This is a genomic window from Chitinophaga sp. (assembly GCF_039596135.1).
Classification (GTDB): domain Bacteria; phylum Bacteroidota; class Bacteroidia; order Chitinophagales; family Chitinophagaceae; genus Chitinophaga.
Map to the genome: position 1 here is coordinate 1 of NZ_JBCNKH010000051.1, position 45,251 is coordinate 45,251.

41 protein-coding genes are annotated in these 45,251 nt (G+C 45.0%); 22 read left to right on the forward strand and 19 right to left on the reverse strand.

All coding sequences use genetic code 11. The annotated features are described in order from the left end of the window. The 3 genes from ABDW16_RS23285 to ABDW16_RS23295 all read right to left on the reverse strand — a co-directional run. Positions 1-963 (reverse strand): alpha/beta hydrolase (locus tag ABDW16_RS23285; RefSeq protein ID WP_343673105.1); only part of this gene is annotated, 963 nt, incomplete at its 3' end. A gap of 86 nt (positions 964-1,049) precedes the next feature. Beyond that, positions 1,050-3,584 carry a cytochrome c biogenesis protein CcsA gene (gene ccsA / locus ABDW16_RS23290; protein WP_343673107.1) on the reverse strand — a complete coding sequence of 845 codons (2,535 nt, stop codon included), beginning with the start codon at positions 3,582-3,584 and terminating at the stop codon, positions 1,050-1,052. A 79-nt stretch (positions 3,585-3,663) separates the two neighbouring features. Further along, complete coding sequence (locus ABDW16_RS23295; protein ID WP_343673109.1) at positions 3,664-4,062, reverse strand: cytochrome c maturation protein CcmE; 399 nt, start codon at positions 4,060-4,062, stop codon at positions 3,664-3,666. A gap of 263 nt (positions 4,063-4,325) precedes the next feature. Between ABDW16_RS23295 and ABDW16_RS23300 the strand changes: the two genes are divergently transcribed. The 4 genes from ABDW16_RS23300 to ABDW16_RS23315 all read left to right on the forward strand — a co-directional run bounded on the left by ABDW16_RS23300 (position 4,326) and on the right by ABDW16_RS23315 (position 9,887). Beyond that, a complete protein-coding gene (locus ABDW16_RS23300; RefSeq protein ID WP_343673111.1) occupies positions 4,326-5,372 on the forward strand; it encodes an agmatinase family protein in 1,047 nt (348 codons plus the stop codon). A 31-nt stretch (positions 5,373-5,403) separates the two neighbouring features. Continuing rightward, a complete protein-coding gene (locus tag ABDW16_RS23305; RefSeq protein ID WP_343673113.1) occupies positions 5,404-5,994 on the forward strand; it encodes a hypothetical protein in 591 nt (196 codons plus the stop codon). Positions 5,995-6,006: 12 nt separating this feature from the next. Next, on the forward strand, positions 6,007-7,305 hold the full coding sequence (locus tag ABDW16_RS23310) for a radical SAM protein (RefSeq protein WP_343673115.1): 1,299 nt from the start codon (positions 6,007-6,009) through the stop codon (positions 7,303-7,305). A gap of 200 nt (positions 7,306-7,505) precedes the next feature. Continuing rightward, a complete protein-coding gene (locus ABDW16_RS23315) occupies positions 7,506-9,887 on the forward strand; it encodes an ABC transporter permease (RefSeq protein WP_343673116.1) in 2,382 nt (793 codons plus the stop codon). A gap of 193 nt (positions 9,888-10,080) precedes the next feature. Here ABDW16_RS23315 and ABDW16_RS23320 read toward each other — a convergent pair whose 3' ends face one another. The 3 genes from ABDW16_RS23320 to ABDW16_RS23330 form a co-directional block, all read right to left on the reverse strand. Next, a complete protein-coding gene (locus ABDW16_RS23320) occupies positions 10,081-10,452 on the reverse strand; it encodes a hypothetical protein (protein WP_343673117.1) in 372 nt (123 codons plus the stop codon). 166 nt (positions 10,453-10,618) lie between these two features. Beyond that, a complete protein-coding gene (locus ABDW16_RS23325; RefSeq protein WP_343673118.1) occupies positions 10,619-10,783 on the reverse strand; it encodes a hypothetical protein in 165 nt (54 codons plus the stop codon). Between the two features lie 146 nt (positions 10,784-10,929). Continuing rightward, entirely contained in the window at positions 10,930-11,529 is a 600-nt protein-coding gene (locus ABDW16_RS23330; RefSeq protein ID WP_343673119.1) for a hypothetical protein, read from the reverse strand. 388 nt (positions 11,530-11,917) lie between these two features. On the opposite strand from ABDW16_RS23330, the gene ABDW16_RS23335 reads away from it, so the two are divergent. Further along, positions 11,918-12,457: a hypothetical protein gene (locus ABDW16_RS23335; protein WP_343673121.1), complete on the forward strand. Its 540-nt coding sequence runs from the start codon at positions 11,918-11,920 to the stop codon at positions 12,455-12,457. A gap of 47 nt (positions 12,458-12,504) precedes the next feature. Here the strand turns inward: ABDW16_RS23335 and ABDW16_RS23340 are convergent, their stop codons facing one another. Further along, positions 12,505-13,737 (reverse strand): MFS transporter, encoded by a 1,233-nt coding sequence (locus tag ABDW16_RS23340; protein ID WP_343673123.1) that lies wholly within the window; start codon positions 13,735-13,737, stop codon positions 12,505-12,507. Positions 13,738-14,156: 419 nt separating this feature from the next. Between ABDW16_RS23340 and ABDW16_RS23345 the strand changes: the two genes are divergently transcribed. From ABDW16_RS23345 to ABDW16_RS23370, 6 genes are all read left to right on the forward strand, one after another. Further along, the gene (locus tag ABDW16_RS23345; RefSeq protein ID WP_343673125.1) at positions 14,157-15,080 is read left to right on the forward strand and encodes a hypothetical protein; all 924 of its coding nucleotides are present in this window, start codon (positions 14,157-14,159) and stop codon (positions 15,078-15,080) included. Positions 15,081-15,496: 416 nt separating this feature from the next. Further along, positions 15,497-16,885 (forward strand): DUF5723 family protein, encoded by a 1,389-nt coding sequence (locus tag ABDW16_RS23350; protein ID WP_343673126.1) that lies wholly within the window; start codon positions 15,497-15,499, stop codon positions 16,883-16,885. A 250-nt stretch (positions 16,886-17,135) separates the two neighbouring features. Then, entirely contained in the window at positions 17,136-17,849 is a 714-nt protein-coding gene (locus ABDW16_RS23355; RefSeq protein ID WP_343673127.1) for a hypothetical protein, read from the forward strand. 5 nt (positions 17,850-17,854) lie between these two features. Next, positions 17,855-18,511: a hypothetical protein gene (locus tag ABDW16_RS23360; RefSeq protein ID WP_343673129.1), complete on the forward strand. Its 657-nt coding sequence runs from the start codon at positions 17,855-17,857 to the stop codon at positions 18,509-18,511. An 83-nt stretch (positions 18,512-18,594) separates the two neighbouring features. After that, positions 18,595-19,143, forward strand: a complete 549-nt coding sequence (locus ABDW16_RS23365; protein WP_343673130.1) for an SMI1/KNR4 family protein — start codon at positions 18,595-18,597, stop codon at positions 19,141-19,143. Positions 19,144-19,160: 17 nt separating this feature from the next. Further along, positions 19,161-20,447, forward strand: a complete 1,287-nt coding sequence (locus ABDW16_RS23370) for a folylpolyglutamate synthase/dihydrofolate synthase family protein (protein ID WP_343673131.1) — start codon at positions 19,161-19,163, stop codon at positions 20,445-20,447. Positions 20,448-20,543: 96 nt separating this feature from the next. Here the strand turns inward: ABDW16_RS23370 and ABDW16_RS23375 are convergent, their stop codons facing one another. From ABDW16_RS23375 to fbp, 5 genes are all read right to left on the reverse strand, one after another. Next, positions 20,544-21,104 carry an NUDIX hydrolase gene (locus ABDW16_RS23375; protein WP_343673133.1) on the reverse strand — a complete coding sequence of 187 codons (561 nt, stop codon included), beginning with the start codon at positions 21,102-21,104 and terminating at the stop codon, positions 20,544-20,546. A 16-nt stretch (positions 21,105-21,120) separates the two neighbouring features. Next, complete coding sequence (locus tag ABDW16_RS23380) at positions 21,121-21,651, reverse strand: YfiT family bacillithiol transferase (protein WP_343673135.1); 531 nt, start codon at positions 21,649-21,651, stop codon at positions 21,121-21,123. A 2-nt stretch (positions 21,652-21,653) separates the two neighbouring features. Continuing rightward, entirely contained in the window at positions 21,654-22,418 is a 765-nt protein-coding gene (locus tag ABDW16_RS23385) for an ABC transporter ATP-binding protein (protein ID WP_343673136.1), read from the reverse strand. A 117-nt stretch (positions 22,419-22,535) separates the two neighbouring features. Continuing rightward, positions 22,536-23,084 carry a CAP domain-containing protein gene (locus ABDW16_RS23390; RefSeq protein WP_343673137.1) on the reverse strand — a complete coding sequence of 183 codons (549 nt, stop codon included), beginning with the start codon at positions 23,082-23,084 and terminating at the stop codon, positions 22,536-22,538. 97 nt (positions 23,085-23,181) lie between these two features. Then, a complete protein-coding gene (fbp, locus tag ABDW16_RS23395; protein ID WP_343673138.1) occupies positions 23,182-24,192 on the reverse strand; it encodes a class 1 fructose-bisphosphatase in 1,011 nt (336 codons plus the stop codon). Positions 24,193-24,354: 162 nt separating this feature from the next. Here fbp and ABDW16_RS23400 point away from each other — a divergent pair, with 162 nt between their 5' ends. Continuing rightward, positions 24,355-25,620 (forward strand): aspartate kinase, encoded by a 1,266-nt coding sequence (locus ABDW16_RS23400; RefSeq protein ID WP_343673140.1) that lies wholly within the window; start codon positions 24,355-24,357, stop codon positions 25,618-25,620. Then, a complete protein-coding gene (locus tag ABDW16_RS23405) occupies positions 25,617-26,741 on the forward strand; it encodes a hypothetical protein (protein WP_343673142.1) in 1,125 nt (374 codons plus the stop codon). Before ABDW16_RS23400 ends, ABDW16_RS23405 begins: the two co-directional genes overlap by 4 nt. 39 nt (positions 26,742-26,780) lie before the next feature. Here ABDW16_RS23405 and ABDW16_RS23410 read toward each other — a convergent pair whose 3' ends face one another. Next, a complete protein-coding gene (locus ABDW16_RS23410) occupies positions 26,781-27,239 on the reverse strand; it encodes a hypothetical protein (RefSeq protein WP_343673144.1) in 459 nt (152 codons plus the stop codon). Positions 27,240-27,641: 402 nt separating this feature from the next. On the opposite strand from ABDW16_RS23410, the gene ABDW16_RS23415 reads away from it, so the two are divergent. Beyond that, entirely contained in the window at positions 27,642-30,086 is a 2,445-nt protein-coding gene (locus tag ABDW16_RS23415) for a TonB-dependent receptor (RefSeq protein WP_343673145.1), read from the forward strand. A 73-nt stretch (positions 30,087-30,159) separates the two neighbouring features. Here ABDW16_RS23415 and ABDW16_RS23420 read toward each other — a convergent pair whose 3' ends face one another. Further along, complete coding sequence (locus ABDW16_RS23420; protein ID WP_343673146.1) at positions 30,160-30,597, reverse strand: CBS domain-containing protein; 438 nt, start codon at positions 30,595-30,597, stop codon at positions 30,160-30,162. Positions 30,598-30,805: 208 nt separating this feature from the next. On the opposite strand from ABDW16_RS23420, the gene ABDW16_RS23425 reads away from it, so the two are divergent. Both ABDW16_RS23425 and ABDW16_RS23430 read left to right on the forward strand, forming a co-directional pair. Further along, positions 30,806-31,936, forward strand: a complete 1,131-nt coding sequence (locus ABDW16_RS23425) for a glycoside hydrolase family 88 protein (protein ID WP_343673147.1) — start codon at positions 30,806-30,808, stop codon at positions 31,934-31,936. A gap of 230 nt (positions 31,937-32,166) precedes the next feature. After that, positions 32,167-34,089 carry a glycoside hydrolase family 97 protein gene (locus tag ABDW16_RS23430; protein WP_343673148.1) on the forward strand — a complete coding sequence of 641 codons (1,923 nt, stop codon included), beginning with the start codon at positions 32,167-32,169 and terminating at the stop codon, positions 34,087-34,089. A 27-nt stretch (positions 34,090-34,116) separates the two neighbouring features. Here ABDW16_RS23430 and ABDW16_RS23435 read toward each other — a convergent pair whose 3' ends face one another. Continuing rightward, positions 34,117-34,482, reverse strand: a complete 366-nt coding sequence (locus ABDW16_RS23435; RefSeq protein WP_343673150.1) for a helix-turn-helix domain-containing protein — start codon at positions 34,480-34,482, stop codon at positions 34,117-34,119. A 90-nt stretch (positions 34,483-34,572) separates the two neighbouring features. Here ABDW16_RS23435 and ABDW16_RS23440 point away from each other — a divergent pair, with 90 nt between their 5' ends. Continuing rightward, positions 34,573-35,229 (forward strand): NAD(P)H-dependent oxidoreductase, encoded by a 657-nt coding sequence (locus ABDW16_RS23440; protein WP_343673152.1) that lies wholly within the window; start codon positions 34,573-34,575, stop codon positions 35,227-35,229. Positions 35,230-35,449: 220 nt separating this feature from the next. Here the strand turns inward: ABDW16_RS23440 and ABDW16_RS23445 are convergent, their stop codons facing one another. Then, positions 35,450-35,809, reverse strand: a complete 360-nt coding sequence (locus ABDW16_RS23445) for a helix-turn-helix domain-containing protein (RefSeq protein WP_343673153.1) — start codon at positions 35,807-35,809, stop codon at positions 35,450-35,452. Between the two features lie 105 nt (positions 35,810-35,914). Here ABDW16_RS23445 and ABDW16_RS23450 point away from each other — a divergent pair, with 105 nt between their 5' ends. After that, positions 35,915-36,514, forward strand: coding sequence for an NAD(P)H-dependent oxidoreductase (locus ABDW16_RS23450; protein WP_343673154.1), 600 nt, complete (start codon positions 35,915-35,917; stop codon positions 36,512-36,514). A 220-nt stretch (positions 36,515-36,734) separates the two neighbouring features. Here the strand turns inward: ABDW16_RS23450 and ABDW16_RS23455 are convergent, their stop codons facing one another. Continuing rightward, the gene (locus tag ABDW16_RS23455; RefSeq protein ID WP_343673155.1) at positions 36,735-37,370 is read right to left on the reverse strand and encodes a winged helix DNA-binding protein; all 636 of its coding nucleotides are present in this window, start codon (positions 37,368-37,370) and stop codon (positions 36,735-36,737) included. 122 nt (positions 37,371-37,492) lie between these two features. Between ABDW16_RS23455 and ABDW16_RS23460 the strand changes: the two genes are divergently transcribed. Both ABDW16_RS23460 and ABDW16_RS23465 read left to right on the forward strand, forming a co-directional pair. After that, positions 37,493-37,957, forward strand: a complete 465-nt coding sequence (locus ABDW16_RS23460) for a hypothetical protein (protein ID WP_343673156.1) — start codon at positions 37,493-37,495, stop codon at positions 37,955-37,957. 14 nt (positions 37,958-37,971) lie between these two features. Beyond that, positions 37,972-38,349 carry a DoxX family protein gene (locus ABDW16_RS23465; RefSeq protein ID WP_343673157.1) on the forward strand — a complete coding sequence of 126 codons (378 nt, stop codon included), beginning with the start codon at positions 37,972-37,974 and terminating at the stop codon, positions 38,347-38,349. A gap of 163 nt (positions 38,350-38,512) precedes the next feature. Here the strand turns inward: ABDW16_RS23465 and ABDW16_RS23470 are convergent, their stop codons facing one another. Further along, positions 38,513-40,294: a beta-galactosidase gene (locus ABDW16_RS23470; protein ID WP_343673158.1), complete on the reverse strand. Its 1,782-nt coding sequence runs from the start codon at positions 40,292-40,294 to the stop codon at positions 38,513-38,515. 493 nt (positions 40,295-40,787) lie between these two features. Here ABDW16_RS23470 and ABDW16_RS23475 point away from each other — a divergent pair, with 493 nt between their 5' ends. After that, complete coding sequence (locus ABDW16_RS23475; RefSeq protein ID WP_343673159.1) at positions 40,788-41,429, forward strand: carboxypeptidase-like regulatory domain-containing protein; 642 nt, start codon at positions 40,788-40,790, stop codon at positions 41,427-41,429. 89 nt (positions 41,430-41,518) lie between these two features. Here the strand turns inward: ABDW16_RS23475 and ABDW16_RS23480 are convergent, their stop codons facing one another. Next, entirely contained in the window at positions 41,519-41,929 is a 411-nt protein-coding gene (locus tag ABDW16_RS23480; protein ID WP_343673160.1) for a hypothetical protein, read from the reverse strand. Between the two features lie 125 nt (positions 41,930-42,054). On the opposite strand from ABDW16_RS23480, the gene ABDW16_RS23485 reads away from it, so the two are divergent. Beyond that, a partial coding sequence (locus ABDW16_RS23485; protein WP_343673161.1) for a PKD domain-containing protein occupies positions 42,055-45,251 on the forward strand: 3,197 nt, incomplete at its 3' end.

Sequence of the window (45,251 nt, forward strand, 5' to 3'; positions counted from 1 at the left end):
ATTTTTCGTCCGCTCCACCCACTTCTCATCATGCGACGTCATATAACTCCCCAACACATGATTTCCCGCCTCCGGTATCGCCACCGCCTCCTTCAAACTATCTGCCGTACCCAACAAACCCTCCATCTTCAAAATCGCACTCACCTTCACCGTCCCATCCTGGTGCTTCAAATCCTTATAATAATATAAATTCAATACCGGTTGCTTTATCTTCCTGAACGTAGCCGGCACCATCGTGGTCTCCAGCAATCCCTGCAACTCCCCCACCGCTTCCAGCCTGTACCGGGTATACCAATACTGCGCCCGCAATGGATCCTTCTCGTTCGACTCACTATAATCCCCCTTCATCACTATCCTGGACAACTGCAACCCCCACGGATTATTCGTCAAAAACGCCATGTCATTATTAATCTCAATATTCGGCGACATATTGATCACTGCATACACATCATTCGGATACGTCGCTGCCAGGTCCAGCGCCAGTGTACCCCCCGTAGACGTCCCCATCAGGATCACCTTCTCTCCCAACGCCTTCCCAATAGCCAGCGCTTCCTTCGCATCCCGCCACAGGCCCGTCGCCGTCATAGTCAGCAAAGGCTCTGAGGTATCCAGCCCATGTGCATCCAGGCGGGACAGGTACAGGTTACAACCATATCGCTTTGCAAAATCCAGGTGCACCGGGTTGCCCTCCCCCTGGCTGGCAGAAAAACCATGGAGATATACTACTGCATACTCCGTTTTTGTATGCAGGGAATCATGCCACACAATCCGGGCCTCATTATCCGGCTTCAGCTTATGCTGTGCCTCCTTCTGACGGACATATTTTTCCAGTTCCACCACATTATCCGGCACCTGCGGAAACTTCGGATCATACACAGGTACAGCAGGTCTTGGCCCCAAGTAATACACCAACACCAGGGACGTAAGAATCATCAGGGAAACGCGCAGCCATCTGCTATTCATGGAGAGTCAATTATTATTAAAAAACAATACAGGTAATAACCGAGATTATTACCTGTATCAGTCAATTCATTTATATCGTCAGACGATCAAACCACCGTTTCCTTTGTTAAAGGTTTCTTTACCGCCGGTCTTTCTTTGTTCTGACGCAGACGCTGGAACATACTCATAATGAATCCTACCACCATTACAATCACCCCAATCCACAACACATTGATGAATGGGAAGATAAAGGCTTTCATCACTATGTAATCCCTGAAAACAGTAGATTCTTTTACTTCCAGTTCTACCTTTTTCTCCTTTGGCAGGATCTTACTAAAGCGAACGTAAAGTGACAATGGTGCCACGGTATCAGGGATATTATATTCGTAACTACTGTCGCGGATCAGGTAAATCGGCTTCAGGTTGTACTGGTCATTGTTCTTGGTATATACCTTCAGGGTTGCACCCACAGCCAGGTCATTTGGCTCGGCGGTATAATTACGGCTGGTTGGCTGCGGATCCAGCCCTTCCATCACCATATACCCATTGGAGAAAAAGATTGAATCCCCCTGTGCTACCACATGCGGCTGGTAAGTAGCCGTATCACTGTCATCTTCTTTCAAAGGTACAGCTGTAATATAAGTAAAGATATCCTTGTTCCAATAATGTTTTGAATCCGGGTTCGGTGTCAGGGTCTGCTCACCTTTATTGCTCAGGAACGCATCCGGATGTAACGTAAAGGCTTCCAGTGTTTTACCGCTGGTGGCATCCTTCCGCTCATACCTTACCAGGTAAAACGTTTTGGATTCGCCCGCCGGCATAGAATCGCCTGCATAGGTCACATGGTAATCTCCCATCTGTACAGGGAAGTTACGTGGCAGCATCAGGTTCTCACGTGGATTCTCCTTACTGTTCGCACCAAAGAAACCGCCATCCAGCATTTTCATCCTGTCGATAGAAATGGTTTCTTTCTTGGATGATGTGATCACGATACCCAGCAGCACCATACCAAAACCAATGTGTGCCACAGATGCTCCCGCCGCTTTCAGTTTGCCCTTCTGACCAATCCAGATGTACGCCACGTTCGCAATAATGGCATAGTAACTGGCAAACATCATCAGGTAAATCGCCATCAGGAAACCCGCACCATATGCATCGTAGTTGACCCTGCCCAGCCAGCCGGAGAGCACAGTCGCTACCAGTGCCAGCCCTGTAGGGATCAGCAGTTTACGGGTAAATTGCCCTTTCGGCGTATCCTTGTATTTCAGATATTGCACGATAGCGGTGAGTATCCCAATCACGATCGCAATCCAGATCTGGATCTTATTATAATGGAATACCCCGTCTGACGGAGGTGCAATGTCATGCGTAATATTGAAGAGTTTCTTGATACCCAGGTTGTTAATCAGCTTGTTCCATACCGGGATGGATGTGGTAAAAGTGATCTGGATAGCGGCAATCATCAGGATCAGGGAACCGATGAAGAGCCAGAACTCGCGGGAGTAAGTACTTTCCTCCTTGTGAACAGCCGGGATCTCTTTTCTGCGGGCTATCAGCATGCCAAATGCAGGGATGAACGCGAAGAGGAAGAAGGTCAGTTGTCCGCTCATACCCAGGTCCGTAAAGGAGTGTACAGAAGTATCACCCAATACACCGCTACGGGTCAGGAAGGTGGAGTACAGGATTAAAATAAAGGTTATGAAGAAGAAGAAGAAAGTCGCTTTCAGCGCATGGCCGGACGACTTAAAGGCCAGCAGGGTGTGAATACCTGCTACCAGCGTGAGCCATGGTACGAGAGAAGCGTTTTCTACCGGATCCCATGCCCAGTAACCACCAAAGGTCAGTGATTCGTACGCCCAGGCAGCCCCCATCATAATTCCAAGACCCAGTACTGCCGCGCTGAACAGGGCCCATGGCAGGGCTGGTTTAATCCACTCTTTATATTCCCTTGTCCAGAGGCCGGCAAAGGCATAGGCAAAAGGCACGATGGTAGAAGCAAAGCCCAGGAACAGTACCGGCGGGTGAATTACCATCCAGTAGTTCTGCAGGGACAGGTTCAGACCATTCCCATCCTTGATAAAGTTGAGGTAGTTAGGACTGTTTACCCATGGCAGACCCTGGTTTTCCGGTGCATGACGCAGCAGCATGAATGGGTTGCTACCTACCTTATAATTTAAAATGAAAATACCGATCAGCATGCTGCCCAGGCACACCTGTGCAAATGAGAGCATGGTCATAGCAGGCGCTTCCCACTTTTTGGAGGTACGAATCAGCACCAGGCCCAGAATGCTCTGCCAGATAGACCAGAGCAGGAAACTACCTTCCTGGTCAGACCAGAAGCTGGACAACAGCAAACTTACCGGAAGGTCGCGGCTGGAGTTGCGCCAGATATATTTATATTCAAAATAGTGACTGTACAATGCATAATACAGGCAACCAAATACTGCAAATACAGATGCTGCCTGAACGATAAACGCCCAACGGCCCTGCAGCTTCCAGGAACGGCTCTTTACCTCATCTTCGGTACGTACGCTTACCCAATAGCTGACAGTGGCCACTATCGAGGCAACGAATGCCAGAACTGCAAAAAAATGTCCAAACTGCCCGGGCAATAAATGCTCTCCTATATATGTCGTCTTCAAGATAAAAAGGTGCTAGAATGAAGAAATAGCCCGACTGTGCGGGCCATTAACTACTTTTTAATATTATAAAGCGAACGGCTTATACTTTGTTGCCAACCGCTACCTGGTCATTTTTATATTTAGAAGGGCACTTCATCAGGATCTTTCCGCAATGAAATTCTCCATCTTTGATCATCTTGCCAGTCAGTACTACGCTTTCTGCTTTTTCGAAATCAGTAGGTTTGGTACCGAAATAAACAACTTTGCAGACTTCACCGGATTTATCCTGCACATAAAAGGTAAACAGGTTTGCATCCTTAGCAGGATCATACAGCATAGTTTTGGTGGTATCCAGTTTTCCGATTACCTGGAATTCTTTTCCTTCTTTCTGACGAGCTGTGGCGAATGTTTCATAGGTACTGAAATCACCGGCCACTGTAACAATCACCCCAATTGCTACAGCAATCAGTACTAATAAAACAATATTAGATTTCTTCATATCGTAAATAGATCTTAAGCTTCCCCTTAATGTGTTTTTTTAGCCTTTAATACGGTCCATTCATGTTTCAATGCGCAAAATTACGGCAAAATGAGGTTTGAAGATGGATTTTTTATATGAAAGGAGATATGATATTTATCATAAAAGCCGGCTCTGCCTTTTGGCATTACTGCCATGGCCTTTCAGCATCCACGCTGTGCAATACCGCTTTATGTATAAAGTACTATCTTTGCGCCGGAAAATAGTATAAGAACTTCATAATCATGGCGGATTTATCCAACTTTGATCCTAATTCTGTCAGTCTGGTATCTAATAATATCTTTGGATTGCCAACCACTGAAGAGGATGCATCACTCGTGTTACTTCCCATTCCATGGGAGGTGACAGTCTCCTACTGTCACGGTACTGCAAGAGGACCTGAACAGATTTGTAAAGCATCGTTACAGATCGACCTCCTTGATCCTGACGTAAAAGAAGGCTGGAAAAAAGGCTTCTACATGCGCGACCCGGACAAGCACCTGCTGCTCCGTAGCGACTACCTCCGCAAAGAAGCTGAACTCTACCTGAAATTCCTTACAGAAGGTGGCGATATCTCCGACAATGAATTTCTGAAAAAAACGCTCGTAGACGTCAATAAGGGTACCGAATTGATGAACGAGTGGGTGTATAATCAATCTAAATTCCTGCTGGACCAGGGCAAGCTGGTAGGTCTGGTAGGTGGCGACCACTCTACCCCTCTCGGCTATATTAAAGCCCTTGCTGAAGAAAAAGGTGAATTCGGTATTCTGCAGATCGACGCCCACTGCGACCTGCGCGATGGGTACGAAGGTTTTCAGTACTCTCATGCTTCTATCATGTACAATGTGCTGAAGGAAGTACCGCAGGTGACCAAACTCGTGCAACTCGGTATTCGTGATTATTGCGAAGAGGAACTGCAATACATTGAAAATAATAAGGAAAGGGTAAATACCTTCTTTGACCGGGATGTTAAACACCGTCAATACGAAGGTGTGAACTGGGCCACTATTGCCAGCGAAATAGTTGAAAAATTACCACAGCAGGTTTATATCAGTTTTGATATTGACGGACTGGATCCTAAACTCTGTCCACATACCGGTACGCCTGTGCCAGGTGGGTTTGAATGCGAACAGGTTTATTATCTTTTTGCAAAGATACTGGCCAGCGGTCGTAAACTGATTGGCTTTGATCTGAGCGAGGTGAGTAGTGCACATGAGGAGTGGGATGCGAATGTAGGGGCAAGGGTGTTGTTTAAATTGTGTAACCTGATGGTGCATCCTGATAACAGGTAGTGATCCATCTTCATAACAAGTAATTTCACACATGCAATCTTATAAAATAAGGATCTTACATCCCAATGCCATGACCCGTTTGCGGTTGCAGCCAGCTATGCATGGCCTCATCGGCATACTCTTTTTACTCATTACCATTGGCATTTACAACCGCCCGGATCCTAACTGGGCAGTGGCTGGTTTCTTTTTCCTGCTGGGAATCGGCAGCCTCGTCTTCCCTTTTATGATGAAGCGGTTTAAGAATATACAGTCTGCCAACAGCCTGGCGCGTACCGTACAGGCCTTTGCCTGTCTCACAGGGTGCCTGTATGTGCTGAGCCATATGCAGCCTGTCGTAGCCGGTTTCCTGTTCCTCACAGGTATTGCCGCTGCGTACATCGGTTATGCCGAATACAAGATTTTCATGCCTTCATATATTAAGGTTGATTTCAATGGCGCAACCCTGCCCACCACCTTCTCAGAAAAGGTGATTAGCTGGAGCCGCCTGAATAATTTAATTTTGCGCAACGACCTGCTCACTTTGGACTTTAAAGACAACAAGGTACTGCAACTGGAGGTTCTGGATGAACCCGGTGCAGACAAGGAAGCTGAAATGAATGCATTTTTTAAGAGCAGGCTTTAATCACAACTCAGTATGTTAAAACAGTCGCCGTACATTTTATATTCCGACGGTCAGGGGAATATTTTTGAAGATACTACCATGCTTACTACCGGCCGTAGTGGCTGGGATGCATGGCCTATAGAGCTGGACGAATGGATTGAACTGCCGGAAGGCGGATCGCTGTATGAATTGCCCGGTCGCCGTGGCATTGGTTTGAATGCCGAAACCGGTGAAATGCAGTTGTGCGATAAAGGATGGGCAGTAGCTGCCTTTATTCCCCCTGCACATACAGGTTTTTATATGGCGGCGTACGAGACCATGCCGGATGCACCTACCCTGCCATTGTTCTGCTATACCGCTGTAGGTTGGCTGGATGGAAAGTTTTATGTGCCTGCTACAAGAATTGAAGCAGATATCAGGCAGGAATGTGCCGGTTTTGATGAAAAGAAAGTAAAGCAGGGCGTAAAAGACCTGATTAAAGCATATCCGCACAACAGGCTGGTGAAACACCTGGCCGATAACTGTGCACTCACTTATCATTGCCCTGCGGCACGCAACTATTTTATGGGTCGCTGGGAATGTCCGATTCCTTCTTCACCGGCCTGTAATGCCAATTGTATTGGTTGTATATCGTTCCAGCCGGAAGAAGAAACGATTGTATCTACACAGGATCGTTTGCGGTTTAAACCTACTGCAGAGGAGATTGTGGAATTCACCGTACCACACCTGGAAACAGCGCCGTTCCCAATTGTGTCTTTTGGACAGGGTTGTGAAGGAGAGCCGTTGCTCATGTGGGAAACCATCCGTGAGTCAATTATTGAGATGAGAAAGCATACTGCAAAAGGTAGCATTAATATCAATACCAATGGTAGTAAACCGGATGCAGTAAGAGAGTTGTGTAAGGTTGGGCTGAATAGTATTCGTGTGAGTTTGAATTCTGCGCAGGAGAAGTTTTATACCCCTTATTACAGGCCGAATAATTACCAGTTTGAAGATATTGTAGAGAGTTTGAAAGTGGTGAATGAGTTTGATGGCTGGACGTCTATTAACTACTTTGTATTCCCCGGCATGACGGATAGTGCGGATGAGTATGAGGCACTGCGTAAGCTCATTAAGGATACAGGTTTGAAGATGATCCAGTGGCGGAATTTCAATATTGATCCGGATTGGTACCTGGGCCGGTTAGGAATTACAGAGACGGGAGAGTGTTTAGGGGTAAAGCAATTGCAGGAGTTGATACATGAGGAGTTCCCGCATTTGAAATATGGGTATTTTAACCCGCCGATGGAGAGGATTAAAGGGGATTACACGCAGGATTTTGCGCATTATTAACAGGAAGGATATTTGAATTGAAAGAGCTTGTTTCTGAAAGGGAACAAGCTCTTTTTGTTTATTTGTGCATAAAACTGAACATAAAGTGTGCGAAACCGGACAACTAATAAAATCAACCGAATCATAACTAACTGATTATTAAAATGTAAAAAACAGGTACGTTTATGGCGATTGTTCTGCTGCATTCTTAAACCAAGAGTATGTTCAAAAACTATCTCCGCCTCGCTTTCCGGCAACTTCGCAAGAACCGCGGCTACTCCTTTATCAACATCTTCGGCCTCGCCTCCGGCATGGCAATCGCCCTGATCATCGGCATCTGGGCAGTCGACGAACTTTCCATTGATCAGGGTATTCCGAACGGCGACCGCGTTGTGGAGATCATGCAAAACCAATGGCCAAAGGGCCAGACCGGCGAGCAAACGCCACCCTCGAGTGTGGGCACTACCCTGTCTGCAGCACTCAACCCCTGGCTGAAAAAAGGAGACTACCAGGATGTCTTCTCCCAAACGGCGGTGATCCTTTGGGCCGGGCAACATTTGCTGGTTAGTGATGACAAAAATATCATCCAGACCGGTACTTCAGCAGAGTATACCTTTCCCCTCATTTTCGGTTACCATTTCCTGAGCGGCAACGCTGAATCCATGCGCGACCCAAACACCGCCCTTATTTCAAGGTCTACCGCTATGGCGCTTTTTGGCACGGAGAACGCAGTTGGTAAAACCTTTAAGTATGAAAATCGCCGTCCGTTCATCGTGGGTGGCGTATATGCCAATCAGCCTTCGAACAGCAGCTTACATGACTATGACTTTTTCATTTCGATGGCCAATGAAGAAACCAGTTGGATCAGGAATACCGACAATTTCGAGAACCACAATTGCCGCATCTTTGCCCTTCTCGCCGATAACGTAACCGCGAGTCAGGCAACAGCCCGTATTAAAAATATCTGCAGCCCTTTTGTAAAGTTCGCGTATGAAACTTATAATGTGCTTCCGTTCCAAAGCCTCTACCTGCATTACGATGATAGCAACGCCGTCGGCAAAGGTCGTATCGTTTATGTAAGAATGCTCGGGATTATCGGAGTCTTTATCCTCCTGCTGGCATGCATCAACTTTATGAACCTGGCTACAGCCCGCAGCGAAAAACGCGCAAAGGAAGTAGGCATCCGCAAGACCGTCGGTTCGCCACGTAGTCACCTCATCGCCCAATTCCTCAGTGAGTCGGTCCTGCTCGCATTCATCTCTTTTGTCTTTGCCATTGTCCTGGCGGCGCTTACCCTGCCCTGGTTCAACCAGCTGGCTGGTAAGACCATGACTTTCCCCTGGACGAGTTCCCTTTTCTGGACACTTTCATTGATCTGCACCCTGCTCACCGGCCTATTGGCGGGCAGCTACCCGGCTTTCTATCTTTCCGGCTTCCGACCGGTGAAAGTGCTGAAAGGGGCGTTCAAGGCAGGCAAAGGCGCCAGCAATCCGCGAAAAATCCTGGTGGTGACCCAGTTCTCCATCTCGCTCGCCCTCATCATCGGCACCATCGTCGTATTCCGCCAGATTCAATTTGCCAAAGATCAGCCACTGGGTTACCAGCAGGGCGGACTGATCACCGTTCCCGCTAATACAAAGGAACTGGACGATCATTACGAGGCGCTTCGGCAGGGTTTACTCAACACCGGTATGGTGGCAGGTATTGCCAACTCCTCCACGAGCCTTAATGGTTTTTATCAGAATAATATGCTCGAATGGGAAGGAATGAGTGAGGAAGCAAAATCTGTCACGTTCCGCGACATTTTTGTGAACGCCGATTTTGGTCCTACCATCGGTTGGAGTATCCTCAAAGGACGTGACTTTTCCCGTACGTACCTGACCGATAGTACGGCAGCCATCGTTAATGAAACGGGTGCCCGCATCCTCGGGTTTAAAGACCCTATCGGCAAAACCATTAAGCATTGGGGGAAGTCTTATACCATCATCGGTGTCACGAAGAACATGATCAACAACAGTCCCTATTACCCGGTGCAACCTGCGATTTTTTTGGGTGACGGTGGCCATTCTGTCTTTTTGATCAGCATCAAACCCGGTACCCCGATACGCAGGGCCCTCGCCGCCATGGAACCGGTTTTCAAACAGTTCAACCCGGCCAGTCCCTTTATCTATACTTTCGTTGATAAAGAGTTTCAAAAGAAGTTTAATACAGAGGCGCGCATTGGCAATCTGGCAACGGTGTTCTCCTGCCTCGCTATTCTTATATCCTGCCTGGGGCTTTTCGGTCTCGCATCCTTCGTTGCAGAACAACGTACAAAGGAGATCGGCATTCGCAAAGTGCTTGGTGCCCGCGTTACAGGTCTCTGGGCGCTGCTCTCTGCCGACTTCATAAAGTTGGTGGCGTTGAGCATGCTGATCGCTATGCCCCTTGCTTATTACTGCATGAGTCAATGGCTGCAGAACTATGTGCTTCATACTTCCTTATCCGCATGGATCTTTGTGATTGCCGGGGTGGGGTTGCTGCTTGTAACACTGGCAACGGTGAGTTTTCAGGCGGTGCGGGCGGCGTTGATGAATCCTGTTAAAAGTCTGCGTACTGAATGATTGGAGTTTGGGTTTATGAGATTGTCTCTTGACTTATACTTCTTATTTGTTTGTTCAAATGGTGGATGCTATTTCTTTGATGAGAAATTCTGCTACTACTCTTTTATCTGATGGGAAATGGGTACCAATGGCGTTTTTCTTTCTTTCATCTAAGTTGGAAAATCTGGTCAGGCACCGCCAGGAAAGTCAGGTTTTATGAATAATATCTTACAACATTATCTATTAATTCTATATCCTCTGCAATAATATAAAAAACTTTATCTTCATCCGTACTTAACTGAAAAATAGAGTTCCCAATCACAACCCCATATTTTAAATTCAGATGACAGCTTTCTTCGCTATTTTCAAGAATCCTGATGAAATCATTTTTAGTCTCTAATGACCAGCTAGTATTACTAATTACTGTAAACACATTTCTAAATCTTATTTCAAAATTATGGAAATAGGTAAAATCCTCACTCAACGCCAATGTAAGTCCGTCGTCATGATATTTATAAATTGAAGCATCTAAAAATATAAATTCTTTTACCCGTTTATTAATTACGGCAATAACATCTTCTTTCATTTAAATTTAATTTTATTTGGTCAATGGAATAATCGCCATAATAGATTCCGGATTTCTGTTTGAAGAACTAAAAATATCTCCAATCCTACAAAAAAGACCAGCACATGTTTTACTTCGATTCAAAATATGATGGGGAATCAAGCCCCCAAAATATTTTAAGCATTATTTACTTTTCTTCATGCAGCGTCAGTACATCTCCAACAGCAACATCACAAGCATTTTCAGAAAGTAAACAACTAAATTCTATTCCTTCGAGATCTTCATATTGCCTTGGACTTTCAAATTGTATACCCTTGATTAAATAAACTACATCTCCTTTGTTCAATCTCATATTAACCTTTGGAATAATGGATTTGGGGAATTTCAAAACTGCAATTAAACCAAGGCTCGTATGAAAGACCTCCAAAACTATACAAAGAACTACCATTAGCAGACAATTAATTTATATTATTATTCTCAGCATAGCTTTGATAAAAACTACCTTACTGCAAACAATTCACCAACAAACGTCAGGCAATACATATTAGCTCCCTGGTGCTCTACCAGATTGCTTGCCATTAAGTAATCAAGACTTGCCGTAACCTCACTAAAATTCGTGTCAGGAACAGAAGAATAAACAGTTGATAAGTTATGAATCTCAGTCGTAATGAGTTCAACTGAAGCATGCCCAAGTTTCTTTAAAATCTTCATTATCTCTTCTCTTGCGTTACCATGTAACAAAGTCCTGTTCAGGATGTATAGTTGTTCTTGCTGATTTAAAACCGTCTCCGTTAACCTTGCTACTCCAATCCTGGCAGCAAGCTTTATCCCCTCGATACTTCTTAAATTCAAGTTGGTACTGATATTTTTATATTCATACGTCTTATAATAGTTTGATTTCCAGTGGTCATCTTTGTAATTCATCAAATCAGACAATAGAGAATCATTCAGTAATGTAAAATAATCCTTCAAACTGTTACTATCAAATGTCTTATAAAGCTGGTTATTGTCAATTAAATAATAATCGTCCAAATAATCAGATGTAATGTTAATATGAGATTTGGTCGTGTCGCTGACCAAAAAATACGCATTTGCCATTTATCATTATTTTTAAATATAGCAGATACATTGCCATCTTCCAAAGAAATCACCTCAACAGTCTTAAACCCATTCTTTGGGGATTGTTGTCCTGTCCAGGTATTCCAGGCTGTTTGCTGTTCAGTTAAACCAGCTTTTAGCCCGTTTCTGTGTTCGATTAAATTATCAGACAATATGTAGTAAATGCCTACTGAATATAGCTAATAAAACTATACCCAAACTATACTACCATCAGTTCACCATAAGTACATCATAACTACATTTCTATATCGATTCGATATTAAGGTGCACATTTAGTGATGTATTAGTACTCATTTAGTGTTAAAGCTTCACTATGGTTGGGGTAAGATCATTAATATTGATTTTGTAATCCCAAAACCGATTTTTTATGGCCATTGTTAAAGACAACATACTCCTCCAACTCGTCCGCGGTACGCTGGGCGATCAGATCACGATTTACGAACGGAACGGGCAGATAATTATGGCGAAGAAACGCGGCCCGTCAAAGAAGAAGCCGACAAAGAAGCAGCTGGAAGCCAGGTATAAGATGCGGGTTGCCGCGGCTTATGCCGTGGTGATCCTGGAAGACCCGGAGATAAAGGCTTATTATAAGTCGCTGGCAGGCCCGGGGCAGAATGCTTATAATATGGCGGTGAAAGATGCTTATCGGTCTCCTGAAGTGCAAAATATTCAGTTTGAAGAGGAAACTGTGGTGGTGACTGCGAAAGATGAATTCAGGGTAGCAGAAGTGAATGTACGGGTAGTGGATGCTGCTGGTAACATAGTGGAAAAAGGCAAGGCAGAGTTAGGCAGGAATGGCGTAGATTGGTATTATAAAGCGGCTGGTCTGCCACCGGGTGGCAAAGTAATAGTCGTGGCGGTAGATTTGCCCGGCAATGAAACAGTGAGAGAAGTGCGGTTAGAATAGGCGCAATTTTATCTTATTCCAAAGTGAGACTGACCACGATGATGCTATCATAGCATAACCTCAGATGACATAACCGCTTTTTTCGCAGTCACCTTCTGGTATAAAAAATTAAATCCAATAGCTGCAATTAAACAAAAACCAGCAGCCACATACCACCAGACTTTAAATCCAAAATGCGCGATCGTAGCAGAACCGATAGTTGGCGACAGGATCGTCGATACCGCAAAGGATACCGTATACAATGCCGCGTACTGCCCGCGGTTGTGCTCTCCGCTCCTGCTGATAAAGAACGCGGTCATAAAAGGAATGCTCAGCATTTCACCAGCGGTAAATAAAACGATAAATACAATGCTTACAAACCCCGCTGCCGGCAAAATATTAAAACTCAGGTACGCCAGGCTGGCCAGCGCCACCCCACGGGTCATGAATGCCAACGGGTGCTTCCGGTTTTCGATTTTATAAATCAGGACCATTTCAATGGCCGCGACAAGCAGACCATTGATGCCTAATACCATCCCGATCTGTGCTTCTCCCAAATGAAGGATCTCTTTAAAATATAAAGCCACCATGGTGGATAGTTGCAAGAAACCGGTAGTAAATAAAATACTGAGCGCGATAAAGGTGAGGTATATATGATCTTTGTAAACACTATCACTTTTAGCTTTGCCGAGGTGCTCAATTTTAGCTTTGCCCACGTTCTCAATTTTATCCCTGCCTGTGCGCTCAATTGAAGCCTTGTCTACACTTTCACCTTCGCAACCCGTTTGTCTTGCCACCTGCATTTTCGGCACCATATGTACCGGCGGAATCATCAACCGCATGACCAGAATAGCCACCACACAGGTTAAACCGTCTACCCAAAAAAGAAGATGGTAACTGTAACCCGCCACAATGCCTCCCACTGCCGGTCCTACGGACCAACCCAGGTTGGAAGCCAGCCTGTTCAGGGAGTAAGACCTGGTCCTGTTTTCCGGGGTGCTGTAGTGAGCAGTGGCCGCAGTGTTGGCTGGTCGGAAAGCATCGCCCACAAGACTCAGGATAAAGATGCAGATACAGAACTGTAAGAGCGTCTGCATCTGTCCCAGTACCAGGAAAATCAATCCCTGCAGTAGCAAACTCCAAAATTGCACAGGATAAAAGCCATAACGGTCAGATAACCGTCCGCCCATAAATGCACCGACAATTCCCCCGATACCGTAGCAGGTCATGACCAGACCAGCCTGTTGTACAGAAAAGTGTAATTGCTGTGTAAGGTAAACGGTCATAAATGGGATGACCATGGCACCACTGCGATTGATAAGGAGGACAACTGCTAATATCCAGGTTGAGGTTGAAAGGCCGGCGTAGGCTTTTTTATATAAAGAAAACAAGAGATTGTGGTTTTAAAAGGCAAAATTCAGCGCAAAGGTAATCAGAATTTTTATGGTTCGCCTGTCCAAAAAAGAGTGGGGTTAGGTGTAGGCGGAGTTACGGTGGTGTGACAGGTGGGTGCCGGTGGGGGTACCCTGAAAAAAGGAGGCGGAGAGGTATTTGGAATGGTTTCTGATATTAGAATGGATGAGGCAAATTTCGGATCACACGTTCTGGATTATCTGCTTTGGAATCCAGGTCGAATGGAAAAGGCAAATTTCGGATCACACCCGGCAGGTTTTACACCATCACGGTCCACACGTATTAGAAAATATCTTATTTTTGGCCTATGCAGCAAAAAGAAAACTATACAAAGGCAAACTATATAGTTAAGGAAAAAGAAAACAATACTGATAAAAATATCAAAGCATTAGGCGTTACGATCGCTGTGCATGCATTAATTTTATTAGCATTGGTGCTGGGTGGATTCTCCGCACCTCCCCCGCTCCCTAACCAGGACCTGGGTATGGAGGTAAATCTCGGTACCTCCGACGATGGCATGGGCGATGAGCAACCACTCAACCCAAACCCACCCAGCGCTGACGCTGCCAATGCCTCTACCCCTCAAAACGAGCCAGTACCTTCCCAGGACAATTCTACCCAGGAAGATATCGCTACCCAGGATAACGAAGACGCCCCCGAGGTAAATAAGCCGGAAAAACCGGTAGAAAAACCAAAGGAAGTAGCTAAGAATCTGGATAGCAAACCAACAAAAACGACCAAGAAAACTTCTGAAAATAACCCGGTTGCAGTAGAGAAACCACAAAAAGCAAAAGCCGTATTCGGTGGCGGTACTTTCACCGGCAACAATAGCGGTAACAATGCCAATGGCTCTAACAATTCCACCGGCGAAGGTAATACCGGCAAACCCGGCGATCGTGGCCAGATCAATGGCGATCCAAATGCCAGCGGTTATACCGGCGGTGGCTTGGGTGGTGGTAAGTCAGACTTCCGCCTGAATGGCCGTAGCCTGATCAGTAAGCCTTCTCTCACTTATGATGGAGACGAATCAGGTTATATCGCTGTCAATATTAAAGTTGACAGAAGTGGAAATGTAATCGAAGCGTCTCACTCACTCAAAGGTTCTACACTGAACAACCCGAGATTGATTGAAATTGCAAAAAGAGCAGCAAGGGAATTGAAATACAATACAAATGCGGATGCTCCCGAGGTACAGTTTGCATTGATCCGATTCTATTTTAAAGTGCAATAACAGGAGATTATACCGGCAGGAGCTTCATTCCTGTTGGCGAAGTCTCGACTTTAACGTGCAATAACAGGAAATTTTTCCTTCAGGAGCCTCAACTTTAATATTCAATAACAAGAAATTATACCTGAAAATGAATCCCTTCCCCTCACCCGGGAAGGGATTTTTTTACGCATAACAGGAAATAGCTCATTTCCTCCTCATTTATAATAACATAATTTAATAACAATAATATATTTAGATATATTTGCATGGGAAATTCTTTTGTAGCGTCCGCCAATATATAGGTACTTTTTGCGTTATAAAGGGGAAAACCGAACTGCCAATTAATTAGATATATGCTTTTTAGAGTAATTCGAGTCTTAAGCCTTGCAACTGTCATTACCATATCTTTAATCGAGCCGTACAAGGCCAAGGCCCAGATGAACATGAACATGGGCGGGTATGCAAACAGTCATTACGCCGGGATTTATGGAGTACCCTCCAACCCTGGTATGGCTGCCGGCACACACTTCAAATGGGACGTAAACGTAGCTGGCGTTAGCGCCGCTCTAGGTAATACTTATGCACGATTTCCAAAGTCGCTGATCTTTCACCCGCCAGATTCACTGGAAAGGCTGAAACGAAACAGGGACTACTTCCTCGACACCATGTCTACAGGAAAACAATTTGGATGGGGCAATATGGATGTAATGATGCCATCCGTGCTCTACTCTATCGACGAGTCGAGATCCATCGCATTCGTATGGCGCGTGCGTGCCCAGGCAAACGGCGGTAATATGAATACCGACGTGGCGAATTTCTTTGCGAACAACTTCCCGAATGCACAATATTATAATCAACGTTACGATATGGAACTGGCGAATGCAAGCTTTCATATGTGGAACGAATATGACTTCACTTACGCACAGATCCTGAAAGACGATGGCATGCACCTGCTGAAAGGTGGTGTGACCCTGAAAGTACTGAATGGTATCGCTGCCGGCTATGCGCAGGTTGAAGACGCCAGCTTTGTAATGAACTCTGCTACCAGTGCCAATATCACCAGCGGTACACTGAAAGTAGGTTACAACGATGGTATCAACAACTGGAAAAAGCCCAATACCAGCAATTACAGGCCGTTTACCGGCAACTGGGGCGTAGGTATGGACCTTGGTGTGGTGTACGAATGGAGAGCTGAAATGGATGGACTGCAGGGATATGGGGAAAACGACTGGAATCCTGAAGGGGACGACTATAAGATGAGATTGGGTGTGAGTATTACTGACATCGGTGGCATCTCTTATAAGAAAGTTTCTTCCAATACCGACCTCAATCTGGTGGCGAATGTAAACCCGAATCAGATCAAAATGAGAAAAGGGGAAGGCTGGCAGTCTTACTACCGCCGCCTGCAAACTTACTTTACCCCGATTGCCAGTGACGATAAGTTCCGTATGAACCTGCCGACTGCATTGAATATAGCATTCGATTACAATATCGATGCCCGCTTCTTTGTCAATGGTAGCGCGGTAATGTCGCTGAATAGCGGTCGTTATGACGCGAGCAAAACATACATGGTATCGCACTTCACTGTGACACCACGATATGATGGACGTAATTTTGGGGTGTATATCCCGATTGATGTCAATAACCACAGCCAGTTTGATATGGGTGCCGGTTTCCGCCTGGGACCATTGGTGCTTGGTTCAAATACTGTTATCTCTAACCTGTTCCAAAAGAATAAAAACAGGCTGGATGGTTTTGTGGCGATACGCCTGGTACCAATGCATTTTGGTAAGACGCTGTTAGGTTGCCCTGCAACGCAGTTCTAGTTAAAGTTTAATTTTTTCGAAATAAAAAAGGTGTCTTCATAAGAGACACCTTTTCTTTTGAGTTATATAGCAAGTAAGGAATCCACTACAGCCCCCCAAATTAGTGAGACGACAAAATAAATTCTGAAAAATAATTTGCTCCCCATGGGGCACTAATGCCTCCCTCCCTTCTTTATTAGTATGCAAACGTATCCCAAATCAACCATCACCCAACATTGAGTTTTATATATTAACCTAAATACCATTAATCATGAAGAAAAAGTACCTGGCATTTGCACTTGTTATGGCAACATTTGCAGCATGTAAAAAAGATGCCGGCAATCCAGCCCCACAAGCCTCAAATTCAGCTACCATTGCCACTATTGCTAAAAATTTCAACATTGCCAACCCTACAAGGGAAAGCCTGGTGAATATTGTAAATTTCCTGGATAGTGCATCTGCTGAAGATAAAAAGTTATTACTGAGTAGCATTTATCCGGCCACTGAAGCAAATAAGAATAGTAAAACTGCCAGTACCCAGGATCTTAGTGCATATGACATGGCTGGATCCCTTGTTCCCCTTAGTAACCCTAATGACGATCCGGATGCATGGTATGAAACCGGCCCCGGCCCCTATGGATTTACCATGTTTTATAACTGGACAGTGGTAAAAAGTACTTTTGCTCCTTATTGGATTACGTCAAAAGAAAAATGTGATCTCAGTGATGGAGGTCCTACCGTTGACCCACATATCAGGTATGCATTCAATGGCCTTAGCCACATGGGGTCATATATCTTAGGAATAACATTGGGCACAGGCTGGGAAGAAGTCGCAAATGACCAGTATAATGGCAGCTATACGGCTTATTCAACTGTGGCAGGGGTCCTCACCGGGGTTGGTTTTAGCCTGGAAAAGCAGGGAACCAGGGTTTTCAACGCCGGTGCTGTGATTGCATCCAATGGGCGTAATGCTAACTTTTATTAATACTTATGAATTTTACACGATTATTCCTATACATACTTTTGTCCTTCCCGCTGTTTGTCAATGCACAACAAACATCTGATAATGGTGTATTTGTTTATACAGTACGGGTTAAAAACACTGTTACCGGTACCATGGGTGTATTACTCACCGATTCGATATTTGTTTATAACAGAATTGGTATTGAAAAGGTACTGAGAAGTGATGATCTTATTATCAATGATAAACTGACAACCACAACCAACCTTGATACCTATTATCGGATTAATTTCGACAAACGTCAATTTCAGGAGCTTGGAAAAGCGCCAATCTTTATAAAAGAAGCAGGTATTCCATTCACCACCCCTAAAAAGAAGGGAATTAATTTTATGTATAGGAATTATAACGGTGAAAAGTACACAGCAACTGATACCCTTATCAAGGGGAAACCGTGTAAAGTATTCAGGTTTATTGCCAATGCTGAAAGCCCATTGAAAGGCGCCCATGTCACCCTCGTTTTTTCTGATATGAAAAACAAAGGTATTCATATAATACCTAATCTTGAAGACACTTTCAATGGCCGCTTCTTAAGTCTGGAAGCTGTTCGTGGTAAGGACGAAAGAATTGTTTTGTATATGGAACATATTCAACCGCTGAGTGACTATTGGAAAAAAGTCATCAGGTAATAGCTTTATTAATAGCAAAGAGGTTATCTCATTTATTTTTGAGATAACCTCTTTTTATTTTACTTTTATTGAAATCTAAATTTATGGCCCCCATTTTAGTAACCCTCGACCAATTAATTTTGTCGAAGAGAACGGAATATCATGCAAATTTACGGCCCGGACTGGATGAGGCCAGCATACAGGCACTGGAAGAAAAATACGGTTTCTCCCTTCCGGACGATCTGAAAGAACTTTACAAATGGCATGATGGCCAGCAGGATAATAATTACGAAGCATTCGTCAATAATTCTACATTTTTACCCCTTGCGCACGCACTCGATTCCGCCGCAGAATTTACGGCTATGATCGGCAGTGATTTTGAATTGCCTGACATGTGGCACGAAACCTGGATTCCCATTTTCGGCAATGGCGGCGGAGATTTTATCTGCTATGACCTGGCCGGTAGTTTTGACGGCCAGCCGGGACAACTGATTGAATACTGGCATGCAGATAATGATAGAAATATCATTGCAGGAGACTTGAACAGCTTCTTACAAGCACTGGTGAACCTGTATGAAATGTACGACCCTGCTGATGAATATGTACAGATAGAAGACCTGCCCGGCTATCCCGTAAGGCATATTGTACAGTAAAATATTTACTTTTGGGCATGAACTACCAACAAACTCTGGACTACCTTTATGAGCGCCTGCCCATGTTCACCCGCGTAGGCGCCAGCGCTTTCAGAAAAGACCTGCATAATACCATTGCTTTATGCGAACAACTGGGCAATCCCCAGCGCCTGTTCAAAACAGTTCACGTAGCCGGTACTAACGGCAAAGGCTCTACCAGCCACATGCTGGCAGCTATTTTTCAACAGGCAGGATACAAAACAGGATTGTATACCTCTCCGCACCTGAAAGATTTCAGAGAACGGATCCGTATCAATGGTGAGATGATCGACCAGGAGTTTGTAGTCGAATTTGTACAACAGGTACAACCTTCTATTGAACAATTAGATCCTTCCTTTTTTGAACTCACTGTGGCCATGGCATTCCAGTATTTTGCGCTGGAACAGGTAGATATCGCTATTATTGAAGTAGGCCTCGGTGGCCGGTTAGATAGTACAAATATTATCACGCCTGAGCTATCAGTGATCACCAACATCAGTTATGACCACATGAATATGCTGGGCCATACACTGCCCGAAATTGCAGGCGAAAAAGCAGGTATTATCAAACCCAATATACCCGTGGTGGTTGCACAGACACAAACGGAAGTAGAACAGGTATTTATAGAAAAGGCGAAAGCCCTGGAAGCCCCCATCACCTTCGCCGACCAGCACTGGCTGGTGCAGGACAATGACCTGCATAACGGGCATCTGCATATACAATTAAGACCCCAGCAGAGCGAACAGGTATGGGATATTAAACCAGACCTGAGCGGACAATACCAGGTGAAGAATATCATGGGCGTGCTGAGTGCTGTAAAAGTACTGCAACAGGCTGGATGGGAACTGCCGGACGAAAGTGTGAAGACCGCCCTGAGTCATGTAAAAAAACTAACAGGACTGAGAGGCAGATGGGATGTAGTTGCACAGCATCCACTCACCGTATTTGATGTAGGACATAATGAAGCAGGGATCAGTGAAATTGTAGGCCAACTGGAGCATATGACGTATAGGCATTTGCACATAGTGACAGGTTTTGTGAAAGACAAGGAAGTGAGTAAGGTATTGAAATTGTTTCCACCAGCAGCTACCTATTATTTTACAAGGGCACAGATACCCAGGGCACTGGATGAGAATGAACTGGCAGAGATGGGTGCAGCAGCGGGTTTGAGAGGAAAAGCATATGCAACTGTGCAACAGGCTTTTTCAGCGGCCAGGCAGCATGCACATGAGGAGGATGTGATATTGGTATGTGGTAGTTTCTTTATAGTTGGAGAAGTAATGTAATTAAAAAAGCCCGTATCAAGTAAGATACGGGCTCCTATCCGGGTACCTGACAGCGCCAGGTTCATTCATTAATGATAAATCCTCTTTGTTTTTTGTTTATGAAAACGTCAGTTCTTTCAACTTCAACAACGCATAAAATATACACGTCACATGCAGGCTTTGCAGCAGCTGGTTCTCTTTAACCAGAGCTTCCAGTTCCTCCATTTCCAACAGCACAATTTCAATCTCCTCATTCTCATCCAAATCCTGTTCCTGTACCTTCCTGCATCCTGTAGCCAGGAACATATGCGTGAAGTTATTGCTGCTCGCAGGATTCGGCGCTATCTTACCCAGGTTGATTAACTGGCCAGGCTCGTACCCCGTTTCTTCCAGCAGTTCACGACGCATCGCATATTCCGGAGAAGGATCGTCATTGTCCATAGTACCACCGGGTATTTCCAGCAAAGTCTGCCGGAGACCATGACGATATTGCCGCACCATAATCACCCTACCCTGACCATCCAGGGCCACGCAGTTCACCCAGTCATTGTATTCCAATACATAATACGGGCTTACAATCTTGCCTTGTGGTGTTTCGCATTTATCTTCGCGGGCGGTTAGCCAGTTGCTCCTAAAAAGATACTTTGATTCAAGCAGTTTCCAATCTAAAGCCGACATATATTCAGTTTATAGTTTATTGCCAGTTATTCCGCTCTTTCAGCCTTTCTATGTGTGCCAGGTGATGTTTTCCATGCCAGGAATAGGTACCTGCTACTTTTTTCAGAAAGAATGTTTCACCATGTTCCGGATGGGTAAACACGCGTTCCCATTGTTCAGGTGCCATGTTATCCATCAGGGAAACCCAGCGGGTATGCAGGGAGTGAAGCAGGGTGAGTGAAATATTGATGGGTGTTTTTGTTACGTCCGGGAGTTGGGCCCAGGCGGCTTCGTCGTATGGCTTGATGACAGGGTTATCTTCTGTCAGGGCCAGTTTGAAACGGGTGTAGGCATTCATATGACTATCTGCCAGGTGATGCACCACCTGTGTCACCGTCCAGCCGCCGGGGCGGTAGGGAGTGGCGAGTTGAGCGGCATCGAGCGACTGAACTGCGATTTCTACCAGTGAAGGCAGAAAGCGGATGTCGTTGATGTAGCTTCTGAGCTGCAGGTCAGAAATGTGCGCTGGGGCCTGGAAACGGCCAATTGGGTATTTGAGATCTTCCATAGTTATGCTTCTCTTAACGCCTCCCCTGTCAGGTGAATAAACACATCTTCCAGGTTCGCCTTCTTCACTTCTTTCTTTCGCTCAAACCCACCTGCCACCAGTTTATCAATCAGCGCATCTGGCGATTCCAGGGCTATTATCCGGCCATGATCTACAATCGCACAACGATCACAGAGTATCTCGGCTTCGTCCATATAGTGTGTAGTGATCACCACCGTGGTGCCCTGTTCCCGAACCTGCAGGATCAGGTCCCACAGGTTACGGCGTGCCTGCGGATCGAGACCGGTAGTCGGTTCGTCCAGGAAGATGATCTTAGGTTTATTAATAAGCGTAGTCGCGATGGAGAAACGTTGTTTCTGACCACCGGAGAGTTCTTTAAACTTGTTTTTGGCTTTGTCTTCGAGATTGAAGAGTTTGAGTAGTTCTTTCGCGTCGGCTTGCTGGTTGTAGAGACCGCAGAACAGGTCGATGAGTTCTACCAGGTTTAAGCCGGGGTAATAACCAGAACTTTGCAGCTGCACACCGATCACTTTTTTAATTCCCTCAGGGTCTTTGTCAAGGTCTATTCCGTCTACGAACACCTTTCCGGAGGTCTTTTCGCGGAGGGTTTCAATGATCTCCAGGGTGGTTGATTTTCCGGCACCGTTGGTACCCAGCAGGCCAAATATTTCATTTTCGTATACGTCGAAACTGATCCCGTTTACTGCTGTAAAATCACCGTATTTCTTGACAAGTTCCTTTACTTCTATGATCTTCCTCTTTTCCATAGGACTAAATTAGGATAAAAAGGGAGATTTTTTTTTCTGAATGTATTCCTACCTGGCAAAAAAAACGCTTTTGCCGTGGGCAAAAGCGTTTTTTTTGAGAATGGCCGGCTTCAAATACTATTTCTTCAGCGGCGCTTCTTTATGTTGTATAAACACCTGTGTAAAGAATATAATCCTGGGGTCCTTGCTGGAATGCGCAGTTCCGATCCCGATCCGGTCATAATTGCCCAGCATATTTTTTCTATGCCCCGGGCTCTTGATCCATCCATTCACTACCTGCTCTGCATCCAGGTTGCCATAAGCTACATTTTCTGCTGCATCAGGAATATTGCCAAACACCGTGGTCAGGTTCGCCACGCGCTGTTCAAAACCTTCGTGACCAAAGCCGGTCGCACCTGTTGCCATAGCTTTACTATGCTTGAACGCCTGCCCGCTACACGTAGCATCCAGCAATAACGGGGGTTTACCCTGTGAAGCCCTGAATTTATTGGTGTAATAAAGGATCTCTTCTGCCAGGCTCTTATTGTTATCTTCAAACCGGGCAGTGGTTCCCGGCTTATTATCTTCAAACCGGGCAGTATCCCCCGGCGCTATGTTACGGGTACAGGCCAGCATGTTCAGCGACAGAATACCGAATAGCATCAGTAATGTAAGTTTGCGTGTCATATGTTTTCGAATAAATAAAGAAAATTCATCATTAGACTAAAATAACCAATGCTGGTTTAGCAATAGTTATACCAAAAACTTACATGTTAGTATTTTTTTAACTATTCACTATTCTCTGCCAAACCTCCATCATGTTCTTAGAGCCCAGGAACACGGGTACCCGTTGGTGCAATTTGGATGGCTTCAGCTCCAAAAGTCGTTGTCTGCCAGTGGCCATCGCTACTCCGCCTGCCTTTTCCATAATGAATGACATCGGGTTGCACTCATAACATAAACGTAAACGCCCCCCTGCATATTTTCCAAAGGCGGGATACATAAAAATACCGCCCTGGATCAGGGTCCGGTGCACCTCTGCCACCATACAACCTACAAAACGGTGGCGGTAGATCTTGCCATGCTCATCCTTGGCCAGCCAGTAGTCGATCGCCTTGCGGATGCCATTCTCGTAGAGGTGGTAGTAACCGATGTTAACAGAAAAAATGTCACTTTCCGGTGGGCATTTCAGGTTCGGGTGTGACAGGCAGAACTCACCGATGCTTGGATCGAGGGTAAAGCCCTGCACACTTCTGCGGGTAGCGTATACCAGCATGGTGGAGGAACCGTAAATAATATAACCTGCCGCAATCTGCTCGTAACCGGGCTGTAAAAAGTCTTCCAGCTCGCACACGCTCCCCACGGGGGTCAGACGGCGATATACAGAAAAGATAGTACCGATGGATACATTTACGTCGATATTGCCTGACCCATCCAGCGGGTCGATCAATACCACGTACTTGGATGCTTTGGAGAATTCGTCTGTGAAGGGAATGAAGTCTTCATTCTCTTCAGAAGCCACGCCGGCACAGTAAATACTGCCTCTCAAAGCGTTGATAAACTGGTCGTTGGCGAATTCATCCAGCTTTTTTACGTCTTCACCCTGCACATTGACCTTGCCGGCCTCGCCCAGGATATCGGCTATTCCAGCCTTATTCACCTCTACATTTACACGCTTTGCTGCCAGCCCGATATCCCGCAATAAACCTGATAATTGTCCTGTTGCGCCGGGGTAATTCCTCAATTCCTGGATTGTAAACTCGTCCAGAGTCATTACTTTTCTATTGATACTCATTCTATAATGGATTAGTGAATATTCATTGTATAATGTTACACTAATGTAACAGATTTCGCCCTATTTTAATGGAACTGTCATTTTCCCTGAAACAAATTTTTAAACATATTCAAAGTTGATTTACTTTGCCCCGAATTTTTTTAACGGAAGATAAACTCACATATGAAGGTTTTCAAATTTGGCGGTGCAAGTTTAGAAAGTATTGAACGAATCCAGCAGGTAGCTGCGATTGTTCAGTCATTTCCTGATCAACAGATCCTGATCGTTATTTCTGCCATGGGCAAGACGACGAACAACCTGGAAAAGGTAGCCGAAAACTTTTATCTCCGTAAGCGCGAAATTGCGGCGCAGTTGCTTTTCAACATCGAAAAATCGCACACAGAAGTGGCAGAAAAGCTGCTGGGCAACAGGACCCACCCTGTTTTTGATCAGCTGCAACAGTTCTTTACAGAGGCCGAATGGACGCTGGGCGAGAAACCCGGCCGCCCCTACGATTATTATTACGACCAGCTGGTGAGCCTCGGTGAACTGCTTAGTACTGCTATCGTAAGTGCTTACTTTAACCTGGCAGGGGTGCCCAATATCTGGATGGATGTACGCGATGTATTCAGGACAGACGATACCTTCAGGGAGGCGAATATCGACTGGGAAGTGACCGGGCGGCAGGTAGAGCAAAAGGTGCTGCCGCTGTTCAAAAAAACGAATATTGTTGTGACACAGGGTTTCATTGGTAGTACTGATGAAAATGAAAGTGTAACCCTGGGCCGCGAAGGTAGTGACTACTCTGCAGCCGTGTTTGCGAACCTGCTGAATGCAGAGAGCGAGACGATCTGGAAAGATGTGGAGGGGTTGAAAAATGCAGATCCGAAATTATTCCCGAATACGATCAATATACCTGCGATTAGTTTTAGCGAGGTGATTGAAATGGCGTATTATGGCGCGCAGGTGATTCACCCAAAAACGATCAAACCTTTGCAGAATAAGCAGATTCCATTGTATGTGAAGAGCTTTCTGAACAAGGACCTGCCAGGTACGGTGATCAGGGAGGATATTGATGTGAAGCAGCTTCCGCCTATTATCGTGTTGAAAAAGAACCAGGTGCTGCTCACGATTACTTCCAGGGATTTTGGGTTTGTGACAGAGGATAGGATCAGTGATATTTATGAACTGTTTCATAAATTAAAGATCAAGATTAACCTGATGCAGAATGCGGCGATTAGCTTTAGCTGCTGTATTGATAATAGTCCTGAGAAGATTGAAACGCTGATTAAAGCCTTGCATGATAATTACAAGATTGAATATAATGAGGGGTTGGAGTTGCTGACGGTGAGGTATAATAAGGACGGGGTGATGAATGAGTTGATTGGTGGCAGGACGGTGTTGTTGGAGCAGCGGTCTCCGGTGACGATACAGGCGTTATTGAAATGATTCAAAAGTATATTGAAATATTAAACTCCCTGAGGTCGAATCAGATCGATCTGAGGGAGTTTTTGTATTTGGAGGGTAAGGATGCTTCCGGGAATGTCTGTGATGTAAATGCAATCAGGCGATACCGGCTTTTAGTGGCCTTGCAATATAGTAGCCGGTTGGCAACAGACGAGGCGATATTAGCAGCGTTTTTGAAATCGGAGATCAGGATCAGTGAAAATGCAGTTTGCGGGAGTGCCGGCGAATCATTGCATTTGTGCTCCTATCTACTTTCAACTTACCGGCAGCCGGCATATGCGGAGCTGTTTTACCAGGCAAAGTTTGCCGACTTTGACACTTACTGCGGGTACGACAGGGAGTTTATTCTTTCAGCAGGAATAAAGGAAACCTATCAGTACATGGCGGATGTCAAGCCTGCATTTTCCGAAAAGTTTTATGAGTATTTTGGTACAGTATGTACGACCACTGAAGAGGAACTTGAGGAATGGAAAACATTTAAGGCTAGATATTTCCCGGATCAATTAGAAATCAAAGATCTGACAGACGAGATTCAGCTGGCCATAGAACTGAGTGAGCAGGAAATCATGATAGAAAAGATTGATCAATGGGTGGCCAGTATCACCGAATGGACGGAACAGCAACTAAATCAACTGGATTATTATAAAAGAGAAACAGGAGATACTGCTGGTCGGATCTGGGCAAATGAACGGTTATTGCATTTTAAGAAAACCGACTGGGACAAGACTTCCGTCTTAACTGATTTAGCTAAATTCTATATTGAATTAAAGGATCGTGACAATGCATGGGCCAAGTTGCAACTATTACCCGGGTACCTGGAGAAGATTCCCAACTGGGATGCCGTTGGTTTGGGAAGATTTGCTGTAGAAGCTTATTTTGATCTGATTTTGTTGATTAATAATGCGGAAGATGCTGTAGTAAAAGAAGCCTATCAATGGGTCGCGGCTAAAATATGGAACATGAAGAACCTCGGCTGGAACCTGATGGAAAAAGCAGGTAAGAGCGGAGAATTGATGCGGGATTTTGAGTTAAGCAAGCGATTTTATAAGCAATTAGAAGAGGCAAAACGGAAATTTGAAGATGATATAAAACAAAGCAAATAAAAAAGCCGTCTCACTTGCGAGACGGCTTTTTCAATATCATTAATCAAGTCTTTGCAGATAATACCAGGTACCGCTATACCATGAATTATACAAAATCAGGAATCCATTCTTAGTTTCCAGCGGGCGCAGGTCAAAATCATCCGTCTGCCCCCCAGCCACACCACTCAGGTTCATCCGATAATAAATCTGTGTCTGTTTTTCAACATCATATATCCACTGCATGGCATAATAATGCGTCGTATCATCCTTTGTCCAGATCAGGGAGTCTGCCGTAATACGAATGTAAAAGTTATCGTACAGCGTCGTATCCTGCAGAGATGGCATCGAACCGGGGCCATAAATTGTTTGTGTCACCTTAAAAGAACCGGTTGAATACTTTTTGATTACTTCGAGGCTTTCCTTTGCAAAAGAATGGTTAGCCTCAATTACAAATGGCGAATCTTTCTTACAAGCAGCCATCACAAGTACTAACAGGCTAATAATCAGACATCTATTCATAAGGGTATAGGTTTTCAAGGATATATTGAACATTTTATTAATACAAATTTATTAAAATTTTTAATAATTCCTTACAAAATGAAGCTCTGCGCTAAAATTGATGTTATCTTCATTTTGCTTTCGAATTATTTTTTAAAAAAAGTGTGACCTTCCTGCAACCTTTTATTTCCTGTATCGTCTTTTTATAAAACAACCCATATGAAAAAGGTATTCATATTCACCATTATAACCCTGGGTATGCTTACCATTATCGCGCTGGAGGGCCGTTCCTTACATGACCAACAACTAAGGGACCACTGTTACGACAAAAAAAACTTACCAGTGTTCCTGCTAAATTTTGGATACGAATGGATTAAGCCTATAAGTCAGGACCACAGCCATCAACTAGAGATCTGATTGTTTATGAAAAAACTCTTCATGCTTATTTTGCTTACCTACGTAGGCTACCGGGAATGCTATGCCCAGAGTGGAAATGGGAAAATTACTGTCAAAGTGATAGACGAGAAAGGGCAACCCCTGCCATATGCCAGTGTCGTAGTGCGCCAAACGAAAGATTCCTCCCTGGTAAAAGGGGAACTGAGTGCTGCAGATGGCAGCGCCGGTTTTGAGAACGTTAGTAACGGCCACTACTTTGTTCAGGTCTCACTGGTAGGATTTCAGGCAGCTTATTCACCGGCCTTCTCCATTGACCCCCAGCATACTGCTGTGCAGTTTGCAAATATGACATTGTCTCCTTCTTCAAAAAACCTGCAGGGGGTGACCGTCTCAGCGCAAAAACCTTTTATTGAAAGAAAAGAAGGGGCGACCGTATTGAATGTAGAAAGCAGCGTAGCGGCCGCAGGCAGTAATGTACTGGATGTACTGCGCCGTGCGCCGGGTGTGCAGATTGATAAAGATGATAATATTCTCCTGAAAGGGAATGGTGGGGTCACCGTCATGATCGATGGGAAACTCACCTACCTAAACGGAGAACAACTCTCTAACCTGCTAAAAAGTTTGCCGGCAGAAACAGTCTCACAAATTGAGATCATGACTTCTCCTTCCGCCAAATATGATGCTGCCGGCAACAGTGGGATTATTAATATCAAAACAAAAAAAGGAGTCGCAACAGGTATCAACGGCTCTGTGAACGGTAGTGGAGGTTTTGGCCGGTATGGATATTGGAATACCGGCTTAAACCTAAACTGGCGAACTGAAAAATTCAATGCTTTTGGTAACTATAACCACGGGGACCGGCATTTTTATAACCAGCGGCTGGCCACCCGCGTGGTGAATGGAGATAATAAAAACGAAGCGCAATACTTTTCAGCACCACAGTTCGGCAAAAGGAACTTTATCAGTAACGGGTATAAATTAGGATTCGACTATTTTATTACCCCTAAGCACACGGTGGGCGTATTGCTGAATGGGAATAATAATTTTTTCCGGAGTCATATTTTTAACACGACCAATATTTATCAGCTGGGGAATCCTGTGCTGGATTCTGCCCTGTACTCCTTTACAAACAATGATCACAACTTTAACCAGAATACAATCAATGTTAATTATAAAGGTCAGCTGGACACAATTGGTACAGAACTCAGCTTTGATGCAGATTATGCAAAGTTTGGCTATCACCGCCGGGTGTACCTGAATGATAGCATGTACTATCCGGAAGATCCGGCCCATAAGAATCCCCATGCGATCCGGAACTTTACCACGACCAATGTGACCATCAAAAGTATTAAGGGGGATTTAGTGCTGCCTTTCAACAAAACGACCAAACTGGAAACGGGTGTGAAGGGCAGTTTTGTAACGACTGACAACGTACTCCTGTACGATTCACTATATGAAGGGAAGTATATACCGGCGCTGTCGCAGAGTAATCATTTTATTTATACAGAGAATGTGCTGGCAGCATACGGGTTGCTGAAGAAAACGTTCAAGGGCGGAACGGATGCACAGCTGGGTTTGCGGGTGGAAGGTACTTCGTCCAACGGGAACTCGGTGACCTACAATTCCAATGTGAAGCGACATTATGTGAGCTTCTTCCCGAACTTTTCGGCAGACCATACTTTTAGCAAAGATCATAAACTGGGAATTACGTATGCGCGGCGTATTAACAGGCCGGATTATGACGACCTGAACCCGTTCCTGTTCTATTCTGACCGGTATACGTATGGCAGGGGAAATCCTTACCTGAACCCGGAGTTTACGAACATTGTAGAACTGACGTATTCATTTAAGCAGCGGTATATAGTGAGTGTGAGTTACGACAGAACGGAGAACTTTATATCGGAGTTCCTGGAACAGAATGATTCGACAAAAGTGACAACGAGCTATGACAAGAACTATGACTATAGGGAGGGCTGGCATATGTCGCTGACTGTGCCCCTGAATCCGACTAAGTGGTGGAGTATTAATAATAACCTGAACGTGAATTACAATTATTATGCGCTGAGGGATTCCGGGATGAATATTGTGAATTCAGCCATTCAGGCACATTATGAAACGACCCATACGTTTACATTGCCGGGAGATTGGAAGATAGAGTTAAATGCGTATGCGGGAACACCTTTTCAGTGGGGAGTGTGGAAAGGCAAAGCCTATTATGCAATCGGTGGCGGGGTACAGAAAACGCTATTCGAAAAGCGGTTGAATATGAAGTTGAATTTTACGGATGTGACGAATGGAGATCAGTTCAGGGGGTCGGCGGTGTATGGGAATGTAGATTTTCATATTCATAACCAGTGGCAGAACAGGACAGCTACGCTGAGTGCGACGTATAGTTTTGGGAATAGTAAGATTAAGGGGGCGCGGGAAAGACAGACGGCAACGGATGCGGAGACGAAGCGGTCCGGAGGATAAGAGGTGATAAACTTTTTTTATTTTTAGGTTTTGACAAACGGCTGCTCTTATTTTAGAGCAGCCGTTTTGATTTTTATCTGGTACCTTTAATATAACCTTCCAGGTTATTAATAATATATTTTTGTTCATCTATAATGTGCTTGACCACGTCACCTATGGAGATCATCCCTACCAGCCTGTCCTGCTCATCTATGACAGGCAGGTGGCGGATATGTTTTTCCGTCATCTTTACCATACAGTCTTCAATCGAATCGCTTTCGGTAACAGAGATGGGGTGTTCTGTCATGATCTCCCTGATAAGGGTTTCCTTAGAGGCGCGGCCTTTTACGATTATCCGGCGGGCATAGTCACGTTCAGAAAAGATGCCAAGAACTTTTTCATTTTCTAAAACAATGAGTGCGCCAACGTTTTTGTCAACAAGCACACTGAGTGCGTCAAATACGGTGCTGTCAGGATGGATGGAGTAGACTGCATGCCCTTTGTACTGCAGAATGTCGCGTACTGTTCCCATAACGAGGAAATTTAGATGGTGAAGAATGGAGTACTGCCTTATTTCTAAGATAAGATTTTTGGGGGAGAAAACGGCTTTCAAGGTTAATTTCCGTCGTTAACTTAAAAATCAATGACAAAATATTGCATTACAAAATTTTAAATATTACTTTACGCAAATTTTACATCAAAACATGTATTATTTGCTACCCTAATAACATTCATCATATATGAATTATCGAACACAATTCCGGGTTTTGATCGCTACTGCAGCGTTGTTCGTGAATCTGGGAGGGACATTTGGCCAAAAAATATTCAAGGAATGGCCCCTTGGTAATGAGCCGTCCGTCATTGGACTGTATGTGGCTAATCACTATGTAGCATCTAACTTTGACAACTTTGGCTCTTCCGAGCCCCCTACTTCCATTACCTATCCTGAAGTACTTACCTGGTATGGCGCCCTTCAGTTTGCCAAGGTAACCAGCGATAAGGCACTTGCCGAAAAACTGGCACTCAGGTACGAACCTCTCGTGGCCCAGGCCCATCACATGATGCCTGCCCCCGATATGCTGGACCATAGCGTATTTGGCGCTATCCCGCTGGAACTCTACCTGCAAACCAACCAAAACCGCTACCTGGACGTAGGTAAGCCCTTTGCAGACCAGCAATGGGAACTACCCGAAGGCCCAAAACCAGAACAACAGGTGCTGGCCGGCAGAGGTCTCTCCTGGCAGTCCCGCATGCTGGTGGAAGATATGTTCCTTTACACCCTGCTGCAAACACAGGCTTTCCGGGCTACCGGCACCAAAGAATACATCAACAGGGCAGCGACCGAACTGACCGTGTACATAGACGCCCTGCAACAACCAGGTGGATTATTCAACCTGTCTGCCGACGTACCTATCTACTGGAGCCGCGGTAACGGCTGGGCTGCTGCAAGTATGGCTTTAATACTCAACTACTTACCTGTCGAAAATCCTAACCGCGCCCACATCCTGGACTGCTATAAAAAGATGATGGCCGCCCTGAAACAATACCAGACCCCCGATTACAAATGGGGACAGATCATAGACGATGAAAAATCGTGGACTGAAAACTCCGGGAGTGCCATGTTTACCTACGCTCTCGTGATGGGTGTGAAAAGGAAATGGCTGGAAGATGAGGCGTATGGCACGATGGCCAGAAATGCCTGGATGGCGGTTGTAAAAGGGCTCAATGAAGCAGGTGATCTGAAAGACGTGTGCGAAGAGACAAAGCGGAAAAATGATGCAAATTATTACCTCAACAGGGAAAAAGTGACAGGTAGCCTGGTTGGTCAGGCACCCGTGTTATGGACTGCCGCCCTGCTGCTGGATAAGTAAAAAAACTTCCTGAAAATCGCATAACAGCTACCTGGCTCCGTCAGGTACCCGAATTAAAAACCAGCATCTTATTTTTGAGTTCGGACTCATAAGTAATAGAATCTATATGCACAAAGCCGCTGTTGCCTCGGGTAACAGCGGCTTTTTTCTTTAAAAAAAGGTTCCTTGCTGTACGTAAATTCCCGCTTTCAGGATTGTTTTTATACCTTTAAAAAAACTCAGGTCTATTTATGAAATTCCACCCATGGCTTGCATGTGCCTTCCTGTTAGGAAGTGCCTCCGCCATTCATGCACAACAGAAATTTACATTACTATCACCCGACAAGTCCATTACCTTGTCCGTATCTGTAGGAGCCGATATCACCTACAGCATATCGCAGGACAATACACCTTTGATAGGTACATCCGTAGTTTCTTTCAATAAGGGCAACTGGAAAATCAGCAAATCAAAGCAAAGCTCTCACCAGGGGCTACTCACTCCTGTTGTAAAACAAAAGTCGGCTACCATCGACGATCGTTACAACGAACTGCATATTGATTTTAACAACGCATTGTCTCTTGAATGGCGGGCTTACGACAATGGGATTGCCTGGCATTGGATCAGCCGCGGGAAAGGCCACTATAAAATCACAGACGAACAGGCGGAGTTCAATATGGACAAGGCAGGCAAAGCCTGGTATCCGCAGGAGGATGGATTCTATTCTCATAATGAGCGGAAATATATTCCTTATACAATCAGCCAGATAGATGATAATAAACTGGCTAGTTTGCCGGCACTGTTCGAAGTGAATGGAACAAAACTCCTCATCACCGAATCGGGGTTGTACAACTATGCAGGGATGTGGCTTCGTGGTGGCAACAGCATCCATGGGGTATTTCCACATTTCCCAAAGGAAGTAAAGGTCACCAGCGACAGGGATGAGCAGGTAGTATCCAGGCAGGATTACATTGCAGAACTGGATGGTGCGCAGGCGTTTCCATGGAGAGTAGTGATGATTGCACGTAAGGATGGCGACCTGCTTACGAACCAACTGGTGTACCAGCTGGCGCCGGAGGCAAAAGGGGATTTTAGCTGGGTAAAACCCGGGAAGGTACAGTGGGACTGGTGGCATTACAACAATGTGTACGAGGTAGATTTCAGGGCAGGTATTAACAATGATACATACAAGTATTACATCGACGTTGCCAGCAAATATGGAATTGAATATGTACTGCTGGATGAGGGCTGGTGCAGTACCAGGGACCTGTTTAGCCTGGCACCGGGTATCAATGTAAAAGAACTGGTGGCGTATGGAAAAAAACGCCATGTAGATATATTACTGTGGACCAGCTGGATGGTACTGAACCAACAGATGGATATGGCATTGGACAGCTTTGCGGCATGGGGGGTGAAAGGGATTAAAGTGGACTTTATGCAAAGGGATGATCAGCCCATGGTACAATACTATGAAAAGGTGGCGAATGCAGCGGCTAAAAGAAAGTTACTCGTAGATTTTCATGGCGCTTACAAACCAATTGGCTGGCTGCGTACGCATCCGAATGTGCTGACATCAGAAGGTGTGATGGGAAATGAGATCAGCAAGTTTGCGAACCTGATAGATCCCCAGCACACCACTACCCTACCCTTTATCAGGCAGGTAGCAGGGCCGATGGACTTTACACCCGGGGGTATGATCAATGTACAGAAAGATCAGTGGAGTGCGCAACCGGCAGAGCCTATGACATTGGGTACGCGGTGCAATCAATTAGCCATGTACGTTATATTCGAAAGTCCGCTGCAAATGCTGTGCGATATACCTACACATTACCTGCATGAGCCGGAGGCAATGGAGTTGTTGAGTAAGGTGCCGGTGCAGTGGGCAAAGACGATTCCTTTGCAGGCAAAGGTGGGGGAATATGTGGTGGTGGCAAGGCAGGCGATGAATGGGGATTGGTATGTGGCGGGGATGACGAACTGGGAGGCACGGGATGTGGAGGTGGATTTGTCTTTTTTACCAGTGGGTACTTACCAGATGCAGTTGTGGAAGGATGGGATAAATGCGGATAGGAATGCGAAGGATTTTAGGTTGGAAAGGCGGGCGATTGGAAATGGAGGGAGGTTGCTGGTGAAGATGGCCCCGGGCGGGGGATTTGTGGTGAGGTTGAGTCAATGATTGGCGCTGTAGCATACGATTAAATCATTAATTTATTTGCAGGGAAGCCTGGTGTTGTTCCCCCCAGGCTTCCAACTGTTTCCATATCGGCGCCAGGCTCCTGGCACTTTCAGTCAAAGCATATTCCACCCGCGGCGGCACTTCTGCATACGCCGTTCTAATAATCAACCCATCCTTTTCCATCTCCTGCAGATGCAGGGTCAGCATACGATCAGAAATATCCGGTATATGTTCTTTCAATTCCCCAAACCGCATGGTACGTTTTTCCAGCTTATACAATATAACCAGTTTCCACCTGCCGCCTAATACGCTGATAGCATAAGTAGTAGCACAAAACTGGTTCAGATTTTTCTGATTAATACTATTCGAAGAAGTTTCCTTACGTTTTCCCATTACTTACAAATTTGTGTGCAGCTCACAATTAGCTTCACTATTATTCATTCCCACTCAGCTATTTACTTTTGTAAAAAGCAACATAAAATTATGAAAATACTGATAGTTTTAGCGCATCCGGAATTGCAGAGCATGAATGGTGCCATGTATCATACCGCGATCGAAACATTGCAGGCTGAAGGGCATGAGGTAAAGGTAAGCGATCTTTACAGGCAGGCATTTGACCCGGTGTCAGACAGGAGGAATTTTACGACTGTGTACAATGCTGCTTATTTTAAGCAACAACTGGAAGAGAAGCATGGGGTTTTCGCTCCTGATGTAGAAACAGAGCAGCAGAAAGTAGAGTGGTGTGACCTGATGATCTGGCAGTTTCCATTGTGGTGGTTTACTGTACCGGGGGTTTTAAAAGGCTGGGTAGACAGGGTATTTGCCTATGGTCGTTTTTATGGAGAGGCACGGTGTTATCAGAATGGGATATTCAAAGGGAAGAAAGCATTGCTATCGCTGACAACCGGTGGTACTGCTGAGAAATATGAAAAAACCGGAGAGCATGGTGACCTGGATGCGATATTGAAACCAATTAACAGGGGGATGCTGGAATTTGTAGGGTTTAGTGTGCTGGAACCGCATGTGGTGTATGCACCGGTGAGGATGACGCAGAAAGAAAGGGAAGGGATACTGGGTGATTACAGTGAAAGATTGAAGGGGATTTTCAAAGAAGAATTCTTAAATGTCGGAATATATTAACTTGATTTTGTCAAATTCGAGTAAATAATACGAGCGCTATTATGCGCGCACAGGCGAAAGAGCAAACTAACTTAGCTGCCTTTTGCCTGTTTTATTGAGGAAAAGCGCTGATTGGTATTTAGGATCTTTGAGCAAAAAGGGACTTATAATTAAAGCCCCTCATTAGCAAAGGAGAGGTAACCTTCGGCGGGTATAATTAGGTGGTCCGGGACAGTATTACTCATTGTTCTAAGCTGATAAACTGACCTTTTTCTATCACGATTTGTTTTCCCCATTCATTAAGCGCCTCCAAAACCGGGATAAATGTTTTTCCGAAATCGGTTAAATTATACACGACCTTTACGGGAGGTTTTTTGCCAAAAACTTTCCGTGTAATCAACCCGTCTTTTTCCAACTGTCTCAATTGAAGGCTCAATGTCATTTCGCTTATCGACAGCATTTCTTTATGAAGTTCATTGTATCTTTTTCCGCCATTTTTAAGATAAAAGAGGATAATCGCTTTCCATTTGCCTCCAACCATGTCCATAGCCAAACTTACAGGGCAGGGATAAACTTTATCCTGCAATTTTACATAGTTCATAACCTCTATTTTAACCTATCAACCTTGTTAGTTATTGTAAAGGTAGTCTCCTCAACTTAGTTTTGCAACTACAGTTTTTTTAGTTTAAAAAAGTTACACAAATTTATGGCATTAATTATCTTAGCACACCCGAATTTCGATGCATCAATTGCAAGTAAAACGATTATCGAAGAATTGAAAAACAGCAATTTAAATTTAGAGATCAGAGATATTCATGCGTTATATCCTACTTATAAAATTGACATAAAAGCAGAACAAGAAGCTTTATTGCGTCATCAGACGATTGTTTTTCAAAGTCCATTTTATTGGCTGAATATACCGGCAATTTTAAAACTCTATTTTGATGAAGTTTTTGAATATCAGTTTGCATACGGCTCTAAAGGAGACAAATTAAAAGGGAAAAACTTCATTCTGAGCCTAACCACTGGAGCACAAAAAGAAGAGTATAAAATTACGGGAAAGCATCACCGGACGATTTATGAATTTACCAAGAATATAGAGCAGACAGCTTACTATGCGCAAATGAACTACATCGACCCCATCTATCTTCACAGCATGTCAACTCACGGAGGTCCCGGCCAGCCCCCGCTATCTGAAGATGAATTAAAGGCCAGAGCAAAAGAGCATACTAAAAATATAGTATCGCTGCTAGCGACACTACAGCATCAAAAAGCAATGAGCAAAGAAAGTACAGTGAATGACTGAAGATGCAATTGGGCATCTGATCAGTTGGCTAAAGAAATTCTAATAGTATTATGTAAAGTGATATGAGTGATATTACGCCTCGAAATCGCCTGAAGTCGCATTATTACATACCACTTTACACAAATAACTGCTTTGCATAATGGGATACAATAATGGAAGTGGAATTAGCCTTCAAAGCTCCTGTAAAAATTAGTTTGGGATCGACTATTACCATAAAATATCAATCTTCACCTGTTATGATCTCTGCATAGATCTCTTCAAAGTTTTTCCCTTTGTGCGACTGCCAGATACCGGTGAATTTTGTTTCCACGCCTTTCAGCAGTTGTACGCATAGTTTACGGTCGTCGTCCGTCATATCGTGGAACATTAACTCCGCGAGCTGGCTGACCCGCTTCCTGCACTGAACCAGTACTTTTTCTCCTTTGGGGGTTACTTTCAGGCGTTTGGAGCGCTTATCTTCCTTATCGTCGTACTCCGTGAGGTAACCGAGCTTTTTCAGGCGGTTCAGTTTATCCGTGCCGGTCGACAGCTCCTGCAGGGCTGCATAGATCGCCTCCGTTTTGCGGGGCTCTTTCAACTGCGCCACTGTATTGAGCAATGAATATTCATCTATAGTGTTGATGCCGGTACCTTCCAGCGCCGCTACCGTATAAATGGTATGCAGTTTAAAGATGCGGCCGATAACCCGCATCAGGATGCCATCGCTGTTTACCGGGAGGAATTTCCCTTCCGGGAGAACAGGCTTTCGTGTTTGTTTGCCTGCCAGGTAATGCCTGCAAAATTCTTCTATGCTGCTTTCCGGGTGTTGCTCATCAAATGCCCCCCATTCTGTAATCAGCTCAACCGCTTTATTCATACTATATATTTTATTTCCGTAGCAATAATATAAAAAATGCTCCGGATTTTTTGTTTTTACTATATTTCCGTTATACATTTACTATAATTATTACGATTTCGTCATACAAAAACCATCATCCGATGTCAACACAGATTTTTTTCCAGGGCTTTATAGTGCTTCATCTCATAGGGTTTCTTCTTTTCGCCGGCACGTCTGTAGCGGATTTCGTGGGTTTCCGGCAGTTCTGGAAGCAGTACGATCTCGACAAAACCAGGGCGGCCACCGTAATGCAGGCTATTTCCGGGTTCCCTGTGTTAATGAGGATAGGGATAGGGTTGATCATTCTTTCCGGCATAGGCATCATGTATATAACGCATGGCGTGTTCGGAGAACAGCTATGGTTCCGGGTAAAATTTGCCCTGGTGCTGCTTGTGATTCTCAATACCTTTTTATTCGGGCTGCGCCAGAAAAGACAGCTGGTTAAATCCCTTGATGTGTCAGGCAGCGCTGTTCAAAAGATCAGGGGCAACATCCGTTTGTTTCACCTGTTTCAATTGCTCATCGTTTTTATCATCATCCTGTTGAGTGTTTACAAATTCAACTGATCAATTAAAATAGCATGAAAAAAGATAAGATCATTTACTGGACGGCCACCCTTATTCTTACCGGGGTGATGTTGTGGAGCGCTTTTAATTTCGCCTTTAACCCGGAAATGAAAGGGGCCTTTGCCCACCTGGGGTTGCCCAACTGGTTCCGGGTAGAGCTTACCGTTGCAAAACTATTGGGATCGCTGGCGCTGCTGCTGCCGTTTACACCGCCCAGGCTCCGGGAGTTTGCATACTTCGGGTTTGGCATCACGCTGGTTTCAGCGGCCATTGCACACCTGTCCAGCGGCGACAGCGTGTTACTGGAAATAGGCCATACTTCATTTTTCGTAAGCCTGGTGGTTTCTTATGTGTACTATCATAAACTGCATCCCTCTGTGGCGGCGAACTAAAAAACTAAAGCCTTCAGACCGGGTGGGCCTGAAGGCTTTATACAGCTACTGCTATCTTATTTCACGCCCAGGGGGGCGATTACTTTTTCTCCGGTTAACTGTGCGGAGGCTGGGTGCTGATGGCGCTTGTTATCATTTATGCGGCTTCATTTTCACTTTTACTTTATTCCAGTGTCTTCGCACCACCTACAGTAGCAGCAGTGGTCTGCAACAGGTCGAACACCACAATTTCATTCTCTCCTTTCTTCAGCCATGGACCAGGACAATACAAACGTTTCTGCGGTCCAATTTCCCAGTAGCGTCCCAGGTTATGTCCATTCACCCATACAATACCTTTTTTGAAGTTACTCATATCAATATAAGTATCAGCAGCCGTATTCAGGTTGAAAGCGGCTTTAAAGAAGATGCCGGGGCGGCTGGTATCAGCACCGGGTTTCAGTTGTGACACAAAACCATCCTTCATTGGCAATCCATATACCTGCCAATCCATCAGTGTCATACCTTCGAGGGTTACCCGATCAGTAATACCCTTACGGTCAATCAGTTCCTGTGCGAAATTGATACGTCCCATTGCTTCCACAAAGATTTCCAGTACCGGATTTTTTATAGCTGTCTTTGGCAGATTGATGCTGTTTTCACCCAGGCGGCGATCTATTTTACCGATGTATTTACCATCCAGGAATACAGTTGCATAGTCGTGCAGGTCAGTGATTTTCAATGTACCATATTTACGGCCTACCAGTTTTGTTTTGTACACCATGAAACCATAGTCCTGGCCATAAGCTTCGAAAGTTTTTGGCTGTACAGAAGCGACTGGCGCAGGCAGGTTTTCCCATACGCTGGCATATGGTTTTACTTCGAAATTTGCCACTACAGTAGCCGGAATGGGTGCCGGTATAGCGGGCAGTTTCTTCTTCGTATAGCTGGCGATGAGGTTGCGCAGCGCCATATATTTTGCGGTGGGTACACCTTGTTCGTTGATAGGTGCATCGTAGTCGTAAGTAGTCAGATCCGGCTCGTAGCCTTTGCCACCGGAGTTAGCGCCGGCGGTATAACCGAAGTTGGTACCACCATGAATAACATAGAGGTTGAAAGAGCGGTTGGTGCTGAGCAGGAACCTGATTTCTTTCAGGATACCTGAGGTATCAGGATGTGCGAACTTTTCGCCCCAGTGTGTGAGCCAGCCGGGATAAGATTCGCTGCTGAAAGAAGGTACGTCAGGGTTCTGGCGTTTTGCGGCTTCGAAGTCGCCTTCAGAGCCGCCGGAGTCAAGACCAATGGCAGCACCTGGTACGGAGCCGGCTTCCAGCAATGGGTCTACAGGGCCATCGGCAGTGTAGAAAGGTACATTGATACCATTTTGCTCCCAGAGGGCTTTCAGTTTGTAGAGGTATTGTTTATCATTTGCATAACTGCCATATTCATTCTCCACCTGTACCATGATGATAGGACCGCCGTTAGTCACCAGCAAAGGTTTCACCTGTTCGCTGAGGGCTTTTACATAGCGCTCTACAGCAGCCATGTAGCGGGGATCGAGGCAGCGTACTTTGATGTCCGGCGTACGGAGCAGGTAAGGTGGTAGGCCACCGAACTCCCATTCACCGCAAACGTATGGGCCTGGGCGGAGGAGTACCCACATGCCTTCCTGCTGAGCGATTTTTATGAACTCAGCAACGTTGCGGTTTTCTGATGAGAAGTCGAAAGTACCTTCTTCCTGTTCGAGATAGTTCCAGAACACGTAGGCAGCAATGGTATTGCAGCCCATGGCTTTAGCCATCTGGATACGGTGCCGCCAGTACTCTTTGGGAATACGGGCCGGGTGCAGTTCTCCGCTGATGATCTGGTACGGTTTTCCATCGAGGAGGAATTCACTCTTTGATAAGGCAAAAGTGTGTTTTGCCTGGGCCTGTACCATTTGACAGCTGAGGAGCGCGAGCGCGCTCATGACAATTAGTTTTCTCATTCGTCCCTGTAACAATTGATTAAGTGGGCAAAATAAGGAATGTTATGGTAATATAAAGGTTAAAATAGTATTAGTGAATGTATCAGTAGTAGGGGAAACATTTTAATGTATTTAAAAATGAATCTTCCAAATCAGTATTAATAGAAGTATCAGTATAGGAAAAACATTTTAATGTATTTAAAAAATGAATCTTCCGAATCAGTATTAGTAGAAGTATCAGTATAGGAAAAACATTTTAATGTATTTAAAAAATGAATCTTCCGAATCAGTATTAGTAGAAGTATCAGTATAGGAAAAACCAGTAACTTGATTTATGGAATTGTGACAAAAGCAGCATCCTATCTTTGAAAGGATGCATCGATATGATGGTGACCTATACTGACTTGTCTATTATGATGGATCAGCAGATTATTACACATTTAGAAAAGCATCTGATTGTTATTAATAGATCAGAATTATGCATAAATTTCTCCTGATGAAAAAATTGACTATCTCGATTCCCGAACCATGTACGGTTCCTTTACAAAATATGACACCTATGCCAGGTGGACGGTATTGTAGCAGCTGTCAGAAGCAGGTCATAGATTTTACTGGTATGACAGATCAGCAAATGATGGCTTATTTTGAAAAGCACCAGGGGTGTTGTGGTAGTTTGCTGCCTTCGCAGTTAGACAGAGAGATAGTTGAGAACCCAGGTAAGAGATGGATGCCTGCAGCAATACTAGCCGGGGTGCTGGCGCTGGTAATGCCGGAAAGCGGGAAAGGACAAATTAAACTAACAGGGATTGTACACGACTCCTCAAGTTGTGATCCATTAATGGCGGTGACAGTGTTGATAGTGGATCAGCAAGGGCAACCAACCAGGATAGGTACGGCTACACAGGAGGATGGAACATTTAGTTTGTCAATACCAGATGAATATCAAAAAGGTGTGAAGCTGAGTTTACGTTATGTAGGATATGAACCGAAAGAGATAATTATACCTGAACAGCAATTGAAGGCAAAGCAGCCTGTATATTGCGAGCTGAAAATGAGCGCCGCAGTATTAGGAGGAATATCTGTCGTTTATGTGAAATCAAGCTGGTGGAAACGATTAAAGTATAAATTATTCCGATGAGGAAATACTGTGCCTGTAAAAGGAGGCATGCCTGCTCCAACAGGACTGCCGCTGCCGGCCAGCACATCCCATTAAAAATATCACACTCCTCATAGCCTTACCGGTAACATAAACAACACTGGTACTGCCACCCCATTGCAGGTACCTGGTTTCCACTTCGGCATCTTTATAATCACATTCTGCATAGCACTATCCAACAGGGTAGTCGGGTTCTTATTATTCCCAAACCGCCATTTAGCAATCTTCCCTGTCGTATCTATGAAAAAAACAGGAAATGAGGAAGCATAATACGGCTGCTCAACATCCTCCCGGGTAGGAATATGTAAATTCTTTAAAATAAACTTTGCCATCGCCTCCTCTCCCCCCGGAAACGAAGGCGCCACCTCCGGATACCTTACCACCTGCTCATGAAACATCGTATCTTCTTCCAGCTTACAAAAGCCTCCGGGCAATGTATCTACCCGGTTTAGCATACCCATAAATAAGATTGCGAATAACATCAATTTATATTTTATTTAAATATAATTATACGCAAATTATTTTAACCAGGTTGAACAATTCTGGTGGTCATGCTGTTATCGTTGTTGCCCTTTAGCAATATATATCTAAATATCAAAGTCCCTATATGATGCCCCGTAGTGTCTTGTTCGTATTTTTCTTATTGGTAGCTATTTCCGTTCATGCACAACCTCCTACCATTACGGCCATTACCCCTACAACTATCTGTCAGGGGGCACAGGTGGTAATTACGGGCACCAACTTTACCGGTGTTCAAAATGTGACATTGGGCAGTCTGCCGGCGGCAAGTTTTGTGATCAGTAGTGCAACCAGCATTACAGCAGTAGTAGCAGACAATGCGGTTACCGGTGCTGTAGTTGTAGATGGTGTGAACGGAGGCACTCTGACTATCAATCCCGCCCCCAAACCTTCCCTGGAAGATAAAAGTACAACGGATGGGCCTTTTACCAACTGTAACGGGAATCAGAATTACACGCTGAAAGTAGAAAACAGTTCTGTCGTATCCGGTACGGGTAATAACTATGAGATTAACTGGGGCGATGGGAGCCCGGCTTTTACCCAAATGGACTGGGCATCGGGGGCACAGTTGACGCATACCTACAATACGCAGGGGTATTTTCTGCTGACCATAAAAATTACTCCTTCGAATGGTTGTGTACGAACCACCACCTACCAGTTTTATAATGGTCGGAACCCACTGGCGAGTTTCACCACTTCTACTTCTACAACAGGTCTCTGTGCGCCGGCGGCGGTAGAGTTCCAGATCGGCAACTGGTTCACTAACTCACCGGGTACGGAATATATATTGGATTATGGAGATGGTACGCCGCTACAAACTTTGACCCATCCATTGAACACGACGAATACTGTCTTTAAGATCTCTCATACCTACACCAGATCTTCCTGTCCCAGTGCAGATTATAAAGCTACCTTATATACGAGAAATGCATGTTATACCACGACGTATACCCTGAACCAGATTGTAATACGCTCTAAGCCGGTAGCTGACTTTTCAGTTAATTCAACAGTGTGTGTGAATGAAAACGTATGTGTCATCAATAAATCCAGTACAGGTACGAGTGGAAATTTCTGTAGTTCCAATACAGATTATGAATGGGACTTTGGAGATGGGTTTACGTCTACACAGCAGACCCCGGCTTGTCATAAATATGCAGCTGCAGGGCCTTACAGGATTACCCTAAAGGCAACGAGTGTGACCTGTGGGTCGGATACAAAGTATATAGATATTACAGTGTTGCCGGTCTCGCCTATGCCTGCAGTGACAACGCCGGTAGTATATTGTCAGGGTGCAACAGCGACGGCACTGATAGCTACTGGCACGAACATTAAATGGTATACCGCCGGCGGTACGCTATTGACCACTGCGCCTGTTCCAGCTACAACTACTGCGGGTCAAACGACTTATTATGCCACACAGACATTGCCCGGGCAATGTGAAAGTGCGAAAGCACCTGTTGTGGTAACGGTGAATGCATTGCCCGCAATGCCTGTGGTGACAACGCCAGTAACACTTTGTCAGAACACGACAGCGACACCGCTGACCGCGACGGGCACTAATTTAAAATGGTACGATGCAGGTGGTGCGCCACTACCCGGTGCACCCACACCATCTACAGCAGCTATTGGCACAACAAAATATTATGTAAGTCAGACGACGAATAATTGTGAAGGACCGCGGGCAGAGATCGATGTGATGGTAGGTACATTCCCTCTTGCACCAACGGTGACTACACCGGTTAATTATTGTCAGGGACAGGCGGCAGGTGCATTGACAGCGGGTGGTACAGGGTTACAATGGTATGATGCAGGCGGCGTATTATTGCCGGGTGCACCTGTGCCGTCTACAGCTACGCCGGGTAGTACAACATATTATGTAAGTCAGCGTAATGGTTGCGGGGAAAGTCCGCGGGCTGCAATTACAGTGAATGTAAATCCGGCACCATCTGCAACAATCAGTTATTCGCCAGCAGTGCTGTGCAATGCAACAGGGAGTGCGGTAGTCAGTGTCACACAGACAGGGAGTACGGGTGGTGTGTATAGTATATCGCCGGTGGGAATGAGTATTAACGCTACTACCGGTGCGCTGACACCTGCGGGTGCAATACCGGGGAATTATACCATTCGTTATACAATAACAGGTACGGGTGGTTGTGCAAATGTAGTAACAACAACGACTGTAACTGTTAATGGTAGTCCCAGTGCTACCATCAGTTATGGGGCTATCTGTTCTGCTGATGGTGTAACGGCAGTTGTACGAACAGGGAGTGCAGGTGGTGTATTTTCGTCTACAGCAGGATTGATGCTGGATGCAGCTACAGGCGCGATCACGCCAGCAACAAGTACACCGGGTACTTATACTGTGACATATACAATTGCTGCCGCAGCGCCTTGTCCGGGATTCCAGACTACTACAGGCGTAACTATTACAAAAGCACCGGCAGCTAATATCAGTTATACGCCTGCTAATTTATGTAATACTACCGGCAGTGCAGTTGCAACTGTAACAAGAACCGGTGATGCAGGTGGCACCTATAGCATTTCACCATCAGGTATGACAATTGATCCTTCTACAGGTACATTGTCACCGGCAGGTGCTACGCCGGGCAATTACACCATCCGGTATACACTGACTGGCAGTGGTGGCTGTGCGAATGTAATAGCAACAACTACCTTCAATGTAAGCGGTACACCGAATGCAACGATATCATATGCTGGCAGTCCTTACTGCGGGAACATTAATACGCTACAAGCGGTGACACTATCAGGTACTACAGGAGGTGTATTTTCTTCAACTTCAGGATTGGAATTGAATACAACCACAGGAACCATCACACCAGCGGCAAGTACACCGGGCACTTATACCGTGACTTATACGATTGCTGCTACTCCACCCTGCCCGGGACTTACAACCACTGCTAATGTTACTATTACAAAACCTCCTGCTGCTACTATCAGTTACACACCCGCTACCTTATGTAATACCAGCACCAGTGCTGCGGTGAATGTAACAAGAACCGGTGATGCAGGTGGCACCTATAGCATTTCTCCATCAGGTATGACAATTGATCCATCTACAGGTACATTAAATCCGGCAGGTGCTACGCCGGGCAATTACACCATCCGGTATACGCTGACTGGCAGTGGTGGATGTACGAATGTAGTAGCAACAACTACCGTCAATGTAAGCGGTACACCGAATGCAACGATATCATATGCTGGCAGTCCTTACTGCGGGAACATTAATACGCTACAAGCGGTGACACTATCAGGTACTACAGGAGG

Bases quoted from the DNA above. Each gene is read 5' to 3' on its own strand.
- ABDW16_RS23295 (WP_343673109.1), bottom strand. From the start codon at position 4,062: ATGAAGAAATCTAATATTGTTTTATTAGTACTGATTGCTGTAGCAATT.
- ABDW16_RS23300 (WP_343673111.1), top strand. From the start codon at position 4,326: ATGGCGGATTTATCCAACTTTGATCCTAATTCTGTCAGTCTGGTATCT.
- ABDW16_RS23305 (WP_343673113.1), top strand. From the start codon at position 5,404: ATGCAATCTTATAAAATAAGGATCTTACATCCCAATGCCATGACCCGT.
- ABDW16_RS23310 (WP_343673115.1), top strand. From the start codon at position 6,007: ATGTTAAAACAGTCGCCGTACATTTTATATTCCGACGGTCAGGGGAAT.
- ABDW16_RS23315 (WP_343673116.1), top strand. From the start codon at position 7,506: ATGTTCAAAAACTATCTCCGCCTCGCTTTCCGGCAACTTCGCAAGAAC.
- ABDW16_RS23320 (WP_343673117.1), bottom strand. From the start codon at position 10,452: ATGAAAGAAGATGTTATTGCCGTAATTAATAAACGGGTAAAAGAATTT.
- ABDW16_RS23325 (WP_343673118.1), bottom strand. From the start codon at position 10,783: ATGAGATTGAACAAAGGAGATGTAGTTTATTTAATCAAGGGTATACAA.
- ABDW16_RS23330 (WP_343673119.1), bottom strand. From the start codon at position 11,529: ATGGCAAATGCGTATTTTTTGGTCAGCGACACGACCAAATCTCATATT.
- ABDW16_RS23335 (WP_343673121.1), top strand. From the start codon at position 11,918: ATGGCCATTGTTAAAGACAACATACTCCTCCAACTCGTCCGCGGTACG.
- ABDW16_RS23340 (WP_343673123.1), bottom strand. From the start codon at position 13,737: ATGGTCATCCCATTTATGACCGTTTACCTTACACAGCAATTACACTTT.
- ABDW16_RS23345 (WP_343673125.1), top strand. From the start codon at position 14,157: ATGCAGCAAAAAGAAAACTATACAAAGGCAAACTATATAGTTAAGGAA.
- ABDW16_RS23350 (WP_343673126.1), top strand. From the start codon at position 15,497: ATGAACATGAACATGGGCGGGTATGCAAACAGTCATTACGCCGGGATT.
- ABDW16_RS23355 (WP_343673127.1), top strand. From the start codon at position 17,136: ATGAAGAAAAAGTACCTGGCATTTGCACTTGTTATGGCAACATTTGCA.
- ABDW16_RS23360 (WP_343673129.1), top strand. From the start codon at position 17,855: ATGAATTTTACACGATTATTCCTATACATACTTTTGTCCTTCCCGCTG.
- ABDW16_RS23365 (WP_343673130.1), top strand. From the start codon at position 18,595: ATGGCCCCCATTTTAGTAACCCTCGACCAATTAATTTTGTCGAAGAGA.
- ABDW16_RS23370 (WP_343673131.1), top strand. From the start codon at position 19,161: ATGAACTACCAACAAACTCTGGACTACCTTTATGAGCGCCTGCCCATG.
- ABDW16_RS23375 (WP_343673133.1), bottom strand. From the start codon at position 21,104: ATGTCGGCTTTAGATTGGAAACTGCTTGAATCAAAGTATCTTTTTAGG.
- ABDW16_RS23380 (WP_343673135.1), bottom strand. From the start codon at position 21,651: ATGGAAGATCTCAAATACCCAATTGGCCGTTTCCAGGCCCCAGCGCAC.
- ABDW16_RS23385 (WP_343673136.1), bottom strand. From the start codon at position 22,418: ATGGAAAAGAGGAAGATCATAGAAGTAAAGGAACTTGTCAAGAAATAC.
- ABDW16_RS23390 (WP_343673137.1), bottom strand. From the start codon at position 23,084: ATGACACGCAAACTTACATTACTGATGCTATTCGGTATTCTGTCGCTG.
- fbp (WP_343673138.1), bottom strand. From the start codon at position 24,192: ATGAGTATCAATAGAAAAGTAATGACTCTGGACGAGTTTACAATCCAG.
- ABDW16_RS23400 (WP_343673140.1), top strand. From the start codon at position 24,355: ATGAAGGTTTTCAAATTTGGCGGTGCAAGTTTAGAAAGTATTGAACGA.
- ABDW16_RS23405 (WP_343673142.1), top strand. From the start codon at position 25,617: ATGATTCAAAAGTATATTGAAATATTAAACTCCCTGAGGTCGAATCAG.
- ABDW16_RS23410 (WP_343673144.1), bottom strand. From the start codon at position 27,239: ATGAATAGATGTCTGATTATTAGCCTGTTAGTACTTGTGATGGCTGCT.
- ABDW16_RS23415 (WP_343673145.1), top strand. From the start codon at position 27,642: ATGAAAAAACTCTTCATGCTTATTTTGCTTACCTACGTAGGCTACCGG.
- ABDW16_RS23420 (WP_343673146.1), bottom strand. From the start codon at position 30,597: ATGGGAACAGTACGCGACATTCTGCAGTACAAAGGGCATGCAGTCTAC.
- ABDW16_RS23425 (WP_343673147.1), top strand. From the start codon at position 30,806: ATGAATTATCGAACACAATTCCGGGTTTTGATCGCTACTGCAGCGTTG.
- ABDW16_RS23430 (WP_343673148.1), top strand. From the start codon at position 32,167: ATGAAATTCCACCCATGGCTTGCATGTGCCTTCCTGTTAGGAAGTGCC.
- ABDW16_RS23435 (WP_343673150.1), bottom strand. From the start codon at position 34,482: ATGGGAAAACGTAAGGAAACTTCTTCGAATAGTATTAATCAGAAAAAT.
- ABDW16_RS23440 (WP_343673152.1), top strand. From the start codon at position 34,573: ATGAAAATACTGATAGTTTTAGCGCATCCGGAATTGCAGAGCATGAAT.
- ABDW16_RS23445 (WP_343673153.1), bottom strand. From the start codon at position 35,809: ATGAACTATGTAAAATTGCAGGATAAAGTTTATCCCTGCCCTGTAAGT.
- ABDW16_RS23450 (WP_343673154.1), top strand. From the start codon at position 35,915: ATGGCATTAATTATCTTAGCACACCCGAATTTCGATGCATCAATTGCA.
- ABDW16_RS23455 (WP_343673155.1), bottom strand. From the start codon at position 37,370: ATGAATAAAGCGGTTGAGCTGATTACAGAATGGGGGGCATTTGATGAG.
- ABDW16_RS23460 (WP_343673156.1), top strand. From the start codon at position 37,493: ATGTCAACACAGATTTTTTTCCAGGGCTTTATAGTGCTTCATCTCATA.
- ABDW16_RS23465 (WP_343673157.1), top strand. From the start codon at position 37,972: ATGAAAAAAGATAAGATCATTTACTGGACGGCCACCCTTATTCTTACC.
- ABDW16_RS23470 (WP_343673158.1), bottom strand. From the start codon at position 40,294: ATGAGCGCGCTCGCGCTCCTCAGCTGTCAAATGGTACAGGCCCAGGCA.
- ABDW16_RS23475 (WP_343673159.1), top strand. From the start codon at position 40,788: ATGAAAAAATTGACTATCTCGATTCCCGAACCATGTACGGTTCCTTTA.
- ABDW16_RS23480 (WP_343673160.1), bottom strand. From the start codon at position 41,929: ATGTTATTCGCAATCTTATTTATGGGTATGCTAAACCGGGTAGATACA.